A 50,324-nucleotide genomic window follows, 5' to 3' on the forward strand; every position below is an offset into this window, starting at 1 on the left:
GGGCGGGAGGGGCCGACCCCTTCCCGCCCGATGGCGTGGGCGTCGCGGGCTCAGCCCGACATCGCCGCTTCCTTCTTCTTGCGCAGTCCGGGCAGCAGCATCATCGCCAGGGTCAGCAGCGCGATGCCGAGCAGCACGGCGCTGATCGGGCGCTGCATGAAGACCATCGGGTCGCCACGCGACAGCAGCATGGCGCGGCGCAGATGCTCCTCCATCATCGGACCGAGCACGAAGCCGACCAGCAGCGGCGCCGGCTCCATCTTGATCTTGGCGAAGACATAGCCCAGCACGGCGAAGAACACCGTCTGGTAGACGTCGAAGACGCTGTTGTTGATCGAGTAGACGCCGATCGCGCAGAACACCAGGATCGCCGGGTACATGAAGCGATAGGGCACCTGCAGCAGCTTCACCCACATGCCGATCATCGGCAGGTTGATGACCAGCAGCATGACGTTGCCGATCCACATCGAGCAGATCAGGCCCCAGAACAGGTCCGGCTGGGCTTCCACCATGCGGGGCCCGGGCTGGATGCCCTGGATGATCAGCGCGCCGACCATCAGCGCCATCACCGCGTTGGACGGGATGCCCAGCGTCAGCAGCGGGATGAAGCTGGTCTGCGCCGCGGCGTTGTTGGCGGCCTCGGGGCCGGCCACGCCCTCGATGGCGCCATGGCCGAATTCATGGCGGCCCTTCGAGATCTTGCGCTCCATCATATAGGAGCCGAAGGAAGCCAGCGCCGCGCCGCCGCCCGGCAGGATGCCCAGCACCGAGCCGATGATGGTGCCGCGGATGACCGAGGGGGTGGAACGCTTCCATTCCTCCTTGGTCAGGAACAGGCTGCCCACCTTGGTCGACAGCACGCTGCGGACCTCGGGGTTCTCCAGGTTCAGGATGATCTCGGAGATGCCGAAGACGCCCATGGCGATGGCGGCGAAGTTCAGCCCGTCGGAGAGCTCAGGAATGCCGAAGGTGAAGCGCTGCTGGCCGGTCTGCACATCGGTGCCGACCAGGCCGAGCGCCACGCCGAGGACCACCATGCCCACCGACTTCATCACCGAGCCCTGCGCCAGCACCGCCGAGATGATCAATCCGAGCAGCATCAGCGAGAAGTAGTCAGCCGGGCCGAAGGAGAGCGCTACCTCCGTCAGCAGCGGGCCGGAGGCCGCGACCAGCAGCGTGGAGACCGAGCCGGCGAAGAAGGAGCCCAGCGCCGAGATGGTCAGCGCCGCGCCGGCGCGGCCGTTGCGCGCCATCTTGTAGCCTTCGAGCGTCGTCACCACCGAGGAGACCTCGCCCGGCAGGTTCAGCAGGATGGCGGTCGTCGAGCCGCCATACTGCGCGCCGTAATAGATGCCGGCGAGCATGATGATGGCGGTGGTGGCCGGCTGCCCGAAGGTGATGGGCAGAAGGAGAGAAATGGTGGCGACCGGCCCGATGCCCGGCAGCACGCCGATGGCGGTGCCGATCAATGCGCCGAGCAGCGCGAAGAGCAGGTTGTCGAAGCTCATCGCCACATGGAAGCCATGGGCGAGGTTGGCGATCAGGAGTTCCATGCTGGTGATCCCGTGCTCAGAAGGTCGGCCAGACGTTCACGCGGATATCGAGCTCGTAGATGAACATCCACCAGCACAGCCCGATCAGGAACAGCACGCAGCCGGCGACGCCGAGCGGCCGGTGCGTCGGATCGGCCAGCGCCGCGACCACCACCATGGCGGCCACCGCCAGCACCAGCCCGCCCTGCTCCAGCAGGATGCCGAAGACGGTCATGCCGATCAGCACGAAGGCGATCTGCCGCCAGCCCGGGCTGAAGGCCATGATGCCCAGGGTGATCGTCATCGCGATGCCCATCGGATACCAGTTGACCGACAGCGCCGGCACCGCGGCGATCAGCGGATAGGCGACCAGCCCGGCGCCGATGCCGATGGCCAGCGTGACGAAGTCGAGCTTCGTCCATTTCTCCAGCGGGTCGCTGCCGCCGCGCCAGGCCAGCGCCACGACGATGACGCCGAGCAGCAGCTCCAGCCAGAAGACCAGCATGGGCATGTAGCCCGGCCCCATGCGCCGTGCCGAGCCCAGCGTATGCTCGCTGTTCATCCACAGGCCGACAAGCGCCAGCACAAGCAGGACCACCCCGGAGGCGAGGTCCTTCGCATTCACTCTCATTGCATCCCCTCTTGGACCCCACATGCCGCCGGGCAACCAAGACACCCGTGCATGCGCCCCTCGATGAGGCGCCTACGAGGCCGGAGAGGGAATTATTCCACCGTCTGTCGCAAATTTTTTCGCGACCCCCGCGGGGGTCGCGAATCCTGCTGTGTCAGCCTTGATTCTCGTAGGCCCAGCTCTTGCAGACGATCTTCCAACCTTGCGGATATTTAATCAGCAACAGCTCGTCGATGAAGCGGTTGGCGCCCAGCGCGTCGCGCACGCGGACATGCGCGGTGGTGGCGCTGGGCTGCGCCAGCGCGACGATCTCGTCGATGCGGGCATCGCCCGTCGCGGCCGGCGCCGGGCGGTTGGCCACGCGGTCCAGCCAGGCGTCGAGGCCCAGCGCCGCGGTCACGGCATTCTCCGAGGAGAACAGCTGCGCCTCCGGGTGGAAGGCCTGGCGGAAGGCCGCGACATCGCCCTGGTACAGCGCGTCGAAATATTGCTGGACGACGGCACGGATGGCGGATTCGTCGCTCATGCGGAGATCTCCTGCTGGTTATGCGCCCGGTCAGCGAGTACCAGGCTCTGGTCGAGGATAGCGAGAAGCCGCTCGGAGTCTTCCTCCGAAATGATCAGCGGCGGCGCGATGAACAGCGAGGTCTGCTCGCCGCTGGTGCCGATGACGGCGCCGAGCGCCAGGGCCTCGGCCGCGACCAGCGAGGCGATCGGCGCCTCCGGCGTGTCGGCCAGCCAGCGCTGCCAGTCGGGACCATGCAGCTCGATGGTCCAGTGCAGCCCCTGGCCGGCGATGCGCGCGACGCTCGGATGCCGGCGGCCGATCTCCGCCAGCCGCGCGGCGAAGAGCTTTTCCAGCGACGCGACGCGCTCCAGCAGCGCCTCTTCCTCGAGGATGCGCAGATAGGCGCTGACGGCGGCCATGGCCATCGGATGGCCGCGCAGCGTGCCGTAATTCTGCCAGGCGCTGCCCTTCATGCGCTCGACCATCTCGGCCGAGAACAGCACGGCGGCCACCGGCACCATGCCGCCGCCCAGGCCCTTGCCCAGCGTGACGATGTCGGGCCGCGAGGCGCCACCCTGGAAGGCGAAGCGGCACCCGGCGCGGCCCATGCCGGTCACCACCTCGTCGGCGATCCAGAGGCAGCCGGCGTCGCGCGCCATGCCCGCCAGCGCATCCTGGTAGGCGCCGTCGTGATAGAAGCCGCCCTGGGTATAGTCGAGGATCATCGCCGCCGATTGCGCCAGCATCGCCGGGGCTTCCGCCAGCCGTTCGTCCAATGGCGCGGGCGTCGCGCCGTCGCTGGTGTAGAGCGCGCCCTCCGGCGGCGGCAGGATATGCACCGGCGCCCCGGCGAAGGGGCGGCGCGTCACGCCGGGTGCCGCCAGCCCGCCATGCCAATGCGGCTGCACGGTGACGTCGCGCGACAGCCCGACCAGCCCGTGATAGGCGCGCGCCCGCGTCGCGATCGCCGGCCGTCCGGTGATCGCCTGCGCCAGGCTCAGGGAAATGTCGTTGGCCTCGCTGCCGCTCAGGCAGAAGCGGATCGCGCCGGCCCATTCCTCGCCCTGCAGCGCGACCCGAAAGAAATCTTCCGCGGCCTGGTCGCGGCCGGACCAGTTCCAGCCTTCATTGACCATGGGCAGGCTGGCGGCGTCGCGCAGCGCCGCGATCAGCTTCGGATGGCCATGGCCGAGCGGACCCCCCGTGTTGCTGCCATCCAGCACGCGCCGCCCATCGGCGAGAATGAAGTAGACGCCCTCGCCGCCGGTGACGCGCGGCGCCTCCGTGCCGGCATTCAGCCCGGTTCGCAGCAGCCTGCCCATCGCCTAGTTCCCTTTGTCATTCGTCATGCGCGCAGCGCTGCCGCGACGGCGGCGAGACGTGGATGCGCCTCCTCCGCGCGCAGCCGGCCATAGCCGATCACCAGCCCCTGCCGGTCGGGCGGGCCGAGATAGCATTGCGACAGCGGCTGGATGTAGTTGCCCGCCTGGCCGCTGCGCGCCGAAGCCTCGCGGTCGGTCAGGCGCGCCGCCATGGCTGGCGTGAACAGCGCGGTCAGGTGCAGCCCGGCGGCGGTGGGTGCCACCTCCAGCAGATCGGGCAGCAGGTCATCGATCGCCGCCAGCACCGCCTGCTGCCGCGCCGCATAGAGCTTGCGCATCCGCCGCAGGTAGCGCAGCAGATGGCCCTCCGACAGAAACGCGGCCAGCGCCGGCTGCGCGGTGCCGGCGGAATGGACATCGATGCGGGCGCGGCCGCGGCCGAAGGCCTCGACGAAGCCCGGATGCGCGACGAGATAACCAAGCCGCAGGCTGGGTAGCATCACCTTGGAGAAGGTGCCGAGATAGATCACCCGCCCGCTGCGATCGAGCGACTTCAGCGCCGCGGCCATGCTCTCGCGATGGCGGAACTCGGAATTGTAGTCGTCCTCGATGATCCAGCTTTCCTGGCGCCGCGCCCAGTCCAGCAGCTCCAGCCGCCGGTCCAGCGCCATGGCGATGCCGAGCGGAAACTGGTGCGAGGGGGTGACCACCGCGAGGCGTGCGTTGGGCGCGCGGCGGATTCCCTCGGCCACCACAAGGCCCTTGCCGTCGACCGGCACCGGCACCAGCTTCGCGCCGGCTGCCAGCAGGCTGCTGCGCGCCTCGATGAAGCCGGGCTCCTCCACCCAGACCTCGTCGCCGGGATCGAGCAGCATGCGGCAACAGAGATCCAGCGCGCCGGCGCTGGCGGGGGTGATCACCACCTCTTCGGGCCGGCAGAGCAGCCCGCGCACGGCGCCGAGATATTCGGCCGTGGCCGCGCGCAGCGGCGCCCAGCCCAGCGGCGACATCGCACGGCACAGATCGGCGCGCGGCTTCTGCCAGGCCTGGCGCAGCAGCCGTCCCCAGAGCTCGAAGGGAAATTCCTCCAGATCCGGCGTGCCGCTGGAAAAGGGCGAGCCCAGATCGGAGACATAGTCGATGTCGAGCATCGCCCGCCAACGGTCGGACAGGCGCGGCGCCGGCTGCTCGCCGGCGGCCTGCGTGGCGCCCTTGGCGACGGCGGCGACCCGCACCCCGCCGCGCGGCGTCGATTGCAGATAGCCCTCGGCATAGAGCAGGTCGCAGGCGGCCTGGACGATGGCGCGCGAGCAGCCGAGCTCCACCGCCATGGCGCGCGACCCCGGCAGCAGCGTCCCCGCGGGCAGGCTGCCATCGAGGATGCGCGGCCGCAGCGCCGCGGCAAGCTGCTGGTACAGCGGCAGCTCCGCCCGGCGGTCCAGCGGCAGCCCGGCCAGCGACAATCGGCTGCGCATGGCGTTCAGCCCGTCAGCCGAAGCCGCCGCCGCCGCAGCTTTCCATCGTCACCAGATCGCCACGCCGCAGCAGCATGTTCTTCTTGCCCGGGATTTCCTCGACGACGCCGTCGCGCGTCAGGGTGATGCGGAATGGAAGCCCATCCGCGCCGCCCTTCAGGCCATAGGGAGAAATCTTGCAGCGCTCGACGCAGCTGGTCAGCCACATGCTCTCGGCCAGCACCCGATAGCTGCGCACCACGCCGTCGCCGCCGCGATGCTTGCCCGCGCCGCCCGAGCCGCGGCGGATCGACTGCTGCTCGACGCGGATGGCGTAGTTCGCCTCGATCACCTCGGTCGGCGTGTTGGAGGTGTTGGTCAGGTGGACGCGCGTCGCGGGCGAGCCGTCGCGGTCGTGGCGGGCGCCCTCGCCGCCGCCATGCACCTCGTAGAGCATGCGCCAGGACTGGTCGGCCATCGGCTCGGCGAAGGCCAGCAGGCCGGAGGTCGCCGGGCCGCCGGCGGACAGCCGCTCGGGGATGACATGCTCCATGGCGCGGAAGACGGCATCGACGATGCGCATCGAGGTCTCGTGGTTGCCGGCGGCGACGGCGGCGTTCCATCCCGGCTCCAGGATCGAGCCCGGGCGGGTGACGATGGTCAGCGGCCGCAGCGCGCCGGCATTCTGCTGCATCTCCCGCCCGCTCAGGATGCGCGCCGCATAGGCGACGGCCGAGCGCGCGATGAAGGGCGTGGTGTTGCAGAAATTGGCGACGCGGTCGGCGCTGCCGGAAAGGTCGAAATGCGCTTCCTCACCGCGGATGGCGATGCGGACATGGATGCGCGCCGGCGCCCCGCCCGGGCCGCCATCGTCGAGGAAATCCTCGCCCTCGTAGTCGCCGTCGGGAAGCCCGGCGATGGCGGCCCGCATCTCGGCTTCCGACAGGTCGTGCAGCCGCGCCATGCAGGCGATGAAAACAGAAGTGCCGTGCTGGGCGCAGAGCTCGCGGATGCGGCGCTCGGCGGCCTCGGTCGCGGCGATCTGGGCCAGCAGGTCGCCCTCGCAGGCGACGGGGTCGCGCACATTGGCCAGGATGAAGTCCAGCACCGGGCGGTTCAGCGCGCCCTGCTGCAGGATCGGCATCGGCGGGATGCGCATGGCTTCCTGGAAGGTGTCGACCGCCTCGGCCAGGTAGCTGCCGGGCCAGGTGCCGCCGACATCCGGCCAATGCGCGAGGCTCAAGGCGAAGGCGACCAGCTGGCCGTCGACGAAGACCGGCCGCGCCACCTTGACGTCGTTCAGATGGTTGCCGCCCAGCGCGCCGAGATTGTAGATCAGCGCATCGCCCTCGCGCAGCGTCTCCACCGGGCAGCGCTTCAGCAGCTCCTTCACCGTATAGGCCATGGCGCCCAGGTGGATCGGGATGTCGCGCCCCTGCCCGACCAGCCCGCCCTCGGCATCGGTGATCGCCGAGGACAGGTCACCGGCCTCGCGCAGCAGCGGCGAGCGGGCGGAGCGGGTCATCACCAGGCTCATCTCTTCCGCCGCCGCCGACAGGCCGTGGCGGATCACCTCGACGAGGAAAGGGTCCAGCGCGCTCATGCCGCATCGCTCCGCGTGAGAAGAAGATTGCCTTCGGCGTCGGGCGCCGCCTGCCAGGCGGGCGGCAGCACCACGGTCGACCAGGCATCCTCGATGATGGCCGGGCCCTGCACGGGGTCTTTCAACGCGCCGCGCGCCAGGATGGCCGTCGCCACGCGGCCATGGCCCGGGAAGATGCAGTCGCGGGCGCGCGGCGGGCGGGGTGCTGCGGGCGCCTCGGCGCGGGGCGGCGCCATCTCGGTTGGGCGGCGGGCCTCGACGCGCAGCGATTCGATGACGCAGGCCTCGCCGGTGGCATAGCCGAACAGCGCCTTGTGCCGGCGGTGGAATTTTTCTGTCAGGGCCTCGGGTGAGAATGGCGGGGTGAAGGGCACAGGGAGAGAGTCGCTTTGCGCGGCGTAGCGCATCAGGGCGACACGCTCGATGCCGATCTCTTCCGGTGCGATGCCATTGGCCAGAAGCGGCGCGGTGGCCTCGGCTTCGAGTTCCGCCAAACGCGCGGCAAAGACCTCGGCGTCGAAGCCGTCCAAAGGCAGGCGCAGGGTGCGCTGCTGCAGGAAGCTGAAATCGGCGGCCAGGCACCCCAGGGCGGAAAAGGCGCTTGAGGCAGCGGGCACGATGATCTCGGACAGGCCATAGGTCTCGGCCAGGCCGACGGCATGCATCGGCCCGCCGCCGCCGAACGCCAGAAGGCTGCAGTCGCGGCCATCGACGCCGCGCTCGACGGTGACGCGGCGCAGCGCGCGGGCCATGGCGGCATTGGCGACCTTGATGATGCCGAGCGCCGCTTCTTCGACGCCCATGCCCAGCGCTTCGGCGATCGGCGCGATCACCGCGCGGGCGGCGGCGACGTCGAGCTGGATGGCGTCCCCCAGCCGCGCCGCCGGGTCCAGGTAGCCCAGCACGGCATTGGCGTCGGTGATGGTCGGCAAGGTCCCGCCGCGGCCGTAGCAGGCGGGACCAGGCTCGGAGCCGGCGCTCTCCGGGCCGACGCTCAAGCCGCCCGGGCCGAGCTTGACGATGGAGCCGCCGCCGGCGCCGATCGAATGCACCGCCAGCATCGGCTGGCGCAGCGGGCGGCCGCCGATCATGCGGGTGTCCGCCATCTCGGCGGCGCCGTCGACGATCAGGCAGACATCGGTGGTGGTGCCGCCCATGTCGAAGGTCAGCACCCGCGGCCGGTCCAGCCGCTGGGCGATGCGGGCCGAGGCGGCGACGCCGGCCGCCGGGCCGGACAGCGCCATGACCAGCGGGCGGCGCTTCACCGCCGGCACCGGCACCATGGCGCCGGCCGAATGGAAGACCTGCAGCCCCGCCCCGATCGGCAGTTTTTCTTCGAGTTCCGACAGGTACTCCACCGCGATGGGCATGGCGGCGGCGTTGAAGGCGGTCGACGAGGCGCGCTCGTATTCGCGCGCCTCGGGATTGACCTCGTGCGACAGCGACAGATGCGGGACCAGCCCGGCCAGCCGCTCGGCCAGCAGGCGCTCATGCGCGGGATTGGCGTAGGAATGCAGCAGGCAGACGGCGACGCTCTGCACGCCCTGCCGCGCCAGCCAGGCGGCCAGGCGGTCGATCTCGGCCGGCTCCAGCGGCTGCTGCACGGCGCCATCGGGGCCGACCCGCTCGCGCAGGCCGAAGCACAGCTCGGGCGGCACCAGCGGCGGCGCCTTGGGCGGCGTGTCCAGCCGATACAGCTCCTGCCGGCGGTAGCGGCCGATCTCCAGCACATCCTCGAAGCCGGCGGTGACCACCAGCGCGGTGCGCGGCAGGCGGCCCTCGACCAGGGCATTGGTCACCCGCGTCGTGCCATGGACAAAGCGGCGGACATCGGGCTCGGAAAGGCCCACGGCGGCCAGCGCCTCCAGCATGGCGCGGACCGGGGCGGCGGGGCGGGAGGGCACCTTGGCGATGCGGCGCTCGGCGGTCAGCCGGTGCAGGGCGATGATGTCGGTGAAGGTGCCGCCGATATCGGTGCCGATATCCCAATCACGTTGCGCCAATGCTCTGCCCCGCCCGCCAGGAGGGGGCCCCGGCAAGGATGCGCGGGGCCCGATCCTGGCAGTTCAGCCGAAACCGCTGGCCTGCGAAAGGGCCAGATTCTGACCAGTTCGCTAGGCCAGAATCTTCCCCGGATTCATGATGCCCCGCGGGTCGATGGCCTGCTTCACCGCCCGCATCAGCCGCAGCTCGGCCGGCGGCGCGTAATGGGCGAGCTCCGCGCGCTTCATCTGGCCGATGCCATGCTCGGCGCTGATGCTGCCGCCCAAGGCCGCCACCACGTCGTGGACGGCGCGATAGACCTCCTTGGAGCGGGCCAGAAAGGCCTCGGCGGTCATGCCCTCCTTCGGCTGGGCCAGGTTGAAATGGATATTGCCGTCGCCGACATGGCCGAAGGCCAGCAGCCGGGCGGTGGGCATCACCGCCAGCGCCGCCGCCCCCGCCTGCTCCAGGAAATCGGGCACCAGCGAGATCGGCACGGCGATGTCGTGCTTGATGCTGGCGCCCTCGTATTGCTGGGTGTCGACGAGCGCCTCGCGCAGGTGCCAGAGGGCGGCCGCCTGGGCGCTGCTCTCGGCGATGGTGCCGTCCAGCACCAGGCCCTGCTCCATCGCCTGTTCCAGCAGCGCCTCCAGCGTCGTGCGCAGCGACCCGTCGGCGGCGCCCGACATTTCCAGCAGCACATACCAGGGCGATGGCGCCGCCAGCGGATCGACCCCGCCGCCGAACCGGCAGGAGATCTCGACGCCGAAGCGCTGGATCAGCTCGAAGGCCGAGAGCGTGCCGCCCGACAGCCGCTGCGCCAGGGCGTAGAGGCCGATGGCGGCGGCGGCATCCGGCAGCGCCAGGAAGGCGGTCTGCATCTCCTCCGGCTTGGGGAACAGGCGCAGCACCGCGGCGGTGACGATGCCCAGCGTCCCCTCGGCGCCGATGAACAGGTGCTTCATGTCGTAGCCGGTATTGTCCTTGCGCAGCGCGCGCAGACCGTCCCAGACCTCGCCATCGGGCAGCACCACCTCCAGCCCCAGCACCAGGTCGCGCGTGTTGCCGTAGCGCAGCACCTGGATCCCGCCGGCGTTCGTGGAAATATTGCCGCCGATCATGCAGCTGCCGCGGGCGCCGAGATTGATCGGGAAGAGCAGCCCCTCGGCCTCGGCGGCGCGGTGGATATTCTCCAGAATGCAGCCGGCCTCGACCGTCATGGTCATCGCCTGGGCGTCGAGCGCGGTGATACGGTTCAGCCGCTCCAGGCTGATCAGGACCGGCGGCGGGCCCTCCTGGCTGGTGGTGCCGCCGACCAGGCCGGTGCGGCCGCCCAGCGGGATCACCGGCAGATGCGCCGCATGGCAGAGCCGCAGCACCGCCGCCAGCTGGTCGCGATCGGCCGGGCGGGTCACCAGCGCGGCGCGACCCGGAAACAGCTTGCGCGGTTCTTCCAGATAGGGTGCCTGGTCGAGCGCGTCCTCGACCACGCCACGCGGCCCGAGCAGGGCGCGGATCGCGGCGAGCGCGGCCTCCGCCGGCATCGCGGCGTCAGCCACGGGCGGCCACCGCGCGCGCGACGCGGCGGACCAGCAGGTCGAGCTCGGCCTGGTGGCGGGCGGTCAGGCTGGGCCCCGGCTGGCGCATGGTGGCATGGGCGATAGCGCCCCGCCGGCGCAGGACCTCTTTCCGCGCGGCGACGCCCCAAAAACCTTGGGCCTCGTAGTTCAGCAAAGGCAGGTAGCAGTCGAAGAGGTCATGCGCCGCCTCGACCTCGCCGGCCTTGTGCAGCCGCCAGACGCCGGAGAGCATCTCGGGATGGGAGAAGCCGGCCATCGGCCCGTCGATGCCGCGGCCGAGCTCGTGCGGCAAATAGAGGCCGTTGTTGCCGGTGAGAATGGCGACCCGCCGCCCCTCGCCCGCCCTGAGACGAGAGATCTTCTCCAGGCTGGGGAGGTCTTCTTCCTTGACCACCTGGATCTGCGGATGCGCCGCGACCAGCTTCAGGATCGAGGGCACCGACATCCAGACCCCGGTCGAGCCCGGGAAATCCTGCAGCACCACGGGAACATCGCCGATCATGCCGAAGACGGTGGCGAAGTAGGAAAAAAGCTCCTCTTCCGTGCGCAGCCCGCCGGGGGGCGCGATCATCACGCCCGCGGCGCCCAGATCCATCGCCTGGGCGGTCAGCTGCGCCAGCTGCGCCGTGCCCGGGTTGCTGACGCCGACGATCACCGGCTTGCCCCCGGCGCCGGCGATGAAGCGGCGGGTGACCAGCTCGGCCTCGGCCGCGGTCAGCTTGCCGCCCTCGCCGCTGACGCCGCCGACGACGAAGCCATCGGCGCCATGCTTCAGGTAGAAGGCGACCAGGCTGTCGATGCTGGCGGCATCCACCGCGCCGCGGTCGTCGAAGGGCGTCTGCGCGATGATGTAGCTGCCCTGGATCTCATCAAGCATGCCGCGCGGTTTCCTGGTTCTTCGGTTCATCGGACGGAGACGGAAGCAGGTGGCGGCCGAAATCCTCGCCCAGCACGCCGCGGAAATGGCCCAGGTTGCGGGCGATCAGCCGGTGCACCGCCGCCGCCGCCGCCTCGCCGTCGCGCCGCTCCAGGCAGAGCAGCAGCGCCTCGTGGCAGGGCAGCGTCGAGGCGGCGGCGTTGGGATGGCGCGAGGACAGCGAGAAGCCGAGCCGCAGCAGCTGCTGCAGCGCGCCGCGCAGCTGGCACAGGAACTGGTTGTGCGAGGCCAGCAGCACCGCGGTGTGGAAGCCGGCATCGGCCAGCACATAGTCTTCGCCGTCGCCCAGCGCGGCTTCCATGCGGAGATAGGCCAGGCGGATGCCGGCCAGGTCCTCGGCGGTGGCGCGGATCGCGGCCAGGCGCGCGGCCTCGGGCTCGATGATGCGGCGCAGCTCGACCAGGTCGGCCAGGGTGGCGTGGTTCAGGTCGCTGCCGCCATGCCATTCCAGCACCTGCGGGTCGAGCAGCGCCCAGTTGTCGCGCGGCAGCACCCGGGTGCCGATGCTGGGCCCGACCGAGACCATGCCCTTGGCCGCCAGCGCCTTGATGGCCTCGCGCAGCACGACGCGGCTGACGCCGTAGCGCTCGGCCAGCAGGGGCTCGCTGGCCATCGGGCCGACCGGCAGCTGGCCGGTGGCGATCTGCCGCCCCAGCGTGTCCACCACCTGGCCGTAGAGGTTCTTGAACCGCGCCACGCCGTTCCCCTCACCTTCCCGCGAAGGTATGATGATATGATAGGGCTGGCAACAGGCAGGCGGGATTTTGAGGGGCCAGTCGCGAGGCGACTTCCGCCAGACGGTGGCTAAGCCGGCTGGCATGGTGAGACCATTCCCGGCCGGCGGCGAGGCCCTGGCCCAGGCTGGGGATTGATTGATCCGGAAGGGGACGGTGGTGTCGTGCCGCATGGCGACGCGGCGTCTGCCAGAAGAATGCAGCCAGGGCAGCTCCCCGGCTGCCCGCTTATCCCAGCACCCTCGGATCGCAGAACCTGATGTGGCGGGTGCGCTTGGTGACCGAAAGGCCTGGGGCCCTCGCGACGGTGGCGCCGGGTGTGTCGATGGTGCTTGACGTCAGTCGCGCAGGACTTGGATGGTGGTGTCGGCGATGGTCTCGGCGAAGCCGTTGCCGAACAGCCCTATCGGCGTTTGGAAGCCTGGCAGCACCTCGCCGGCGAGGACACGCCGTGCCGCCTCGGCGGCTGCCAGCGGGGTGAAGCTGTAGCCATTCACGGTGTCGAGGATGGCCCGGACGGTCTTCCCCCCGGCATCGGTCACCGCGACCGCGGCCTGGTAACGGTTCGCGTCGCGCGCCGCCGCGGAGGGCCCGTCCGGCAGGCTCGCCAGGTCTCCGGTGGGGAAAGCGCTGCCGGAGACGTGGACATAGGTGCCGATATCGGGTGCCTGGAGCCCCCGCCACAGCGTCATCAGGTCGGGCAGGGTGACGGGGAAGCAGGGCACCGGCCCGCTGCCGAAATCGAAGATCCTCGCGGCATCGGGCGAGACCGGCAGCAATGCGCCGCCGACGCGCGCGAGGCGCTCGGATGTCAGGTTCTCGCGCGCGCTGATCGCCGAGCCACGCGACATCGCCCCGGCGACATGCAGCGCGACGTGGATCGTTTGAAGGCGCCCGACCCGCTCGGCAGCCCGGCCTGCCAAGGACCCCAGCATCGCGACGCTGCCGCCGCTGCCGGGCAGCAGCATGACCCCGGCGGCCCGCGCCGGCGCATCGTGGATCGCTGCCAGGCGGTAGCTATCGAGCTCGGCGGCGATGTCGAGATAGTGGACCCCCGCCCGGATGGCCCCGCGCATCAGCGGGTCGGCGGTGCGCAGGAACGGGCCGGCGCAGTTCAGCAGCACCGCGACGTCATGGAGCGCCGCCTCGACCACCGCATCCTCGGCCAGCGCGAAGACCCGGTACTCGACGCCGAGCCTGCGGCCGAGCTCCGCGAGCCCGGTCCCGGACCGCCCGGCGAGGATGGGGTCGAGCCCCGCCGCCATGGCATGGTGGGCCGCCATGCGGCCGGTATAGCCGGTCGCGCCGTAGATCATCAGCCGGGTCATTGCGGGTGCTGCCAGGACTTGAAGACGAACTCGAGGCTGTAGCCGTCCGGGTCCAGGACATTGGCCGCGTAGTAGCGCGGATCGTAATGGAGCCGCGGCCCCGGCGCCCCGTTATCCGTCGCGCCTGCCGCCATCGCGGCGGCATAGGCGGCGTCGACCTCGCCGCGCGAGCGCGCCACGAAGCCGACATGCGCTGCATCGCCCCCGCCGGCATCGCCCCCGCGCAGCCAGAAGAACACGCGCCCGTTCGCCCCGAAGCCCTTGAGGTCGGGATGGCCGGGCGGGCCGTCGCGGCCGTCGTAATCCAGGCGGTCGGTGATGCCGAGCGGCGCCAATGCCGCCTGGTAGAAAGCCACGGCGCGCGCGACGTCGCTGACGGGCAGGAAGATGTGGTCGAGCATGCTGCGTTCTCCTCTAGATGCAGTAGCCGCCGCCGACCTCGATCGACTGGCCGTTGACCCAGCCGAGATCCTCCGCGAGCAGGCTGGCGATGACGCGGCCCACCTCCTCCGCCTCCCCGACGCGGCCGAGCGCCGTCTGCGACGCCAGCAGCGCCTCGAAGGTGTCGTTCAGGCCGCCGCCCAGCTCGGTCCGGATGGCCCCCGGCGACACGGCATTGGCGCGGATGTGGCGCGGGCCGAACTCCTTGGCCATGTAGCGGGTCAGCACCTCCAGCCCGCCCTTGAAGCTGGCATAGGGCGCCACCCCTGCCGTGGCCACCCGCGTGGTGGCGCTGGTCAGGTTCACGATGGCGCCGCCGTCGCGGATCAGCGGCAGCAGCGCCTGGGTCAGGAAGAACGGCCCCTTCAGATGCACAGAGAACAAACTGTCGAACTGGTCTTCGGTGACGGCCTCGATGGGATTGAAGAGCCCGAACCCGGCATTGTTGACGAGGCCGCGCAGGCTGGCGCCGCTCCAGTTTTCCTCCAGCGCGCGCCGCACCGCCTCCCGGAACGCGGGAAAGCTTGCCGTGTCGGCGACATCGAGCGGCAGCGCGACGGCGCGGCCTCCCCGCTGCCCGATCTGCGCCACGACGGCTTCGGCCGCCTCGGGATGGCGGTTGTAGGTCAGGATGACGCCGAGCCCCCGTGCGGCGCAGGCTTGCGCGGCGGCCGCCCCGATGCCGCGACTGCCGCCGGTGATCACAATGGCTTCCATGGTCGATATGCTCCGTTGCCTGGCACGGAAGCTAGGCGACGACCGACCTGCCGCGCGTCGCGGTTCCTCCGCAAATCTTGCCTGATCCTGCTTTTCGGCTTGCCCGTCCCGGCGCGGGCGGGGCAAGGATCGGGCGATGGAACAGCAACTGGCCGAGCTTCGCGCCCTGGCGGCACGGGCCGGAAATCGCAAGACCGAGACCGGCATCCCCCGGGTGGCGATGGTGCAGGGACAGGTGCCCGCGCATGAGCTCGCCGCCTGCTACGACCCGATGGTCAACCTGATCCTGCAGGGCAGCAAGTCGATGACGGTCGGCAGCCAGACCCTGCATTACGATCCGGCGACCTATTTCGTCATGTCGGTCGACCTGCCCGCGGTCGGGGCGGTCCACCCCAGCGCCTCGGGCGATCCCTATCTGGCGGTCAGCCTCACGCTCGACCGCCCGGTGATCGCGGCGCTGCTCACGGATCTGCCCGCGCCGGCGGTGCCGTCGCCCCTGGCGGGCTTCTCGGTGGCCGCCGTGACGCCCGAGCTGCTGGATGCCTGGCTGCGCATGCTGCGCCTGATGGACCGGCCGGGCGATATCCCGGCGCTGGCCCCTGCCTATGAGCGCGAGATCCTCTACCGCGTGCTGCAAGGACCGCAGGCGGCGCTGCTCCGCGACATCGCAACGCCCAGCACCGCGCTGGCGCGGATCAACCTGGCCATCCAGTGGATCCGCCAGCATTTCGCCGAGCCGCTGCGGGTGGAGATGCTCGCCGCCATTGCCGCGATGAGCCCTTCCGCCTTCCACCGCCATTTCAAGAGCGCCACGGCGCTCAGCCCGGTCCAGTTCCAGAAGCGCCTGCGCCTGCTTCAGGCACGGCTGCTGCTGATCAGCGGCGGCCTGAAGGCGAGCGATGTCGCCTTCGACGTCGGCTATGAAAGCGCGACCCAGTTCAGCCGTGAATATGCGCGCTTCTTCGGCGCGCCGCCTGCCAAGGATGCCGCGCGCATTTTCCGCCATCTCCAGCGGGCGGGCAGCACGGACGTGGCGGCCTAGATGACCTTGCCGGGGTTGATCAGCCCCTGCGGGTCCAGCGCCGCCTTCAGACGCTGCATCAGCGCGATCTCGGCCGGGCTGCGCACATAGGAGAGATAGGGCTTCTTGGTCAGGCCGATGCCGTGCTCGGCCGAGACGGTGCCGCCGAATTCCCTGACGGTGTCGTAGACGATCTGGACGATGGCTTCGCGCGGCTGCGGCACGGCACCGGGCAGGCAAGCCACGATATGCAGGTTGCCGTCGCCGATATGGCCGTAGAACAGCGCCACCACCCCGGGCAGCGCCGCCTGCAGCGCCGCCTTGCACTGGACCACATAGTCGTCCATGGCGCCGACCGGCAGGCCGATGTCGAAGGGCTCGTGCGGGCCCAGCACCTGCGGGAATTCGGCGCAGGCGTCGCGCACCCCCCAGAAGGCCTTCACATCGGCGATCGACTGGGCGACGGCGGCATCGACCACGACGCCGGCCTCGGCCTGGCCTTCCAGCCAGGACTGGAAGCGCGGCGCGTCGATCGCCTCCTCCATGCCCTGCGCCTCGACCAGCACGTAGAAGCCATGGCCGGCGCCCACTGGGCTGCGCACGCCCGGCACCTGGCGGGTCACGACCTCCCAATAGTCGGGCCACATCACCTCGAAGGCCGAGAGCAGCGGACCGAGCCCGCGCCGGGCGCCGGCCAGCAGCTCCAGCACCTGGTCGTAGCGGTCCAGCGCGCAGAGCGCCGCCATGGTGCAGCCCGGCTTCGGGAACAGCCGCAGCACGACGCGGGTGATGATGCCGAGCGTGCCCTCCGCCCCGATGAACAGGTGCTTCAGGTCATAGCCGGCATTGTTCTTCAGCATCTTGTTCAGGCCGCCGACGACCGTGCCGTCGGCGAGCACCGCCTCCAGCCCCAGCACCATCTCGCGCGCCATGCCGTAGCGGATGACGCGGTTGCCGCCGGCATTGGTCGAGAGATTGCCGCCGATGGCGCAGGATCCGCGGGCGCCGAGGTCGAGCGGGATGAAGAAGCCGGCCTCCTCGGCCGCCTGCTGGATCGCCTGCAGCGGCGTGCCCGCCAGCACCGTCATGCTGGCCGCCGCCGGGTCGATCTCCAGGATGCCGGTCATCCGCTCCAGCGACAGGGCGATGCCGCCCTCCTCCGGCCGGGCGCCGCCGCAGAGCCCGGTCAGCCCGCCCTGCGGCACCAACGCGCGGCCATGTTCTCCGCAGAGCCGCATCGCGGTTGACACGCCCGCCGTATCGACCGGGCGGATCACCAGCGCCGGGCGCTGCGGCGGCAGGGTGCTCCAGTCCTTCTCATTGCGGGCGGGGACATCGGCCCCCGCCAGCACCGCGGCCGGGCCCAGCGCCTGGCGCAGGGCCTCGACCAGCGCCTGCATCAGCGGCCGGCCTTGAAGGACTGGTAGTCGGCCCAGGCATTGCGCGCGGAATCGCGCAGCATGGCGCCGTCATGCGGCCCGACCACCAGCTTGTAGCCACGCTGGAACAGGCTGCGCCAATCGGCGCCCGCATTCGGCACCGTGCCCATCGGCTTGCCGGAGGCGAGGATGACGTCCTCGAGCTTCGTCACCACCTTGCGGACCTCGGGATGGTCCAGCTGCTCCATGTAGCCGAGCGAGCAGGCCAGGTCGTTGACGCCGATGAAGACGACATCGATGCCGTCCAGCGCGCAGATCTTTTCCGCCTGCTCGGCGGCCGCGCCGCTCTCGATCTGCAGGATGACCAGCGTCTCGTCCTTGGCGGCATGGGCATAGCCGGTCTCCAGCCCGTAGCGCGAGCCGCGCACCACGCTGGCGGCATAGCCGCGGGTGCCGTGCGGCGGATAGCGGCAGGCGCGGATGGCGGCCAGCGCCTCCTCGGCATTCTCGACCGAGGGGATCATGATCGAATTGCCGCCGGCATCGAGGATGCGCTTCAGCCAGACCTGGTCGTTCCAGGGGGCGCGGACGATGCAGGGGGTGCCGCCGGCTTCCGCCGCGCGCAGCGATTCCACCGCCTGGCTGAGCTCGCCCAGCCCATGCTCATGGTCGATGACCAGGAAGTCATAGCCGATATGGCCCATGATCTCGGCATTGACCGTCGCGCCGGTGCCGACCCAGGCGCCGTAGACCTGCTCGCCCGCCGCCAGGCGAGCCTTCAACACATTCTTGGGCAATTTTTTTCTCCAGGGCGTGGCCAGGGTAGGACGGCGGGACGAATCCCGCCGCGCGTTTCATTCCTTCACTGCGCCAGTCAGCGAAGAAACGTAGTAGTCGACGAAGAACGAATAGAAGATGGCGACCGGCAGCGAGCCGAGCAGCGAGCCCGCCATCAGCGCGCCCCACTGGTAGACGTCGCCCTGCACCAGCTCGGTCAGGATGGCCACCGGCACCGTCTTGTTCTCGGACGAGGAGATGAAGGCCAGCGCGTAGATGAACTCGTTCCAGGACAGGGTGAAGGAAAAAATGCCGGCGCTGATCAGGCCGGGCACGGCCAGCGGCAGGGTGATCCGCCGCAGGATCTGCAGCCGCGTCGCGCCGTCGATCAGCGCGCATTCCTCCAGCTCATAGGGGATCGACTTGAAATAGCCGATCAGCAGCCAGGTGCAGAAGGGAATGAGGAAGGTCGGATAGGTCAGGATCAGCGCCATCGGGCTGTCGAACAGCCCGAGCTGGAAGACCATGGTCGCCAGCGGGATGAACAGGATCGAGGGCGGCACCAGGTAGGCGATGTAGATCGCCAGGCCCACATAGGCCGAGCCCTTGAAGCGCAGCCGCTGGATCGCATAGGCCGCCAGCACCGAGGAGACCAGCGACAGCACCGTCGAGCACACCGCCACCAGCATGGTGGTGAACAGCCAATGCGGATAGCTGGTCTCGAACAGCAGCTTCTTGATGTTCGCCAGCGTCGGCGCCGCGACCCAGAACGGATTGAAGTTCTTGTAGTCGTAGAGCTCGGCGTTCGGCTTGAACGTCGTGACCGTCATCCAATAGAAGGGGAAGAGCAGGATGAAGACGAAGATCGCCAGCGGGACATAGACGGTCACCACCCGGCGCTGGCGGGACTGCCAGGACAGCAGGGTGGCGCCGTCATCGGCGGTCGCGGCCTTAGTCATTGGCTTCTCCCTGCTGCCACTTGCGGCGGGCCAGCGCGAAATAGCTGAAGAGGGTGGCGAGGATCAGGAAGGGGATCATCGAGACCGCGATCGCCGCGCCCTCGCCGAGCTGCCCGCCCGGGATGCCGCGCTGGAAGGCCAGCGTCGCCATCAGATGCGTCGAGTTGATCGGCCCGCCGCGGGTGATGGCATAGACCAGCTGGAAGTCGGTGAAGGTGAACAGCACCGAGAAGGTCAGCACCACCGCCAGGATCGGCATCAGCAGCGGCGCCGTGATCCGGGTGAAGCGCTGCCAGCTCGAGGCGCCATCCAGCAGCGCCGCTTCATACAGCGAGGGCGAGATGGTCTGCAGACCCGCGAGAAGGCTGATCGCCACGAAGGGAATCCCGCGCCAGACATTGGCGAAGACCAGCGACCACCGCGCATGCCAGGGCGTGCCGAGGAAGTCGATATAGGTGTCGCGCCATCCCAGCACGTCGACCAGGATGTAGGAAATAATCGAGAACTGGGCGTCGAACATCCACCAGAAGGCGATGGCGGACAGCACCGTCGGCACGATCCAGGGCAGCAGGATGATGGCGCGCAGCAGCGACTTGAACGGGACATTCTCGTTCAGCAGCAGCGCCAGCCACAGGCCCAGCCCGAATTTCAGCACCGTCGCGACGGTCGTGTAGAAGACCGTGTAGAACACCGCCCCCCAGAAGACGCGGTCATACCAGAGGGATTCGAAATTCTCGAAGCCGACGAAGCTGCCGCCGCGGCCGATATGGGTGTCGGTGAAGGCCAGCCAGATGCCCAGGCCCAGCGGATACGTCAAAAAGACCATCAGCAGGCCCAGCGCCGGCGTCAGGCAGGCGATGATCAGAAAACCCTTCGAATCCAGCAGCCGCGCCAGCCAGCCCTGGTTGATCTGCGGCCGTCGCCAGTTGGTGGCCGGCGGCAGCTCCGGCCCCGGCCGGGTCGAGGGTGCGGTTGTGGACATCAGTCGGTCTCCCTCACGGCAAGCTTCGGGGCCACCAGCTTCGGGGCCACCAGCTCCCGGGCAGCCGGCCGCGGGGTCTCCCCCGCGGCGGCGTCACGCTGCGCCATCCGCCGCTCAGCGGTAATAGCGGCGGGCGCGGCGCTCGGCCTCGCGCACCGCCTCTTCCGGCGTCGACTGGCCGGAGGAGGCGGCGGCGAACATCTGCACCACCACGTAATCCGCGGCCACCGACCCCGAGGCCTGGCTGATCGGCCCCTTGTAGCCCGACCAGAACTCCACCGTGTTGGTGTCGCGATAGACGGCGAGCTTCGGGTCGACCTTCCAGACCTCGGCCTCGGCATAGGCGGCCAGCGGATGCGACCAGTAGCCGCCGCAGCCATTCAGCCAGGTCTCGTACTGCTCGGCCTCCATCATGAAGCGCAGGTATTCCTTGGCGGCATTGGGGAAGCGGGTGTGCTTGAACACCATGGCGTTCAGCAGCAGCACGTTCTCGGCCATCTTGCCGCCGGGGGCGAAGGGCATGCGCGCCATGCCGGTATCCTCGGCGATGGCGGCGGTCTTCGGGTCGTTCTTCAGCGAGAAGTACATCGAGACGCCGTTCTGCGTCAGCCCGATCTCGCCGGCCGCATAGGCGCGGTTGTTGTTGATGTCGCCCCAGGACAGCGTGCCGGGGATGAAGGTCTGGTACAGCTCGCGGGCATAGCGCAGCGCGTTGATCGTCTGCGGGCTGTTGATGGCGACCTTGCCGGCCTCGTCCACCACCATGCCGCCATGGCTCCACAGCAGCCAGTTGCAGAAGGCATTGCCGTCGCCCACCGCATTGCCCAGCGCGAAGCCGGCCGGGTGGCCGTTCTTCTTCAGCGCCTGGCAGGCCTTGAGGAAATTCTCATGGTCGGTCGGCAGGGTGTCGTAGCCCGCCTCCTTCAGCCAGGAGATGCGGTAGACGCAGGGGCCGCCGGAGCCGCCCATCGGCAGCGCCACCCACTGCTCGGTGCCCCACTTCTTGCCGAAGCGCTGCGGCAGCGCCAGCCAGCCGCCGTATTTCTGGCCGAGATAGCCGGCGAGCTCCGACAGGTCGAGCACCTTGTCGGCATAGATATGCGGGTCGTCGGCCCAGGCCACCACCACGTCGGGGCCGGCGCCGGTATTGGCGGCGACCGCGGTCTGCGGGCGGAGGTCCTCCCAGCCGGCAAAGTCCACGCGCACCTGCACGCCGGTCTGCGCGGTGAACTTGGCGGTGTTGGCACGGAACACCGTCTCGTCGGCATCGACGAACTTGGTCGGGCGCAGCACGCGCAGCGTGGCGCCGCTTTCGATCGGAGCAGCCGGCGGGGTGGCATTGCCGAGCGGGATGGCGGCGCGGGCGCGGCCAGGGGCCGCCATCCCGGCCGCGAGCGCGCCAGCGCCCAGGCCCAAGGCGCCACGACGGGTCAGGTCATGCATTCTCGTCGTCCTCCAGACGGGCGGCACCGTTCAATCGGTGTCTCGCCGAAATTTAAGAAAGGCCGGGGGAAGGTATTCCCCCGGACCCCCATCTATTTTTATTCGTTAAGCGGCATTCAGGCGGTGGCCGGTTTCGCCGTGGAACAAATGCGCCAAAGCGGGGTCGGGCAGGACGTGGATGGTCTCGCCGACGCGGGCGGTGATGCGCTCGCGGAAGGCGCCCGTCACCGCCACGCTGCCAGCCTTGCCGCTGACCTGAGTCTCGGAGCCGGTGGGCTCGATCAAGGTCACCACCAGCGGGATGCCCTCGGCCACCAGGGACAGGTGCTCGGGGCGGAAGCCATAGGTGGCGCGCTGGCCCTCGGTGGCGCGGGCATCCGGCGGCAACGGCCAGGCCTGGCCGCCGCCATCCGGCTGGAAGGCGCCGCCCGTCACCACGCCCGGCAGCAGGTTCATCGCCGGCGAGCCGATGAAGCCGGCGACGAAGACATTGGCCGGCCGGTCATACAGCTCCAGCGGCGCGCCGATCTGCTCGACATGACCGCCATGCATGACGACGATCTTGTCAGCCATGGTCATGGCCTCGATCTGGTCATGCGTCACATAGATCGTCGTGGTCTTCAGCCGCTGGTGCAGGTCCTTGATCTCGGCCCGCATCTGCACGCGCAGCTTGGCGTCCAGGTTGGACAGCGGCTCATCGAACAGGAAGACCTGCGGGTGGCGGACGATGGCGCGGCCCATGGCGACGCGCTGCCGCTGCCCGCCCGACAGCTGCCGCGGATAGCGGTCCAGCAGCGCCTCCAGCCCCAGGATGCGGGCGGCGCGCTTCACCTCGCTGTCCATCACCTCGGCCGGGGCCTTGGCCAGCTTCATCGAGAAGGCCATGTTGTCCCGCACGGTCATATGCGGATAGAGCGCGTAGTTCTGGAACACCATGGCGATGTCCCGGTCCTTCGGCGGGACGTCGTTGACCACGCGGCCGCCGATCGAGACCTGCCCGCCCGAGATATTCTCGAGGCCGGCGATCATCCGCAGCAGGGTGGACTTGCCGCAGCCCGAGGGGCCGACCAGGACCACGAACTCGCCATCGGCGATGTCCACGTCGACGCCATGCAGGATGGCGGTGCTGCCGAAATTCTTGCGGACGTCGCGGATATCGACCGTCGCCATCGTTCAGCGATCGCTCGCGGCGCGGGGCGGCATGGGCAAAGCGCAGCCCTGCCCGTTTGCGCTATGGCGCATCAGCATCTCCCTCGGAATCCCTCTGGCCAAAAGCTCTGACGGCCTGGCTCGCCGGAAGCTTAGGATTAACCGGCGGATGATTGCAACACACGCTCTACCGCGCCGCGGCATGCGCCCCGCAGCGCAGCAAAAAGAAGCTGGCCGCCAGGATGACAGGCGGGTAACAGACGCAGGACGCCCGCCTGTCGCCGGCGCCTTCCCCAGCGGAGACCCTTGGCCCGCAATGCCCGACGCCCTGCCCAGCAGCCCGCGCCTCGGCATGGTCGCCGGCATCGCCGCCATGCCGCGCTACCGGCCGGCGGCTGGCGGCCAGGGCTGGCGCGCCGCCCCGCTGCGGCGGCTGGCCAAGCCCTGGGCCCTGGCGACCGCGCCGCTGCTGGCGCGCGCGCCGCTGTTCCCCTGGCGCCTGGCCCGCGCCACCCGCCGCCTGGCCGAGGGCGGGACGGCCGGCCTGCCGCTGGCCCATGCCGAGCGGTTCTTCGGCCCCGACCTGCGGCTGCAGCTCGACCCAAGCCGGCTGCGCTGGCAGCTGATGGACACGGTGACCGATGGCCGCCGCATCCACCACCTGGCCCAGGCCTTCCTCGATGGCGGCGACTGGACCGGCGCGCGGGAGCCGCTGGCCGGCAGCGTGGTGCAGCAGGAAATGGCTGCGCTGCTCGACACCACGCGCCCCCTGCAGGACAGCCCGATCTACCGCTACATGCTGGCCCGCATCGCCGAGGGCCGGCCGGAGCAGCGCAACGCCGTGCGCCTGGCCACGCCCGCGCTGATCGACGCCTATTTCGCGCATTACCGCGGCCTCGCCGCCCGCCTCCGCGCCGAAGGTTTCCTGGCGCGCGAGGCGCTGGACCGGCGCTTCGCCGCCTCCCCCCTGCGCAGCGCCGCGATCGAGCGGCGGGAGGGCGAGGTCGGCATCGCCATCGGGCCGGAAGGCGAGGTCCTGCGGCTGCTGGGCGGGCGGCATCGCACGGCGCTGGCGCAGCTGCTCGGGCTGCGGCGCATCCCGGTGCGCGTCCGGCTGGTGCATGCCCGCTGGCTGCAGGCCGAGACCGGCCGCCAGGGCCTGCCGGCGCATCAGGCGCTGCTCGCGGGGCTGCACCGCCTGGCGGGCTGAGCTCGGCCCCTTGCCGGCGCCGATCCCCAGGATTATTTTGCGGCCTCATCGTTAGCAAGCTACATGTGAGATGGCTACCCACCCCACCGAATCCGCCCTGCGCGCCGCCTTCCTGACCGAGCTCTCTGTCTCCGGCCGCAAGCTGCGCACCCTGTTCGACGCCATCGTCCGCAAGCGCGGCCTGACCCTGGCGCGGGCCCGGCTGCTGCTGCATCTGCGCCAGCACGGCGCCACCCGCCAGGGCGAGCTGGCCGCGGTGCTGGAGCTCGAGCATCCGACGGTGGTGCGGCTGCTGGACGGGCTGGAGAAGCAGGGGCTGATCGCCCGCCATGCCGTCGAGGGCGACCGCCGCGCCAAGCTGGTGGCCATCACCGAGGCGGCGGCCCCCACCGTCGCCGAGCTGGAGCAGCTGATCGCCGAGCTGCGCGGCACCCTGCTCGCGCCGATCCCGGAGGCCGACCTGGCCACCGCCAGCCGGGTGCTGGCCATGCTGGTGCGCGGCATCGAGGCGATGGGCGCCGCCCAGCCGCCCCGATGAGCGGCGCGGCGCCCCCGCCCCCGGCCGATCCGACGCTGCAGCGGACCATCCTGTGCATCGCCGCCTCGGCGCTGCTCTGGACCACCCAGGGGCTGGGCATGAACCTGGTGGCGGCCAACACCACGCAGATCCAGGGCGCGCTGGGCGCCACGCTGAACGAGACCAACTGGCTGATCGCCGCCTATATGGCGCCCAATGTCAGCCTGACCATCCTGCTGACCAAGATCCGCACCCAGATCGGGCTGCGCCGCTTCGCCGAGATCAGCCTGGGCGTCTTCGTCGCCGCCGCGCTGCTGCATCTGCTGGTCTATGACCTGGGCTCGGCGGTGGCGGTTCGGTTCCTGGCCGGCTGCGCCGCCTCGCCGATCTCGTCGCTGGCTTTCCTCTACATGCTCGACGCCTTCGGGCCGGCCAGGAAGATGAGCTGGGGGCTGAGCCTGGCGCTGACCCTGTCCTCGGCGATGCCGACGCTGGCGCGGCTGATCTCGCCGCCGCTGCTCGACATCGAGCAATGGCACGGCCTCTCTGTGCTGGAGGTCGGGCTGGCGCTGATGGCCCTGGCCACCGCCTGGCTGCTGCCGCTGACCCCGGTGCCGCGGGCCAAGGTGCTGCACTGGCTGGATTTCGTCAGCTATCCGCTGGTGGCGGCCGGCTTCGGGCTGCTGGCGGTGGTGCTGGCGCTGGGCCGGCTCTACTGGTGGTTCGAGGCGCCCTGGATCGGCGTGTGCCTGGCGCTGGCCTTGCTCTGCATCGCGCTCGCCGTCGCCATCGAGCTGACGCGCGAGGCGCCGCTGATGAATTTCCGCTGGCTCGGCAGCCCCGAGATCATCCATCTGACGCTGACCCTGCTGCTGTTCCGCATCGTGCTGTCGGAGCAGACCTCGGGCGCCTATGGTCTGTTCCAGACGCTGGGCCTGCTGAACGAGCAGAGCGCCACGCTCTATGCCGTCATCCTGGCGGCCAGCGTCATCGGCGGGCTGCTCTGCGGCGCGCTGCTGAAGCCCACGCGGGTCGCCTCGCTGCATGCGGTGGCGCTGGGCTGCATCGCGCTGGGCGCCTTCATGGACAGCCAGGCGACCAGCCTGACCCGGCCTGGGAACATGCTGCTGTCGCAGGCGCTGATCGCCTTCGGCGGCGCGCTGTTCCTGCCGCCGGCGACGCTGGACGGGCTGACCCGCACCATGCGCCAGGGCCCCACCTACATCACCAGTTTCCTGACTGTTTTCCTGTTCACCCAGAGCCTCGGCGGGTTGTTGGGCAGCGCCTTGTTCGGCACCTTCGTCACGCTGCGCGAAAAATTCCATTCCAGCCAGATCGTCGAGCAGATCGTCCTGACCAATCCGCAGGTGGCCGAGCGGGTCCGCCAGCTGGCCGGCGCCTATGGCCATGTGCTGACCGACAGCCGGCTGCTGAACGCCGAGGGCCTGGCCCTGCTGGCGCAGACCGCGACGCGCGAGGCCAATGTGCTGGCCTATAACGACGCCTTCCTGCTGGTCGCGGTGATTGCCAGCCTGGCGCTGCTCGCGCTTTTCCTCCACACCGCCTTCGGCCATTGGCGCGCCCGCCTCCAGGCGCGCGCCGATCGCCCGGCATAGAACAGCGACCATGGCCAAAGCCCTGCATCTCAGCCGCACCCTCGCCATCCTCCTGGTCGGCCTCGCCGGCGCCCTGGCGGTGCTCTACGCCTGGCGCCTGCCACCCTTCGAAAGCGCCGTGCAGACCACCGAGAACGCCTATGTGCGCGGCCAGGTGACGGTGATCAGCCCGCAGCTGGCAGGCTATGTCACCGAGGTGCCGGTGGCCGATTTCCAGAGCGTCCATGCCGGCGACCTGCTGGCCAGGATCGACGACCGCATCTACGCGCAGCGCCTGCGCCAGTCGCAGGCGGCGCTGGCCGTGCAGCGCGCCACGCTGGACAACGCCACCCAGGCCCAGGCCAGCGCCGAGGCGCGGATCGAGGCCGCCGAGGCAGGCCTCGCCGCCGCCCGCACCGCGCTCGACACGGCGAGCTCCACCGACCGGCGGGTCGAGGCGCTGCTCGGCCGCGGCGTCTCGACGCAGAGCGCCGCCGACCAGGCGCGCGCTGCGCTCGCCCAGGCGCGGGCCGCGCTGCAGCAGGCCGAGACCACGCTGGAGGTCGCCCGCCAGGACCTGCAGAGCGTCCGCGTCAACCGCAAGTCGCTCGAGGCCGGCATCGACAATGCCGAGGCGGCGCTGCGCCTGGCCGAGATCGACCTGCAGAACACCCGCATCCTGGCGCCGCAGGACGGGCGGCTGGGCGAGATCGGCGTCCGCCTCGGGCAATATGTCACCGCCGGCAGCCAGCTGGCCGCGCTGGTCCCCGGCAATCCCTGGGTGGTGGCGAACTTCAAGGAAACCCAGCTGCACGGCATGCGCCCGGGCCAGGCCGCGAGCTTCACCGTCGACGCGCTGCGCCATGCACGCCTCACCGGCCATGTCGAGCGGTTTTCTCCCGCCACGGGCTCGGAGTTCAGCGTGATCCGCGCCGACAATGCGACGGGCAACTTCACCAAGGTGGCGCAGCGGCTGCCGGTGCGGATTTCGATCGATCCCGGCCAGCCGCTGGCGGAATCGCTGGCGCCCGGCATGTCCGTCGTCGTCAGCATCGACACCGACGCGCGTTGATGTCGCCCGACGCGCCCTGGCAGGTCGCGACCGACGACCATCTGCTGCGCTTTCAGCCGGGCGGCCGCGTGCTGCAGGTGACCTTCGACCACCTGAAGCCGCATCGTGGCCGCGACGGGCTGCCGGAACCCTGGGGCTGGCGCTTCGCCATCCAGAATGGCTGGTCGATCCTCGGCATCGCCTCGCTGAAGCCGGTCTGGTTCCGTGAAGCGGCGCTGCACGCGGCGCTGCTGCGCCTGCGCGACGGCGGCTTTTTTCAGGCCTTCGACCGCGTGGTCTTCGCCGGCAGCTCCAAGGGCGGCTTCGGCGCGCTGGTCTTCGCCTCGCTGGCGCCGGGTGCCACGGTCATCGCCATCGACCCGCAATCGACGCTGGATCGCGGGCTGGTGCCCTGGGAGACGCGCTATCCGCTGGGCGACTGGGCGCCGCCCTTCCGCGACGCGGCCGAGGAACTGGCGACGGCGTCCCGCATCTGGCTGCTGCACGACCCGCATTTCGATCTCGACCGCCGCCATGCCGACCGGCTGTCCGCGCCGGGGCTGCGGCTGCTGCCCTGCCGCCATCTCGGTCACGGGCTCGCCGAAAGCCTGCAGAAAATAGAAATCCTGGGGCCGGTGATGCGCGGCTTCACCGAAGGCACCCTGGACGAGGCCGGCTTCTGGGCGCTGTACCGCACCCGCCGAAAGCTTGTGCGCTATCCCCGCGCGCTCTTCGCCCATGCCCTGGCGCGCCGCCATTTCCGCCTGGCCGAGCGGATGGCCCGGCTGCTGGCCACGCAGCGCGAGGATGGCCACTGGTTCCTGGCCCGCGCCGCGCTGTTCGAGGCGGCGGCGGGCGATGACGCGGCTTTTCTGCGCGGCTTGGCGATGATGCAGAAGGCGGATCGCTAAAGCGCCTCGCCTCCCCCATGCCCGTTGCGCGCCGTTGGGATGCACCATTCCTCCCCCCGCTCCGTCCGCACATATTCTGGCCAGCGCAGGTCGGTCGGGGGATCGAAATCGGCCGGCAGCAGCGGCCCGACCCATTGGGTGCCGCCGATGCCGCCGCCGGTGCGCTCGCGGAATTCGGCTTGCGCGGCCGCCAGCGTCTCCGGCCGCGTCGCCAGGTCGACATAGGTCAGCGCCATGGTCTTCGCCGCGACGAACATCCCTGGATCGACCGCCGCCGGCAGCCCGCCCAGCGCGTTGTAGGCCCAGTTCGGATAGTCGTAGCCGCCCTGGGGCGCGCGCATCCGCGGCCGGCCGGCGAGCAGGCGCACGGTGGGCGCGTGCCAGGAGTAGTCGACATAGTCGTCGGCGCTGAGATGCTGCTGCCAGGGCGGTAGGGCATGGCGCAACGTGGCCTCGAACTCCGCCGGCGGCATCAGGCGGGAGACATTGGCGATGAACGGATCGTCCATCGGCGCCAGGCCCAGATTCTTCTGGATCTCGCGGCCGAAGGCCTTGGCGTCCTCGCCATAGACCGGGGCGCCGACCGCCTGGAGGTTCGCCCAGGTCAGCTCGGTCAGCGCGGTGTTGGGCAGGCCGACGCGGGTCTTGGTCACCCAGCGGACGAAGGCGCGGCAGCCGGTGACGGCGGCGGCGTGGCGGGCATTCTGCGCCAGGACGCGCCAGATCTGCTCCTGGATGGCGATGGAAGACGCGCGCCAGGAATACTGGATCTGGCTGAAGCGTGGCGCCAGGTTGTCGGAGGTCGCGCCGCCGTCGCCCAGGACGAACTCGTTCAGCGTCCAGGAGCCGCTGTGCGGGAACATCGCCTCCTTGGTGTATTTCGTCGTCGTGTACATCAGGCACAGCGCGTCGAGCGCGCCGGGGGCGCGGGCGACGGCGTGGCTCATGTCGATCGGCATCAGCGACTTGTCGACCCAGCGCTCCGGCGCCTCGGCCTCGAAGCTGATGACGGCGCTCCAATAGGCGCCGAAATGGGTTTCCGCCGTCACCGTGTTGGCCGGCCAGGGATGCCAGCAGACGACGGCGTCGAGGTCGTCGAAATAGCCCTTGGCGGCATGGATCGGCTTGGAGCCGCAGACCTTCTCGGCCGGCTCGCCGAAGAGCTTCAGCCGCGCCTGCACGCCATGCTGCTGGAAGGCCGCCTTGGTCGCCAGCATGGCGGCGAGCGACGCGGTGCCCAGCATCGAATGCGGGTCGGTATGGCCGGCGGCATAGGGGTGCAGGCCTTCGCGCGGCGCCTCGTAAGGGGTGACCTGCTGCGAGTTGCCGGGAACCGCGTCATACTCGGAAAAACCGGCCAGGACCGGGCCGCTGTCGCCCCAACGGGCGCAGAAGGCGGTGGGCATCGCGCCGGAGCCGAGCTCGACGTCGAAGCCTTCCTCGCGCAGGATCTCGCCATAGGCGGCGACCGACTTGTATTCGCGCCAGGCCGGCTCGGCGAAAGCCCAGATGCGCTCGTTGAAGGCCGAGAGCCGCGCCTGATTGGCGTCCAGCCAGGCCTGCGCGGTGGCGCGGATGGCGGCGGTGTCGGTCATGCGAAGTCCCCCCTGCTGCCCCGCGATGGTGGCGCGGTGGAGAGACCCCGGCAAGATGGCGGCTGGCGAAAAGCCCAGCGCCGCGCGACGGAAAAACGTTCCGATATCGCGTGGCGATATCTAGCGGTTGACCAGGATCAGGGTGATCAGCACCGCCGTGGCACCTCCGAAGAAGACGATGGCGATGACGATGTTCTCCAGCGCCGAGACCGACAGCCAGGTGCCGGCGACGCGGCCCACGACATTGGCGACGCCGCCGCGGGGCGCGCCGTCGCCGGCGATGGGATAGCCGCAGGAGGGGCAGGCCAGCGCCTTGTCGGAGACGCGGTGGCTGCATTCGGGGCAGGTCATCAGGGCCATCGGCGCGTCCTCTCGTGTTTATCCCGGCGGTGCCGGGTGAATGATGAACTCCACCCGGCGGTTGCGCTGCCGCCCGGCCGGGTCGTCGCCGCCATCGGGGCGGGCATTGGGCACCACGGGGCGGGCCTCGCCATAGCCGATGGTGCGCAGCCGCGCGGCCGCCACCCCCTGGCGCTGCAGCCAGAGCCGCACCGCGGCGGCGCGCCGCTCCGACAGCGCCTGGTTGTAGCCGTCGCTGCCATGGGAGTCGGTGTGGCCCTGGATCTCCACCGGCGACCGCGCATAGGCGCGCAGGATTTCGGTCAGCTGCGCCAGCACCGGGCGGGCATCGGCGCGGATCTCGGCGCGGTCGAAATCGAAGAGCACGTCGCCGGGCAGCGCGATGCGGATGGTGTCGCCGGCTTTCTCGGCGCCCAGCGCGGTCAGCAGCGCCTCGGTGCGCGGGCGCAATCTGCTTTCCACCTCGCGAAGGCGGAAGCTGGATTCCGCCGGCGCGGGCGTCAGGCGGCTTTCGGCGGCGCGCGGGGCGAAGCGGCTGTCGGGCATGGCGTAAGGCCGCCAGACCGGCGCCGGCAGCGCCGCCTCGCGGAAGGTGCTGGGCCGCTCCGACAAAGGCTGCGCGACCGCGACAGCAGGCAGCAACAGCAGGGCGGCAACCCGGACAAGCATCACGGCGCGGCGGGCAGCGGGATCCGCAGCGACAGGCCAGGCGCCGAGATGTCGCTGGCATCCTGGCCATCGTTGAAGACCAGCGTCACCTCGCGCGTCTCCGGCGGCAGGAAGCCCGGGAAGACCAGCGCGCCTTCCATGCTCTGGCCGTTGCGGATGCGCAGGTCGCGATTCTCGGCCGGCTGGCGCAGCGACAGCCGCTGGTCCTCGCCGAAGCGGAGATAGGTGGGCTCGTTGGCCAGCATCACCGAATTGGTCTGCCGGCTGTCGAAGGAGGCGATGATGGTGACCACCACCGCATCCTCGCCGCGCTCGATCGAGCGGGCGACGATGGTGACGCCCAGCGGCACGCTGGCCTGGGCGCGCACCGGCACTGCAGCGGAAGCGGCCGGCGCCTGGGCCGCGGCGGACAGGCTGAGCAGGCCGCAGAAGGCCAGCGCCGTCCCGAGGACGATCGGTCGTGTCACGGCAATCTCTCCCAAGGCCGCGCCTTCGGGCGCTGGCGTCATGGCCGAGAGAAAGCAGCGCCGCGCCGGGCTGGCCAGGGGCCGTGGCCGGCATCTCGCGCGGATGTCATGGCCAGGCGCGGGCCGCGCGGGAATGTGACGCGGGGCTCAGCGCGCGCGGCGGCCGGCGACCTCCTCGACGGCGCCCCGGGTGTCGGCGGCCAGGCGCGAGAGGTCGATCATGGTGACCGTGATCTCCTCCGCCGCGGTGGCGTTGGACTGGCCGATGCGGGTCAGCACGGCGACGCGCTCGTTGATCTCGGCGACCATGGCCTGCTGCTGCTCCATGGCGATGGCCGTCGCGCCGGAGAGGCGGGCGCTGTCATTGACCAGCACCTCGAGCTCGTCCATCGCCACACCCACCGCGGCCGCCGTGCCGCTGCCCTGGCGCGAACGGCGGCCGGCCAGCACCACCACCTCGGAAATCTCCTGCGCCAGCGCCTCGCTGCTGACGGCCAGCTGGCGCACCTCCTCGGCGACGACGGCCAGGCCCCGGCCATGCTCGCCGGCACGGGCCGCCTCGATCGCCGCGTTGATCGCCAGGATATTTGTTTGAGTTGCCAACTTCCCGATCGTCGCCGCGATGCGCGTCACCCGCTCGGTGTCGTCGCTGACGGCATCGACCAGCATGATCAGGTTCTGCACCTTCGCCAGGCTCTCGGCCAGCAGCGCCTTGGCGCGCTCCATGCGGTCATGGCTGTCCTGGATGGCGCCATTGACCTCGCCGATGGCGCCGGTGCTCTGCGACAGGGCTTCGGCCACCTGCTGCAGCTCGCCCAGCTGGGTCATGCTGCCTTCGGAAACCTGGCCGATGGCGCCCGAGGCCTGCTCGGTGGAGATGGCGGTGCGCCGCGCCCCCTCCAGCGCCTGCTCGACCAGCCGCATGGTGCCCTGCAGGTTCTCGCGGAAGACCAGCACGGCGCGCGCCATCTCACCGACCTGGTCGGCGCGGGCGGCCTCGGGCACCGGGGTTTCCACCTCGCCGCGGGCCAGCCGCTCCATGGCGCCGGCGATGCGGCCGAGCGGACGCGCGGTCAGCCGCACCAGCACCAGCCAGGTCAGGCCGAGCCCGACCAGGCCGAAGCCGAAGCCCGCCAGCGTCATCTGCTGCGACCAGCCGGAGACGGCGATGGCGCGGGCCAGGTTGCGGTCGGCATCCAGATGGCCGATGCGCCGCGCCTCGGCCGCCAGCCGGTCGAGCGGCACCGAATGGTCGATCCAGGCGGCATGCAGCGCGGTGAAGCGGTCGCGCTCGTTGGCGCGCAGCGCGTCATGCACCTGGCGGGCGAAATCCGGCATGGCTTGCATGACGTCGCGGGCGCCGCCCAGCAGCAGCGGGTCGATCCGCCCGCCATAGACGGCGGTGAGCTTGCCATAGGCCTGCACGGCGATCTCGCTGTTGCGCAGGATGCGGCGGGCGACGGTCGGCGCCGGGTCGACATCGGCCACCGCGCTGGCGAAGGCGCCGCCCATGCGGGCGACGACGGTGGCGAATTCATCCACCGCGTCGGTGGCCGCCCGATCGGCCACCGCCAGGTCGAGGATGATGGCGTCCTGCTCGCGGTCGATCAGCAGCGCGCCGCCGGCCAGCACGGCGAGGACGGCGAGCATCAGCGCGACGATGGCCATGGCGCGGGTGCGGATGCGGCCGGTCCAGCCGCGCAGCCGCGCCAGACGGGGCCGGGACGCTGGCCCGCTCATGCCGCCGCGCCGCCCTGCTGTTCCGCGATGCCCCGCTGCCGGCCCATGCCCGCGCCCCCCCCTGATGGCGCGCAGCATACAGGAGCGTGGCCGGCCAGCGAACCCCTTGCCCGACCTTGCCACGGCCGAAGCCCCAAAAGGCCCAGCGCCTGATGGCCTGAGGTGGGATCACCGGAAAGCCTGAATCACGCGATCGGACCAAGAGCCAGGACACGTTGTCTTCGTCTTTTCGAAGACGACCTGTCCTAGCGGCCGAACCCGGCCGAGCCCTGGCCGGCGAAGGGCACCACCCCGGCGGGCCAGGCGCCCGCATCCGCGCCGGCCAGCAGCCCGTCGCCGAGCTGCGCCGCCGGGCCCGGCCGGCCGAAAAGCGGGCCCTGGCCGCGCTCGCAGCCCAGGCTGAGCAGGCGCTGCAGCCCGGCCTCGTCCTCCAGCCCCTCGGCGGTGGTGCCGAGGCCGAGGCCGCGCGCCAGGGCGATGATGGCGGCGGCATAATCGGCGCCATCCGGGTCGCCGGCGAAGCTGGCATCGATCTTCAGCCGGTGCACGCGCATCTGCTTCAGCGTCGCCAGATGCGCGCCGCCCGAGCCGAAATCGGCCAGCGACAGGCCGATCCCCGCGGCCCGCAGGGCCGCGACCACCTGGCGGGCGATGCGGTGGTCGCGCAGTCGGGCGGCCTGGCCGATCTCCAGCTCCAGCCGCGCCGGCGCCAGCCCGGTCTCGGCCAGGATGGCCAGCAGCTGGCGCGGCAGCCGGGCATCGAGCAATTGCTGCGCCGGCAGCGGCAGCGCGACCTGCAGCGGCAGCGGCCAGCCGGCGGCATCCTGGCAGGCCTGGCGCAGCATCTGCATGAAGAGCTCGCCCGCCAGCCCGCCCTCGCCCACCTGCTGCAGGAATTCATCCGGCGGCAGCAGCCCGCGCTCCGGGTGCTGCCAGCGCGGCTGCACCTGCAGCGCCACCAGCCGGCGCGAGCCCAGCGCCACCACCGGCTGGTAATGCGCCAGCATCTCGCCGCCGGCGATGGCGCCGCGCAGCCGGGCCTGGTCGCGGGCGCGCTGGCGCAGCGCTCGCTCCATCTCGCCGGTGAAGAAGCGGAAGCCGCCATGGTGGTCGCGCGGATGCTCGCCCCGGTGGTCGCCCCGGTGGTCCCCGCCGGGGTCGCGCTTGGCATGGTACATGGCGAGGTCGGCGGCGCGGATCAGCGCCTCGGCCTCCGCCCCGTCGCCGGGGGCGAGGGCGATGCCGATGCTGCCGCCGAGCTCGGCCGAGATATCGCCCAGCGCGATGGGCAGCGACAGCAGGCGCAGGATGGCCTCCGCCTGGTCCGCCAGCCCGGGCGTGTCGGGCAGGATGAGGGCGAATTCATCGCCGCCGAGGCGCGCCACCATGGCATCCGGCGGCACCGCGCGCTGCAGCCGCAGGGCCAGCGCCACCAGCACGGCGTCGCCCACCGCATGGCCATGCAGGTCGTTGATCGGCTTGAATTGGTCGAGGTCGATGAAGAACAGGGCGCAGCGGCCGCCCTCGGCCAGCAGCCGGGTCAGCCGCGCCTCCAGCGCGCGGCGGTTGGGCAGGCCGGTCAGCGAATCGGCGGCCGCCAGCTGCTCGATCCGCTCCTCGTTGGCCTTCTGCGCGGAGACGTCGCGCACCACCGAGACCAGCTCGCGCGGGGCGCCGGTGGCCGGGTCGCGCACCAGGCGCAGGCTGGCCTCGACCCAGACGGTGCGGCCATCGGCGCGGATGACGCGGTTGCGGCCGCGCTGGTCGCCCTCCCCGGCGGTGACCCGGCGCAGCCTTTCGCGGACGATGCCGAGGTCGGCGGGATGGACGAAGAGGAAGGTGGAGATGCCGACGAGCTGCTCCGGCTCGTAGCCGAGCAGGCCGCGCGCGGCGGGCGAGACATAGGTGCGCGTCCCGTCCAGCTCCAGCCGGACGATCATGTCGGTCGCATGCTCGGCGATCAGGCGGTGGAGCGCCTCGCTGCGGTGCAGGGCGTCGATCTCGGCGGCCGAGGGGCGCGCGCCGGCGATCTTCCACAGCAAGCGCGCCAGGCTGGTCAGCAGCCTGCGAGGCAGCGAGGCGTTCATCCCGGCTGAGCTCCTCTGCCGCCCTTGCGGGCCCTGCTGCCAGAAGGTTTCGTGGCGCGTCCTGCGCCGCCCAAGCCCAGGCGGCGGCCGCGCCAGCCTAGGGCGCCGTTCGCTAACGCCTCCTTAATCGCGGCCCGGCGCGGCGGGCCTCGATATCGGAGACTTGTCAGGTTTTGTCAGGAAGTCCGGTCCGGGCCGGCGGTGCGGCCCGGACCGGCGCGCGCCGGTCAGCAGACGAAATCGGCCTCGGCCACCGGCTCGCCGCGGGCGACGCGGTCGATATTGCCCCACATCTGCAGGATGGTGCTTTCGAAGTTGTCGGCGGCCATGGCGGCGATATGCGGCGTCGCCACCACATTCTCCATGGTCAGCAGCGGATGGTCGAAGGGCACCGGCTCGGTCTCGTAGACATCGGTCGCAGCGCCCAGGATCTCCTTCGCCCGCAGCGCCTCGACCAGGTCGCTCTCGATGACGACGCCGCCGCGCGCGACATTGATCAGCACGGCCGAGCGCTTCATCGACTGCAGCGCGCGGCGGTCGATCATGCCCGCCGTCTGCGGCGTCATCGGGCAATGCAGCGAGACCACGTCGGCCTCGGCCAGGATGGTGGCCAGGTCGGCGAACTCGACGCCCAGCGCCTGCTCCTCCGCCTCCGCCAGGCGGCGGTTCTTGGTGTAGAGGATGCGGCCGCCGAAGGGCCGCAGCAGCCGCGCGACATTCTGACCGATGGCGCCGAAGCCCACGATGCCGATGGTCTTGCCGCTGAGCATGTAGCTGGGCTTCGGCAATTGCGTCGTGCGCCACTGGTGGTTCTGCAGCGTGTGGTGGCCCCAGGCCAGGTTGCGCAGCAGGCCGATCATCAGGCCGAGGGTGAATTCAGCGACGGGGACGGCGTTGCTGCCGGTGGTGCGCGCCACGATCACCCCCTGGGCGCGGGCGGCGTCCAGGTCGAAATTATCGACGCCGACGCCCCATTTATGCAGCAGCCGCGCCCGCGGCGCCGCCGCCAGCAGCGCGGCGTCGACGGCGATCTGGCCGGAGACGATGAAATCCGCGTCGGCCACGATCTCCTGCAGATGCGCCGCCTCCCGGTTCTTCGCATGCTCGAGCTGCATGCCCTCCGGCAGCAGCCCGCGCATGCGGGTCGCGGTCTCCGCGGTGATCGGATCGAGCACGACGATCTTGCTGGTCATTCCTGCGGTCTGGTCCCGGTTGCATTTTATGGCACAGGCGGCGGCGCCGCCGATCGCTGCAGGGTGCTGGGAAATCACGGATTCCGCAAGTCGCCGCCGACGGTGCAAAAGCGCGGTTGAAGCGGCGGTCCTTCATGGCATGATGCCGCCCGAAAAGACGACAAAAGGGGCTTCACCATGCGTATCTGGACCAGCGCGCTGCTCGGCATGGCCGGGATCGCCGCCGCCGCGCTGCCCGCCGCCGCCCAGCAGAGCGGCGCCATGACCCTGATGGCCTATGCGGGCATCTTCCGCGAGAACTACAACGACGTCGTCGTCAAGCCCTTCCAGGCCAGCGGCGCGCCGGTGCAATACGTCGAGGGCGGCACCTCCGCCCAGATGCTGGGCATGCTGCGCGCGCAGAAGGCGGATCCGCAGATCGACGTCGTCATCATGGACGTCACCACCGCCGCCCTGGCCTGCGCCGAGGGGCTGGTGGAGAAGATGCCGGCCGCCGCCTGGCCGATCCTGTCGCAGATCGACCCGCAGGCGCGGGCGGCCGGCGGCGAGTGCGGCCCCGGCGTGATGTTCGACCACCTGGTCATGGTCTATGACACCCAGGCGGTGAAGCCGGCGCCGACGCGCTTCATGGCCATGGCCGATGCGTCGCAGCGCGGCGCGGTCGGCTTCGCCGCGCCGCCGAACATCCAGGGCCTGGCGATCACCGCCATCCTGGCGCAGGCCCAGGCGCAGGACTGGCGCAATATCGGCGCGGCCATGGCCTCGCTGAAGGCGATCGCGGCGAATACCCAGACCTTCGACCCGAAGCCCGACGGCTACACCATGATCCTGAACGGGCAGCTGCGCTTCGCCACCGGCTGGAACGCCCGCGCCCAGCTGTATCGCGACCAGTCGCAGGGCCGCATCGGCGTGGTGCTGCCGGAGGAAGGCACGATCTTCCAGATCAACACCATCAATGTCGTGGCCAACGCCAAGAACCGCGCGCGCGCGGCGGCCTTCGTCAATCATGCGCTGTCGGCGGAGCCCCAGAAGGCCTTCACCGAGCGGATGTTCTACGGCCCGACCAACACCACCGCCCAGGTCTCGCCCGAGGCGATGCAGCGCACCGCCCTGGCCCCGGAATTCCGCAACCGCGTCATCGCCCTCGACTGGGAGGAGATGCTGAAGCTGCGCGACGGCTGGAACCAGCGCTGGCGGCGCGAGGTGATCGCGGCCGCGCCGCGATGAGCTCCCCTGGGATGAAGGCTGCGACCTCGATGCCCGCGCATCCGCATCTGCGGCTGGACCGGCTGAAGCGCCATTACGCCGGGGCGCCCGCCCCGGCGGTGGCCTCGATCTCGCTCGACCTGCCGCGCGGCGCGCTGCTGGCGCTGCTCGGTCCCTCGGGCTGCGGCAAGACCACGACGCTGCGCATGATCGCCGGCCTGGAAATTCCGGATGACGGAAAGATCCTGGTCGGCGGCCGCGATGTCTCGCGGCTGCCGCCGCACAAGCGGCAGATGGGCGTGGTGTTCCAGTCCTATGCGCTGTTCCCGCATATGACGGCGGCCGGCAATGCGGCCTTCGGGCTGGAGATGCAGGGCGTGGCCCGCGCCGACCGCGCCCGCCGTGCCCAGGCGGCGCTGGAGATGGTGGGGCTGGGCGCCCTCGCCGAACGAAAGCCGCGCCAGCTCTCCGGCGGGCAGCAGCAGCGCGTGGCGCTGGCGCGCGCCCTGGCCATCGAGCCGCAGCTGCTGCTGCTGGACGAGCCGCTCTCGGCGCTGGACGCCAAGCTGCGCGAGGGCGTGCGCGACGAGATCCGCGCGCTGCAGCAGCGGCTCGGCACCACCACGGTCTTCGTCACCCACGACCAGACCGAGGCGCTGGCCATGGCCGACCTGGTCGCCGTGATGAATGGCGGCCGCATCGAGCAGCTGGCGGCGCCGGAGGAGATCTTCGAGCGGCCGGCGACCCGCTTCGTCGCCACCTTCGTCGGCCGCGCCGCCCGCCTGTCCGGCCAGCTGGAGCCCGGCGGCGTGCTGCGCTGCGGCGGCCAGGCGCTGCGCAGCACCGCGACGCTGCCGCCCGGCCCGGCCGAGGCCTATCTGCGGCCGCACCGCGTCCGCCTGCTGGAGGCCGGCGCCGCGCCGCCGCCCGGCCATGACAACCTGCTGGAGGCGCGGCTGACCCGGCGCATCTATACCGGCGAGACCATCGCGCTGGAGACCGAGACCGCCGCCGGCCCGGTCACCGCCGAGCTGCAGGCCGGGCAGGACGGGCCCTGGCGCGACCTGCCCACCGGCGCCCCGCTGCGCCTGGCCTTCCGCGCGGCCGATCTCGCGGTCTTCCCCGCGCCATGATCGGCTGGCTGCTCGCCGCCCCCGCGCTGGCGGTCCTGGCCCTGGCCTTCGTCTGGCCGATGGCCGGGCTGTTCCGCATCAGCCTGAACCGCACCACCGAGACCGGCGCCATGGAGGCGGCGGTCACCACCGACAGCTATGCCCGGCTGGTCGGCGACGACTTCACCCGCGAGCTGGTGCTCAACACCCTGACCCTGGCGGCGAGCTCGGCGGCCATCGCGGTGGCCCTCGCCTTGCCGATCGCGCTGCTGGTGCGCGGCGCCTCGCCACGCTGGCGCGGGCTGCTGGCGCTGGCGGCCGTCGCCCCCCTGCTGGTCTCCGGCACGGCGCGGCTGGTGGGGTGGATGGCGATCCTCGGCGACCAGGGCATGATCAACGCGCTGCTGACGGGGATGGGGATCAGCACCGGGCCGCTGGCGCTGATCAACAACTGGACCGGCGTGCGCATCGGCCTGGTCGAAAGCCTGATGCCCTATGCGGTGCTGGTGCTGCTGGCCGGCCTCGGAAGGCTGGACCCGAAGCTGGAGGAGGCGGCGGCGACGCTGGGCGCCAACCGCGCCCGCACCTTCCTGCGCGTCACCCTGCCGCTGGCGGCGCCCGCCTTGCTGGCGGCCTGGCTGCTGACCCTGGTGCTGGGCATTTCCGCCTTCATCACCCCGCGCCTAATGGGCGGCGGCCGGGTCTTTGTGCTGGCCACCGAGATCTATGACCTCGCCCTCGAGACGGTCGACTGGCCGGGCGCCGCGGCGCTGGCCATGCTTCTGCTGGGCGGCCTGCTGGCGCTGATGATCCTACGCGGGGTCGTGGCCGCCTTCTTCCCTGGCAACCGGGCGGAGAAGACGCCATGAAGCCGAGCTGGATGCTGCGCCTCTGCGCCGCGGTGGGTTTCGCCATCCTGCTGCTGCCGGGCGTGCTGGTGCTGATCGTCAGCTTCTCCGCCGGCGAGTTCCTGACCTTTCCGCCGCCCGGCCTGTCGTTCAGATGGTACGCGGCGCTGCTGTCGAACGCGCAGCTGATGACGGCGCTGGGCACCAGCGCCATCCTGGCGGCGATCGTGGCGACGGTGTCGCTGCTGCTGGGGGCGCCGGCGGCCTATGCCATCGCGCGCCTCGAATTCCGCGGCCGCGGCGTGCTGGCGGCGATGCTGGCCGCGCCCCTGCTGCTGCCGACCCTGGTGCTGGGCCTCGGCCTGCTGCTGGTGCTGCAGCCGCTGGGGCTGGCCGCGACCTGGCCCGGGCTGGTGCTGGGCCATTGCCTGGTCGCCATCCCCTTCGCCGTGCGCATCATGACCACCGCTTTCGCCGCGGTGCCGAAGGAGCTGGAGGCGGCGGCCTGGACGCTGGGCGCCACGCCCTTCCGGGCCGCCGTCCGCATCACCTTGCCCAATGCCGCGCCCGGCGCCATCGCCGCCGCGGTGCTGACCTTCCTGGTCAGCTTCGACGAGACCGTGATCAGCCTCTTCCTGGTCGGGCCGCGCCTGTCGACCCTGCCCGTGGAAATGTTCCGCTATGCCGAGCGCACCGCCGATCCCCTGATCGCGGCGCTGGCCATGACGTTGATCGCCTTCGCCCTCCTGATGGTCGTTCTGGTCGAGCGGCTGATCGGGTTCACCCGTGCCATAGGACGTGACTGATGCCGAAATACATTATCGAGGCGATGCCGGCTGCGATCAGCAGCGAGGTCGTCGCCCTGCTCGAGCAGACCGAGACGGCGACGGTCGGCCATTGGCGGCACTGGGGCTTCGTCGATCGCGGCATCCAGGGGCTGCTGCGCCGCCGCGTCGCCGGCACCGCGGTGACCGTGCAGATCCCGGGCGCCGATTCCACCCTGCTGCACCATGCGCTGGGCCTGCTGCGGCCGGGCGACGTGCTGGTGGTCGACCGCCTGGGCGATGACCGCCATGCCTGCTGGGGCGGCGGCGTCACCGTCGCCGCCAAGGCCGCCGGCGCCAAGGCCGGCGTGGTCGACGGCGCCTGCACCGATATCGAGGAGGTCGAGGGCTCCGACTTCCCGCTCTGGTGCCGCGGCCTGGCGCCGATCACCACCCGCGTCTACGACCTGGGCGGCCGCATGAACGTCCCCGTCGCCATCGGCGGCGTGGTGATCAATCCGGGCGATGCCGTGCTCTGCGACGAGAGCGGCGTGCTGGTCATGCCCCCCGAGGAGGCCGAGGCCGAGGCCCGCGCCGCCATCGCCCGGCAGGAGCGGGGCCTGGCCGTGCAGGCCCGCTGCGCCAAGGGCGAGAAGCTGGGCGATATCTCGGGCGCCACCGCTAAGGTTCTGGCCGGCCTGGTGTGACGTCCTGCGGCGGGGGGTTCTTTCCCCCCGCCGCGGTTGCTCAGAAACGATAGCCGGCGCCGAGCAGGCCAAAAGGCTGGGTCTCGCGCTCGGTGATCGGGCTGTCGGCGGCGTCGCCCAGCAGTTGCACCGCGCCCACCGTGGCAGAAATCCACCAGCGCGGCGTCAGCGCATAGGCGGCGGTGGCGCTGACCCGGGCGCTGCGGAAGCCGCTTTCCGGCCGGTATTCGCGGAACCGGCTGCGCGAGGCCTGGACCCGGTCCACCCCGAACCATTGCTCCATGTCGTCGCCATCGGCCCAGACCAGGCTGGCCGCGCCCAGCAGCGACAGCGATTCGGTCAGGCGGTAGCGGTAGTTGGCGCCCAGGGTCACCGTGGTGCCTTCCTGGTCGCCCAGCGCCTTTTCGGCCTGGATCGAGGCGCCGAAAGCGCCGAAATCGCCGCGCAGGAACAGGCTGGCCTTGGCCGCGCCGTCGATATCGCCCATGCCGCGCAGCCGCGCCGCGTCATCCTCGTCGCGGCCCGGCGCATAGCCGATGGCGCCGCCGACCGAGAAGGGCCCCGAGCGGAAGGCGACGATGCCCAAGCCGTCGCGGGTATTGAGAAAGATAGTGTCGAGCAGCGGCAGGCCGGGGCGGTAGGCGGCCTCGACCAGCGGCAGCGGATTGACCTCCAGCGTCTTGCTGCCGGGATAGGCCGGGCCGATGCCGGCGCCGATGCCCAGCCGCAGGTCCCAGCCGCCCTGGGCCAGCGGCGCCTGGGCCCAGGCCGGGGTGGCGCCGAGGGCGAGCAGCAGCGGAAAGCCGAAAGAAAGACGCATCGGGCAGCGGTCCTTGGCAGGGGCGCGGTCCGGGCGGCCGGGAGGGGCCCGCCGCCCGGACCGCCCCGCGGGAGGAAGGGGACGGAGTGCTACGGCCGGGACGGGCCGCGCTGCCCTGGCTCTAGCCAGGCAAGGTTGCGCCAGGCTGGCAGCGGCCGGTCCTCACGTGATTTTTGACCGCGGAGCTGCCAGAAAGCCGCCTGTCAGCTTGGCGCAATGCAACCCTGCCAAACAGGGCGCGGCCGAGGGCGGAGGGGATTGGATGCGCATCCTGCTGGTGGAAGACGAGGTCGAGCTGGCCGGCGCCCTGCGCGCGGCGCTGGACCGGCGCGGCATCCTGGTCGACTGGGTCGCCAGCCTGGCCGAGGCGCGTGAGGCGCTGAGCGGACCGGGCGCCGCCACCGGGCTGCGCGCCATCCTGCTCGACCGCCGGCTGCCGGATGGCGACGGGCTGTCGCTGCTGCCGGCGCTGCGCCACCTGCCCGACGCGCCCCCCGTCATCCTGCTGACCGCCCGCGGCCAGACCGCCGAGCGGGTCGAGGGGCTGGATGCCGGCGCCGACGACTACCTGGTCAAGCCTTTCGCGGTGGAGGAGCTGCTGGCGCGGCTGCGCGTCGTCACCCGCCGCCGGGTCGACCCCGCCGCCGAGCCGATCGCCCTCGGCCGGCTGCATTTCGACCCGATCCACCGCGAGGCGCGGGTCGAGGGTGGCATCCTGGCCCTGCCGCGGCGGGAGCTCGCCCTGCTGGAGCTGCTGCTGCGCCGCGCCGGCCGCGTCGTGCTGCGCGAGGCGATGGAGGCCTTCATCTTCGGCTTCGACGACACGCCGACCTCGAACTCGCTGGATTCGCATGTCTCCCGCCTGCGCCGCCGGCTGGCCGAGGCCGAGGCCGGCATCGCCATCCATGCGCTGCGCGGCCTGGGCTACATGGCCCGCCCCGAGTGAGCTGCGCGCCGAAGGGCACCCCCCGCCTCGCCCGCCGGCTGATCATCGGCCTGGCGGCGCTGCAGGCCGTGCTGGTGATCGTGCTGATCCTCACCGAGCCGCTGCGCGAAAGCAGCCGGCCGGGCGACCTGCTGCCCTGGCTGGCCGCCGAGCAGGCCGGCCAGATCCTGGCCCCCGCCATCGGCCGCAACGCCGCCGGCAACCTGGCGCTGCAGGTGACGCCGGAGCTGCGCGACTACATGCAGGCCCGCCCCGCCTTCTGGTTCGTCGTCACCGATGGCGACCGGCTGCTGCGCGGCGGCGCGGTGCAGGACCGCAACAAGGACGTGGTCGACGATGACGGCGTGGTGGTGCCCAGCCGCATGTCGGGCCAGGGCGCGCCGATGCTGCTGGCGACGCCGGCAGGCCGCGTCGGCGCCATGCTGGGCAATGCGCAGAGCGGGCTGCTGGAGGGCCTGGCGGTCTGGCTGGCCGACCGGCTGTGGCATGGGCTGGTCGGGCTGCTGCTGCTGGCGCTCGGCAATGCCGTGGTGATCCTGCTGCTGGTGCGCTTCCTGCTGCGCCCGGTGCGCGCCGCCGCCGCCGCCGCCCAGGCGCTGCAGCCCGAGCAGCGCGGCATGGCCCTGCCGGAGGAAGGCGTCCCCGCCGAGATCCTGCCCCTGGTCAGCGCCACCAACGCGGCGCTGGCCCGGCTGGAGCATGCCCATGCGCAGCAGCGCCGCTTCATCGCCAATGCGGCGCATGAGCTGCGCACGCCGATCGCCATCCTGACGCTGCGGCTCGACGCCCTGCCCGACGACGCGCTGCGCCAGCGGCTGCAGCAGGACCTGCAGCGGCTGACCCTGCTGGCCGTGCAGCTGCTGGACCTGGAGCGGCTGCAGCATGCCGGCCCGCCGCGGGGCCGTGTCGAGCTGGTCGCCCTGGCGCGCGAGGTGATGGCCGAGATGGCGCCGCTGGCCGTCGATGGCGGGCATGAGCTGGCCTTTTCCAGCGCGCTGCCGCGGCTGGAGGTCGCCGGCGACGAACAGGCGCTGCGCAGCGTCTTCTCCAACCTGATCGGCAACGCCCTGACCCATGGCGGCCCGGCCAACCAGGTGGCGCTGCGCATCCTCGCCGACCGCAGCCTGGAGGTCGCCGACCGCGGCCCCGGCATCCCGCCCGAGGCGCGCGACAAGATCTTCGAGCCGTTCCAGCGCGGGGCGCGCAACGGGCCGGGCGCCGGGCTGGGCCTGGCCATCGTCCGCCAGGTGCTGCAGGCGCATGGCGCGGGCATCCGCCTGGTGGAGGCGGGTATCCCGGATGGTGGCCCGGATGGTGGCCTGGGCGGGCTGCCTGGCGCCTGCTTCCGCATCACCTTCTGAGCACCGCTGGCCGCACGCCCTTGGCCGCGGGGGCGTAAATGGTTCTATCCTGCGGCATGAGCGTCTTCTCGGTCCGGCACCTCACTGAATACCGCTATCACCGCCCGGTCGCCTTCGGCGAGCACCGGCTGATGTTCCGCCCGCGCGACAGCTACGACCAGCGCCTGCTCGCCGCCCGGCTGACCACCAGCCCGGCCGCCGAGCAGCGCTGGCTGCACGATGTCTTCGGCAATTGCGTGACCCTGCTGCGCTTCGCCGGGCGCGCCAAGACCCTGGTGATCGAGACCGAGATCAGGCTGGAGCACACCCCCTTCGCCGGCCCCGACTTCCGCACCGACGAGGCCGCGCTGACCTATCCCTTCGACTATGCCGCCGAGGACCGCGCCGATCTCGGCCGCACCATCGACCGCCACTACCCCGACCCGGACGGCGCGGTGGCCCGCTGGGCGCGGCAATTCGTGGCGCAGGGCCGGCCGATCGCCACCGGCACCCTGCTGATGACCCTGTGCTACGCCATCCGCGAGAGCTTCACCTATTCCCGCCGGCACGAGCCGGGCACCCAGCCGCCGGCGGTCACCCTGCATCTGCGCCGCGGCACCTGCCGCGACTTCGCCCTGTTCATGATGGAGGCGGTGCGCAGCCTGGGCTTCGCCGCCCGCTTCGTCACCGGCTATGTCTATGTCGCCGACCGCGACGGCGATGCGACGCTGGGCGGCGGCTCGACCCATGCCTGGTGCCAGGTCTATGTGCCCGGCGCCGGCTGGGTCGAGTTCGACCCGACCAACGGCATCGTCGGCAGCCGCGACCTGATCCGCGTCGCCGTGGCGCGCGACCCGGAGCAGGCGGTGCCGCTCTGCGGCAGCTACCATGGCGCCGCCGAGGACGAGCGCGGCATGCGGGTGCAGGTCAACGTCACCACCGAAACGATCGAGGAAATCTCGGAGACCGGTCCGGAAGACTGAAACTTCGCAGCATTTTCCTGGTAAAATCCGGACCCGCCTGGAACCCTGGGCGCGGCCGCACGTTTGTCGCGTGGCCCACCCCTGTTCCGCGGAGACCTCATGAAGATCAGCGCCGGCTTCACCCTGGCCTACGACTGCCCCAAGCCGACGCCCATGCTCCTGGTGCTCAACATCCACCCGTCACGCCGCGCCGACCTGCTGACCGACCAGGTGCTGCATTTCGACCGGCCAGTCGAGGCCTGGGGCTACCTGGACGGCTTCGGCAATGCCTGCGCCCGCATCGTGGCGCCGGCGGGCCGCACCACCATCTCCACGGCCTTCACCCTGTACGATGGCGGCCTGCCCGACGTGGTGGTGCCCGAGGCCGCGCAGCACGACATCCGCGACCTGCCGGACGAGGTGCTGGTCTTCCTGCTGGGCAGCCGCTACTGCGACACTGACCGGCTGGCCGACCTCGCCTGGTCGATGTTCGCGCAGACGCCGCCGGGCTGGGCCCGGGTGCAGGCGATCTGCGACTACGTCCACGGCCGCATCGCCTTCAACTACCAGAATGCCGATGCCACCCGCTCGGCCTACGGCGCCCATACCGACCAGACCGGGGTCTGCCGCGACTTCGCCCATCTGGCGATCACGCTGTGCCGCTGCATGAACATCCCGGCGCGCTACTGCACCGGCTATCTCGGCGATATCGGCATCGCGCCGGTGCCCGACCCGATGGATTTCAGCGCCTGGTTCGAGGTCTATCTCGGCGGCCACTGGTACACCTTCGACGCGCGGCACAACCGCCCGCGCATCGGCCGCATCCTGATGGCGATCGGCCGCGACGCCACCGACGTCGCGCTGACCACCAATTTCGGCGCCTCGACGCTGGCGCGCTTCGAGGTGGTCACCCGCGAGGTCGTCGAAGCCTGACCGCCCGCCGCCCCCGGCAGCCACCGGGGGCGGCGATCGGCCCGGAAGATCAGGCGCTGTAGGTGACGGTGACCTCGCCCACGCCCTCGCAGGTGCCGTGCATCACGTCGCCCGGCTTCACCGCCGAGACGCCGGCCGGCGTGCCGGTCATGATCAGGTCGCCCGGCAGCAGCGCCACATAGCGCGACAGATAGGCGATCGCCTCCGGCACCGACCAGATCATCTGGTTCATGTCGCCGGTCTGCTGCACCTTGCCGTTCACCGTGATCTCGATCTTGCCCTGGGTCGGGTGGCCGATCTTGGCCACCGTGACGATCGGGCTAATCGGGCAGGACTCGTCGAAGCCCTTGGCCAGCTCCCAGGGGCGGCCGGCCTTCTTGAACTCGGCCTGCAGGTCGCGCCGCGTCATGTCCAGGCCGATGGCATAGCCATAGACATGGTCGAGCGCGCTCGCCTGGTCGATATCCTTGCCGCCCTTGCCGATCGCCACCACCAGCTCGACCTCGTGGTGCAGGTCCTTGGTCTGGCCGGGGAAGGGCAGCGTCCCGCCCGGCACCGCCGCATTGGCGGGCTTGGAGAAGAAGAACGGCGGCTCGCGGTCCGGGTCATGCCCCATCTCGCGCGCATGGTCGGCATAGTTGCGGCCGACGCACCAGATGCGGCCGACCGGGAAGACGCCGTCCTCCCCGGCCACCGGCACCGTGGTCTGGGGGGCGGGCTGGATGACATAGGTCATGGCGTGGGGTCCTCGTTCAACCAATTGCACGGATTGGTTACGCCTGCCCCGCCACAACGTCAAGCACGGCCCTTGGCGAAACGCCCTGCCCCGCCTTATGCCATCGGCCATGGACACCGACCCCGGCGGCACGCCGGTGCTGACCCTGCTGCAGGCCTATCTGGCGACCACCCCCCTGCCCGACTCCGGCCGGCTGCCGCCGGAGCGCGAGCTGGCCGAGGCGCTGGGCGTCTCCCGCGCCGAGCTGCGCAAGGCGCTCGCCGCGCTGGAAGCCGAAGGCCAGCTCTGGCGCCATGTCGGCAAAGGCACCTTCCTCGGCGCCCGACCGCTGGCCGCCATCACCGGCGTCGCCGAGCTCGCCCGCGCCACCACCGCCCCCGAGATGCTGCGCGCCCGCCTGGTGCTGGAGCCGCAGCTGGCCGGGCTCGCCGCCCGCCACGCCACGCCCGCGCAGCGCGCCGCCATGCGCGAGGCCATCGACGCCTCCCGCCGGCCGGGGCTCTCCTGGCGCGCCTATGAAGGGCAGGACGCCCGCCTGCACCGCGAGATCGCCGCGGCCGCCGGCAACGCACCCCTGCTGCATCTGTTCGACGAGCTGGCCGCCATCCGCCGGGTGCTGACCTGGGATCGGGCGCGGACCCGTCCCGACGGGCCGCCGGGCGACCATCCCTCCTTCGCCGAGCACGACGCGATCGTCGCAGCCATCGCCAGCAACGACGAACACATCGCGATAAAAGCCATGCACGACCATATCGCAGCGGTGCACAGGCTCATTCCATAGAAAGCGCCGGGGGGAAGTATCCCCCCGGGCCCCCTTCTATTTTTGTCAGAAAGAAACACGCTCAAAGACCGAGGCGAGACGCCAGGTCGACGAAATCCGCCGCCACCACATCCCAATCCTGCTCGGCCACCAGATCGATCTTCTGGCCGGGACCATGCTCCACAGGGCGGGCGACGAAGGCGGTGCGCAAGCCGCAACGGCGCGCCGCCGCCAGATCACCGTTATGCGCGGCAACCAGGCAGATCTGCTCGGGGCGGACGCCCAGCACCTCGGCGGTGCGCAGATAGGCCTGGGGCGTCGGCTTGTAGGCCTGCGAGACCTCGGCGCCGAGGATGGCGTCCCAGGGCAGGCCGGCGCGCTTGGCCATGTCCAGCATCAGCCGGATATTGCCGTTGGACAGCGGCGCGATGATGTAGCCCGCCTTCAGCCGCGTCAGCCCGGCCACCGAATCCGGCCAGGGGTCCAGCCGGTGCCAGGCGAGGTTCAGCGCCTCCAGCTCGTCCGGCGTGACCTTGCCGGGGTCGATGCCGAAATCCGGCAGCAGCGCCTCGAGGTTTTCCCGGTGCAGCACGTCGAGCCGGGTGAAGGGTCGTCGCCCGCTGCGCACTTCCTCCATGGCTGGCGAGTAGCGGCGGCGCCAGCCATCGGCGAAGTCGGTCGCGCTGGCGGCTGGTGCGTGCTTGGCGAGAAAGGGCGTGGCGTCGCGGGCGATGCCGCTGCGCCAGTCGACGACGGTTCCGAAGACGTCGAAGACCAGCGCCTGTACCCCATCGAGTGCCATGTCGGTGTCCCTCCTGTTGGTTGTTTTGAAGGAGACCAAAAGATCAGAGAGAAAAGAAGGGGGTCCAGGGGAATTCATTCCCCCGGCTTCAGGCCCCCGGCTTCAGGCCCGCGGCAGCGTGATCAGGAAGCGCGCGCCGGGACCGTCCGGCAGCAGGCGGATCTGGCCGCCGACGGCTTCCAGCCGGCTGCGCACGATCGGCAGCCCGAGCCCGGTGCCCCCCACCTTGCGTGCGGTGGTGAAGAAGCGGTCGAAGATGCGTCCGGCATTGCCGTTGGTGACGCCGCGGCCGTCATCGGCGACCAGGATGCCGATGCGGCCCGGCCCGGCGTCCAGCCCCCATTGGATGCGGCAGGCGGCCTCCGGGCCGGCATGCTGGCGGATATTGTCCAGCAGATTGGCCAGCACCTCGCGCAGCATGTCGCGGCCGATGGCGACCTCTGCCGCCGGCCCTTCCAGCGTGACCTTCAGCCCCGCCTCGGCATAGGGGGCCACGATGGCGGCGATGGTCGAAGCAAACTCGCAGCGTTCCGGGGCGCGCGGCTGCGGCGCCTCGGCGCGGGCCAGCTCCAGCAGGCGGCGCACCAGCCGGTCCAGCCGCAGCACGTCGCCCATGGCCTGGGCCAGGAAGCGCTCGCGCTCGGCCTCGGTCATCGACGCGCCATGCTCCTGCAGCAGCTCCAGCCCGCCACGCAGCGCGGTCAGCGGCGTCTTGAACTCGTGGCTGACCTCGGCGGCGAAGGCGCCGATATAGTCCGCCCGCTGCTCCAGCGTCGTCGCCATGGCGGTGATGGCGGCCCAGAGCTCGTCGGCCTCGCGCACCGCGCTGCGCCGGGTGCGGTCCATCGGCACCCGGGCGCCGGCGGCGACGGCCCGGGCCTGGGCGGCCACCGCCTGGATCGGCCGGCCGACGGTATAGGCGATGAAGAGCGCCAGCGCGCCGGCGGCCAGCAGCACCGCCAGCACCAGCCCGCCGATCTCCACCCGCTTGCCCCACAGGATCTGGTCCAGCGTCGCCGGCGTGCGGGAGAGGAGCACGGCGCCGATCACCTGGCCCTGCTCCAGCACCGGCTGCACGACGAAGACGCGCAGCGCCGCGCCGCGGCTGATCGAGCTCGGGCTGGTCGGCACCGACCGCGTCGGCACCCGGGCGCGCAGCGCCGCCGCCGGATGCCCGGCCAAAGCGAGGGCCACCTCCTGCTGCGCCGCCAGCGACAGGCCGAGCTCCTCGCGGCTGGTGGCCACCACTGTGCCGTGGCGGTCCATGACGCGCATGGCGGCCAGCGTCACCAGCTGCGTCTCGGCCAGCACGCTTTGCAGCAGGGCGCCGGCGCGCTGGGCCTGGGGCTCGGGCGGCTGCATCGGCGGCAGGGCCTCGGGCGGGGCGGGCAGCACCGGGTCGCGCGCCAGGTCGAGCGAGGCGCCACGCGGCGCCCAGTCGCGCTCGGCCGGCAGCGGCGGCGCCGGCAGCCCGCGCCAGGCGGCGCGATAGGCGGCGGCGATGACGGCGCCCTGCGCCACCAGCTCGCTCTCGGTCTGGCGCACCAGCGCGCTCTCATAGAGCCGCAGCATCCAGAGCCCGCCCAGCGGCAGGGCCAGCAGCAGCAGATTGGCCGCCAGCAGCAGGCTGCGGATGCGCGGCTTGCGCATCGTCACCCCGCCTGGAACCGGTAGCCGAGCCCATGCACCGTGCCGATCGGCTCGGCGCCGAGGGCCGCGAACTTGGCGCGGATATGCCGCACATGGCTGTCGATGGTGCGGTCGCTGACGATGCGGCGGTCGGGATAGGCGACCGTCATCAGCGCGTCGCGCGTGAAGACCTTGCCGGGCGCGGCGGCCATGGCGCGCAGGATGGCGAATTCGGTGACGGTCAGCACCACGGGGGCGTCGGCCCAGAAGACTTCCAGACGATCGGGGATCAGGCGCAGCGAGCCGCGCTGCACCACGGGGTCGGCCGGCGCCTCGGGCTCGGGCGGCTGCAGCCGGCGGAGCACCGCGCGGACGCGGGCCACCACCTCGCGCGGGCTGAACGGTTTTGTCACGTAGTCGTCGCCCCCCAGCTCCAGCCCGAGGATGCGGTCCACCTCGTCGTCGCGCGAGGACAGGAAGATGACGGGCACGGCGCTGGTCCGGCGCAGGCGGCGGCAGACCTCGGTGCCATCCATCTCCGGCATCAGCACATCGAGCAGCAGAATATCGGGCGCGGCCTCGGCGAAGCGGGCCAGGGCCTCCAGCCCGTCGGCGGCCTCGACCGTCTGGAAGCCGTCGCGGGCCAGGGCGAAGCAGAGGACGCTGCGGATATGCGGGTCGTCATCGACGACCAGAACCTTGGGCATGGAGAGTCCAGCGGTGAGGCAGCGCCCCGGCGGGGCCCTGCACGGCATTTGCACCAAATATCATGGCTGGCTGCAAGGCGCCTCCCTCGGCGCTGCATGCGGGCGCGCCAGGCTGCGGACCTCACCATCGCCGGAGCCCGCGCCATGATCCCACCCCTGCCCTCGCCGCCCGACGCC

The 50,324-nt window shown here is 71.1% G+C and carries 47 protein-coding genes; 16 read left to right on the top strand and 31 right to left on the bottom strand.

Annotated elements, in window-relative coordinates; translation table 11 throughout:
• Nucleotides 1-50: 50 nt before the first annotated feature.
• The 13 genes from GVN67_RS06970 to GVN67_RS07030 form a co-directional block, all read right to left on the bottom strand.
• Nucleotides 51-1,553 carry a tripartite tricarboxylate transporter permease gene (locus GVN67_RS06970; RefSeq protein WP_159994180.1) on the bottom strand — a complete coding sequence of 501 codons (1,503 nt, stop codon included), beginning with the start codon at nucleotides 1,551-1,553 and terminating at the stop codon, nucleotides 51-53.
• Between the two features lie 16 nt (nucleotides 1,554-1,569).
• On the bottom strand, nucleotides 1,570-2,163 hold the full coding sequence (locus GVN67_RS06975; protein WP_159994182.1) for a hypothetical protein: 594 nt from the start codon (nucleotides 2,161-2,163) through the stop codon (nucleotides 1,570-1,572).
• Between the two features lie 154 nt (nucleotides 2,164-2,317).
• Nucleotides 2,318-2,689 carry a nuclear transport factor 2 family protein gene (locus GVN67_RS06980; protein WP_159994184.1) on the bottom strand — a complete coding sequence of 124 codons (372 nt, stop codon included), beginning with the start codon at nucleotides 2,687-2,689 and terminating at the stop codon, nucleotides 2,318-2,320.
• A complete protein-coding gene (locus GVN67_RS06985; RefSeq protein ID WP_159994186.1) occupies nucleotides 2,686-3,993 on the bottom strand; it encodes an aminotransferase class III-fold pyridoxal phosphate-dependent enzyme in 1,308 nt (435 codons plus the stop codon). Before GVN67_RS06985 ends, GVN67_RS06980 begins: the two co-directional genes overlap by 4 nt.
• Nucleotides 3,994-4,016: 23 nt before the next feature.
• Nucleotides 4,017-5,468 carry a PLP-dependent aminotransferase family protein gene (locus tag GVN67_RS06990; RefSeq protein WP_159994188.1) on the bottom strand — a complete coding sequence of 484 codons (1,452 nt, stop codon included), beginning with the start codon at nucleotides 5,466-5,468 and terminating at the stop codon, nucleotides 4,017-4,019.
• A gap of 13 nt (nucleotides 5,469-5,481) precedes the next feature.
• A complete protein-coding gene (locus GVN67_RS06995; RefSeq protein WP_159994190.1) occupies nucleotides 5,482-7,050 on the bottom strand; it encodes a hydantoinase B/oxoprolinase family protein in 1,569 nt (522 codons plus the stop codon).
• Nucleotides 7,047-9,053, bottom strand: a complete 2,007-nt coding sequence (locus GVN67_RS07000) for a hydantoinase/oxoprolinase family protein (protein WP_159994192.1) — start codon at nucleotides 9,051-9,053, stop codon at nucleotides 7,047-7,049. The genes GVN67_RS06995 and GVN67_RS07000 overlap by 4 nt, the downstream gene beginning before the upstream one ends.
• Before the next feature lie 111 nt (nucleotides 9,054-9,164).
• Nucleotides 9,165-10,592 (bottom strand): FAD-binding oxidoreductase, encoded by a 1,428-nt coding sequence (locus GVN67_RS07005; RefSeq protein ID WP_368667226.1) that lies wholly within the window; start codon nucleotides 10,590-10,592, stop codon nucleotides 9,165-9,167.
• Nucleotides 10,585-11,490 (bottom strand): dihydrodipicolinate synthase family protein, encoded by a 906-nt coding sequence (locus GVN67_RS07010; RefSeq protein WP_159994194.1) that lies wholly within the window; start codon nucleotides 11,488-11,490, stop codon nucleotides 10,585-10,587. The genes GVN67_RS07005 and GVN67_RS07010 overlap by 8 nt, the downstream gene beginning before the upstream one ends.
• Nucleotides 11,483-12,247, bottom strand: coding sequence for a FadR/GntR family transcriptional regulator (locus GVN67_RS07015; protein ID WP_159994196.1), 765 nt, complete (start codon nucleotides 12,245-12,247; stop codon nucleotides 11,483-11,485). Before GVN67_RS07015 ends, GVN67_RS07010 begins: the two co-directional genes overlap by 8 nt.
• 375 nt (nucleotides 12,248-12,622) lie before the next feature.
• Entirely contained in the window at nucleotides 12,623-13,612 is a 990-nt protein-coding gene (locus tag GVN67_RS07020) for a trans-acting enoyl reductase family protein (protein ID WP_159994198.1), read from the bottom strand.
• The gene (locus GVN67_RS07025; RefSeq protein WP_159994200.1) at nucleotides 13,609-14,013 is read right to left on the bottom strand and encodes a VOC family protein; all 405 of its coding nucleotides are present in this window, start codon (nucleotides 14,011-14,013) and stop codon (nucleotides 13,609-13,611) included. The genes GVN67_RS07020 and GVN67_RS07025 overlap by 4 nt, the downstream gene beginning before the upstream one ends.
• Nucleotides 14,014-14,026: 13 nt before the next feature.
• Nucleotides 14,027-14,770: an SDR family NAD(P)-dependent oxidoreductase gene (locus GVN67_RS07030; protein WP_159994202.1), complete on the bottom strand. Its 744-nt coding sequence runs from the start codon at nucleotides 14,768-14,770 to the stop codon at nucleotides 14,027-14,029.
• Nucleotides 14,771-14,906: 136 nt separating this feature from the next.
• Here GVN67_RS07030 and GVN67_RS07035 point away from each other — a divergent pair, with 136 nt between their 5' ends.
• Nucleotides 14,907-15,812 (top strand): AraC family transcriptional regulator, encoded by a 906-nt coding sequence (locus tag GVN67_RS07035; RefSeq protein ID WP_159994204.1) that lies wholly within the window; start codon nucleotides 14,907-14,909, stop codon nucleotides 15,810-15,812.
• Here GVN67_RS07035 and GVN67_RS07040 read toward each other — a convergent pair.
• The 6 genes from GVN67_RS07040 to GVN67_RS07065 all read right to left on the bottom strand — a co-directional run bounded on the left by GVN67_RS07040 (nucleotide 15,809) and on the right by GVN67_RS07065 (nucleotide 22,501).
• Nucleotides 15,809-17,191, bottom strand: a complete 1,383-nt coding sequence (locus tag GVN67_RS07040; RefSeq protein ID WP_159994206.1) for an FAD-binding oxidoreductase — start codon at nucleotides 17,189-17,191, stop codon at nucleotides 15,809-15,811. The two genes, GVN67_RS07035 and GVN67_RS07040, sit on opposite strands and share 4 nt — an antisense overlap.
• Nucleotides 17,191-17,967: an HpcH/HpaI aldolase/citrate lyase family protein gene (locus GVN67_RS07045; RefSeq protein ID WP_200845156.1), complete on the bottom strand. Its 777-nt coding sequence runs from the start codon at nucleotides 17,965-17,967 to the stop codon at nucleotides 17,191-17,193. The genes GVN67_RS07040 and GVN67_RS07045 overlap by 1 nt, the downstream gene beginning before the upstream one ends.
• 57 nt (nucleotides 17,968-18,024) lie before the next feature.
• Nucleotides 18,025-18,906: a carbohydrate ABC transporter permease gene (locus tag GVN67_RS07050; RefSeq protein ID WP_159994208.1), complete on the bottom strand. Its 882-nt coding sequence runs from the start codon at nucleotides 18,904-18,906 to the stop codon at nucleotides 18,025-18,027.
• Nucleotides 18,899-19,888, bottom strand: a complete 990-nt coding sequence (locus GVN67_RS07055; protein WP_200845157.1) for a carbohydrate ABC transporter permease — start codon at nucleotides 19,886-19,888, stop codon at nucleotides 18,899-18,901. The genes GVN67_RS07050 and GVN67_RS07055 overlap by 8 nt, the downstream gene beginning before the upstream one ends.
• A 114-nt stretch (nucleotides 19,889-20,002) precedes the next feature.
• Nucleotides 20,003-21,331: an ABC transporter substrate-binding protein gene (locus GVN67_RS07060; RefSeq protein WP_159994210.1), complete on the bottom strand. Its 1,329-nt coding sequence runs from the start codon at nucleotides 21,329-21,331 to the stop codon at nucleotides 20,003-20,005.
• Between the two features lie 105 nt (nucleotides 21,332-21,436).
• The gene (locus GVN67_RS07065) at nucleotides 21,437-22,501 is read right to left on the bottom strand and encodes an ABC transporter ATP-binding protein (protein ID WP_159994212.1); all 1,065 of its coding nucleotides are present in this window, start codon (nucleotides 22,499-22,501) and stop codon (nucleotides 21,437-21,439) included.
• Nucleotides 22,502-22,796: 295 nt separating this feature from the next.
• On the opposite strand from GVN67_RS07065, the gene GVN67_RS07070 reads away from it, so the two are divergent.
• The 5 genes from GVN67_RS07070 to GVN67_RS07090 all read left to right on the top strand — a co-directional run bounded on the left by GVN67_RS07070 (nucleotide 22,797) and on the right by GVN67_RS07090 (nucleotide 27,764).
• Complete coding sequence (locus tag GVN67_RS07070; protein WP_159994214.1) at nucleotides 22,797-23,690, top strand: hypothetical protein; 894 nt, start codon at nucleotides 22,797-22,799, stop codon at nucleotides 23,688-23,690.
• A gap of 70 nt (nucleotides 23,691-23,760) precedes the next feature.
• Nucleotides 23,761-24,228, top strand: coding sequence for a MarR family transcriptional regulator (locus tag GVN67_RS07075; protein WP_159994216.1), 468 nt, complete (start codon nucleotides 23,761-23,763; stop codon nucleotides 24,226-24,228).
• Nucleotides 24,225-25,823, top strand: coding sequence for an MFS transporter (locus GVN67_RS07080; RefSeq protein ID WP_159994218.1), 1,599 nt, complete (start codon nucleotides 24,225-24,227; stop codon nucleotides 25,821-25,823). The genes GVN67_RS07075 and GVN67_RS07080 overlap by 4 nt, the downstream gene beginning before the upstream one ends.
• A 10-nt stretch (nucleotides 25,824-25,833) precedes the next feature.
• The gene (locus tag GVN67_RS07085; protein WP_159994220.1) at nucleotides 25,834-26,874 is read left to right on the top strand and encodes an HlyD family secretion protein; all 1,041 of its coding nucleotides are present in this window, start codon (nucleotides 25,834-25,836) and stop codon (nucleotides 26,872-26,874) included.
• Nucleotides 26,874-27,764, top strand: coding sequence for a hypothetical protein (locus GVN67_RS07090; protein WP_159994222.1), 891 nt, complete (start codon nucleotides 26,874-26,876; stop codon nucleotides 27,762-27,764). Before GVN67_RS07085 ends, GVN67_RS07090 begins: the two co-directional genes overlap by 1 nt.
• On the opposite strand, the gene GVN67_RS07095 is transcribed toward GVN67_RS07090, so the two are convergent.
• From GVN67_RS07095 to GVN67_RS07125, 7 genes are all read right to left on the bottom strand, one after another.
• Complete coding sequence (locus tag GVN67_RS07095) at nucleotides 27,761-29,359, bottom strand: amidohydrolase (RefSeq protein WP_159994224.1); 1,599 nt, start codon at nucleotides 29,357-29,359, stop codon at nucleotides 27,761-27,763. The genes GVN67_RS07090 and GVN67_RS07095 overlap by 4 nt on opposite strands.
• Before the next feature lie 120 nt (nucleotides 29,360-29,479).
• Nucleotides 29,480-29,719 carry a zinc-ribbon domain-containing protein gene (locus GVN67_RS07100; protein ID WP_159994226.1) on the bottom strand — a complete coding sequence of 80 codons (240 nt, stop codon included), beginning with the start codon at nucleotides 29,717-29,719 and terminating at the stop codon, nucleotides 29,480-29,482.
• A gap of 18 nt (nucleotides 29,720-29,737) precedes the next feature.
• Nucleotides 29,738-30,388, bottom strand: a complete 651-nt coding sequence (locus tag GVN67_RS07105) for an OmpA family protein (protein ID WP_159994228.1) — start codon at nucleotides 30,386-30,388, stop codon at nucleotides 29,738-29,740.
• The gene (locus GVN67_RS07110; RefSeq protein WP_159994230.1) at nucleotides 30,388-30,855 is read right to left on the bottom strand and encodes a hypothetical protein; all 468 of its coding nucleotides are present in this window, start codon (nucleotides 30,853-30,855) and stop codon (nucleotides 30,388-30,390) included. The genes GVN67_RS07105 and GVN67_RS07110 overlap by 1 nt, the downstream gene beginning before the upstream one ends.
• 147 nt (nucleotides 30,856-31,002) lie before the next feature.
• The gene (locus tag GVN67_RS07115; protein WP_159994232.1) at nucleotides 31,003-32,595 is read right to left on the bottom strand and encodes a methyl-accepting chemotaxis protein; all 1,593 of its coding nucleotides are present in this window, start codon (nucleotides 32,593-32,595) and stop codon (nucleotides 31,003-31,005) included.
• Nucleotides 32,596-32,840: 245 nt separating this feature from the next.
• On the bottom strand, nucleotides 32,841-34,682 hold the full coding sequence (locus GVN67_RS07120) for a bifunctional diguanylate cyclase/phosphodiesterase (protein WP_159994234.1): 1,842 nt from the start codon (nucleotides 34,680-34,682) through the stop codon (nucleotides 32,841-32,843).
• 227 nt (nucleotides 34,683-34,909) lie between these two features.
• A complete protein-coding gene (locus GVN67_RS07125) occupies nucleotides 34,910-35,875 on the bottom strand; it encodes a 2-hydroxyacid dehydrogenase (protein ID WP_159994236.1) in 966 nt (321 codons plus the stop codon).
• A 177-nt stretch (nucleotides 35,876-36,052) separates the two neighbouring features.
• Between GVN67_RS07125 and GVN67_RS07130 the strand changes: the two genes are divergently transcribed.
• The 5 genes from GVN67_RS07130 to GVN67_RS07150 are packed head-to-tail and all read left to right on the top strand — an operon-like array spanning nucleotide 36,053 to nucleotide 40,512.
• Nucleotides 36,053-37,102 carry an extracellular solute-binding protein gene (locus tag GVN67_RS07130; protein WP_235035055.1) on the top strand — a complete coding sequence of 350 codons (1,050 nt, stop codon included), beginning with the start codon at nucleotides 36,053-36,055 and terminating at the stop codon, nucleotides 37,100-37,102.
• 11 nt (nucleotides 37,103-37,113) lie between these two features.
• A complete protein-coding gene (locus GVN67_RS07135) occupies nucleotides 37,114-38,214 on the top strand; it encodes an ABC transporter ATP-binding protein (RefSeq protein ID WP_235035057.1) in 1,101 nt (366 codons plus the stop codon).
• A complete protein-coding gene (locus GVN67_RS07140; protein WP_159994240.1) occupies nucleotides 38,211-39,062 on the top strand; it encodes an ABC transporter permease in 852 nt (283 codons plus the stop codon). Before GVN67_RS07135 ends, GVN67_RS07140 begins: the two co-directional genes overlap by 4 nt.
• Nucleotides 39,059-39,847, top strand: coding sequence for an ABC transporter permease (locus tag GVN67_RS07145; protein ID WP_159994242.1), 789 nt, complete (start codon nucleotides 39,059-39,061; stop codon nucleotides 39,845-39,847). Before GVN67_RS07140 ends, GVN67_RS07145 begins: the two co-directional genes overlap by 4 nt.
• Entirely contained in the window at nucleotides 39,847-40,512 is a 666-nt protein-coding gene (locus GVN67_RS07150; protein ID WP_159994244.1) for an RraA family protein, read from the top strand. The genes GVN67_RS07145 and GVN67_RS07150 overlap by 1 nt, the downstream gene beginning before the upstream one ends.
• 40 nt (nucleotides 40,513-40,552) lie before the next feature.
• Here the strand turns inward: GVN67_RS07150 and GVN67_RS07155 are convergent, their stop codons facing one another.
• Nucleotides 40,553-41,332 carry a MipA/OmpV family protein gene (locus tag GVN67_RS07155; RefSeq protein ID WP_159994246.1) on the bottom strand — a complete coding sequence of 260 codons (780 nt, stop codon included), beginning with the start codon at nucleotides 41,330-41,332 and terminating at the stop codon, nucleotides 40,553-40,555.
• 262 nt (nucleotides 41,333-41,594) lie between these two features.
• Between GVN67_RS07155 and GVN67_RS07160 the strand changes: the two genes are divergently transcribed.
• The 4 genes from GVN67_RS07160 (at nucleotide 41,595) to GVN67_RS07175 (ending at nucleotide 45,513) form a co-directional block, all read left to right on the top strand.
• Nucleotides 41,595-42,278, top strand: coding sequence for a response regulator transcription factor (locus GVN67_RS07160; protein WP_159994248.1), 684 nt, complete (start codon nucleotides 41,595-41,597; stop codon nucleotides 42,276-42,278).
• Nucleotides 42,275-43,639, top strand: a complete 1,365-nt coding sequence (locus GVN67_RS07165) for a cell wall metabolism sensor histidine kinase WalK (protein WP_159994250.1) — start codon at nucleotides 42,275-42,277, stop codon at nucleotides 43,637-43,639. The genes GVN67_RS07160 and GVN67_RS07165 overlap by 4 nt, the downstream gene beginning before the upstream one ends.
• Nucleotides 43,640-43,695: 56 nt before the next feature.
• Nucleotides 43,696-44,601 (top strand): transglutaminase family protein, encoded by a 906-nt coding sequence (locus tag GVN67_RS07170; RefSeq protein ID WP_159994252.1) that lies wholly within the window; start codon nucleotides 43,696-43,698, stop codon nucleotides 44,599-44,601.
• 99 nt (nucleotides 44,602-44,700) lie between these two features.
• Nucleotides 44,701-45,513 (top strand): transglutaminase family protein, encoded by an 813-nt coding sequence (locus GVN67_RS07175; RefSeq protein ID WP_159994254.1) that lies wholly within the window; start codon nucleotides 44,701-44,703, stop codon nucleotides 45,511-45,513.
• Between the two features lie 49 nt (nucleotides 45,514-45,562).
• Here GVN67_RS07175 and GVN67_RS07180 read toward each other — a convergent pair whose 3' ends face one another.
• The gene (locus GVN67_RS07180; protein WP_159994256.1) at nucleotides 45,563-46,249 is read right to left on the bottom strand and encodes a fumarylacetoacetate hydrolase family protein; all 687 of its coding nucleotides are present in this window, start codon (nucleotides 46,247-46,249) and stop codon (nucleotides 45,563-45,565) included.
• A gap of 109 nt (nucleotides 46,250-46,358) precedes the next feature.
• Here GVN67_RS07180 and GVN67_RS07185 point away from each other — a divergent pair, with 109 nt between their 5' ends.
• Nucleotides 46,359-47,030, top strand: a complete 672-nt coding sequence (locus GVN67_RS07185) for a FadR/GntR family transcriptional regulator (RefSeq protein ID WP_159994258.1) — start codon at nucleotides 46,359-46,361, stop codon at nucleotides 47,028-47,030.
• 61 nt (nucleotides 47,031-47,091) lie between these two features.
• Here the strand turns inward: GVN67_RS07185 and GVN67_RS07190 are convergent, their stop codons facing one another.
• The 3 genes from GVN67_RS07190 to GVN67_RS07200 form a co-directional block, all read right to left on the bottom strand.
• Nucleotides 47,092-47,811 (bottom strand): haloacid dehalogenase type II, encoded by a 720-nt coding sequence (locus GVN67_RS07190; RefSeq protein WP_159994260.1) that lies wholly within the window; start codon nucleotides 47,809-47,811, stop codon nucleotides 47,092-47,094.
• Between the two features lie 102 nt (nucleotides 47,812-47,913).
• A complete protein-coding gene (locus GVN67_RS07195; protein ID WP_159994262.1) occupies nucleotides 47,914-49,461 on the bottom strand; it encodes a HAMP domain-containing sensor histidine kinase in 1,548 nt (515 codons plus the stop codon).
• A gap of 2 nt (nucleotides 49,462-49,463) precedes the next feature.
• Entirely contained in the window at nucleotides 49,464-50,147 is a 684-nt protein-coding gene (locus GVN67_RS07200; RefSeq protein ID WP_159994264.1) for a response regulator transcription factor, read from the bottom strand.
• Nucleotides 50,148-50,324 lie beyond the last annotated feature (177 nt).

It is taken from the genome of Roseomonas sp. 18066, from assembly GCF_902706185.1.
Classification (GTDB): Bacteria; Pseudomonadota; Alphaproteobacteria; order Acetobacterales; family Acetobacteraceae; genus Pseudoroseomonas.

Bases quoted from the DNA above. Each gene is read 5' to 3' on its own strand.
- GVN67_RS07085 (WP_159994220.1), top strand. From the start codon at position 25,834: ATGGCCAAAGCCCTGCATCTCAGCCGCACCCTCGCCATCCTCCTGGTC.
- GVN67_RS06970 (WP_159994180.1), bottom strand. From the start codon at position 1,553: ATGGAACTCCTGATCGCCAACCTCGCCCATGGCTTCCATGTGGCGATG.
- GVN67_RS07065 (WP_159994212.1), bottom strand. From the start codon at position 22,501: ATGGCGACGGTCGATATCCGCGACGTCCGCAAGAATTTCGGCAGCACC.
- GVN67_RS07140 (WP_159994240.1), top strand. From the start codon at position 38,211: ATGATCGGCTGGCTGCTCGCCGCCCCCGCGCTGGCGGTCCTGGCCCTG.
- GVN67_RS07185 (WP_159994258.1), top strand. From the start codon at position 46,359: ATGGACACCGACCCCGGCGGCACGCCGGTGCTGACCCTGCTGCAGGCC.
- GVN67_RS07190 (WP_159994260.1), bottom strand. From the start codon at position 47,811: ATGGCACTCGATGGGGTACAGGCGCTGGTCTTCGACGTCTTCGGAACC.
- GVN67_RS07115 (WP_159994232.1), bottom strand. From the start codon at position 32,595: ATGAGCGGGCCAGCGTCCCGGCCCCGTCTGGCGCGGCTGCGCGGCTGG.
- GVN67_RS07135 (WP_235035057.1), top strand. From the start codon at position 37,114: ATGAAGGCTGCGACCTCGATGCCCGCGCATCCGCATCTGCGGCTGGAC.
- GVN67_RS07010 (WP_159994194.1), bottom strand. From the start codon at position 11,490: ATGCTTGATGAGATCCAGGGCAGCTACATCATCGCGCAGACGCCCTTC.
- GVN67_RS07080 (WP_159994218.1), top strand. From the start codon at position 24,225: ATGAGCGGCGCGGCGCCCCCGCCCCCGGCCGATCCGACGCTGCAGCGG.
- GVN67_RS07175 (WP_159994254.1), top strand. From the start codon at position 44,701: ATGAAGATCAGCGCCGGCTTCACCCTGGCCTACGACTGCCCCAAGCCG.
- GVN67_RS07035 (WP_159994204.1), top strand. From the start codon at position 14,907: ATGGAACAGCAACTGGCCGAGCTTCGCGCCCTGGCGGCACGGGCCGGA.
- GVN67_RS07105 (WP_159994228.1), bottom strand. From the start codon at position 30,388: ATGCTTGTCCGGGTTGCCGCCCTGCTGTTGCTGCCTGCTGTCGCGGTC.
- GVN67_RS07070 (WP_159994214.1), top strand. From the start codon at position 22,797: ATGCCCGACGCCCTGCCCAGCAGCCCGCGCCTCGGCATGGTCGCCGGC.
- GVN67_RS07025 (WP_159994200.1), bottom strand. From the start codon at position 14,013: ATGCTCGACCACATCTTCCTGCCCGTCAGCGACGTCGCGCGCGCCGTG.
- GVN67_RS07145 (WP_159994242.1), top strand. From the start codon at position 39,059: ATGAAGCCGAGCTGGATGCTGCGCCTCTGCGCCGCGGTGGGTTTCGCC.
- GVN67_RS07130 (WP_235035055.1), top strand. From the start codon at position 36,053: ATGCGTATCTGGACCAGCGCGCTGCTCGGCATGGCCGGGATCGCCGCC.
- GVN67_RS07120 (WP_159994234.1), bottom strand. From the start codon at position 34,682: ATGAACGCCTCGCTGCCTCGCAGGCTGCTGACCAGCCTGGCGCGCTTG.
- GVN67_RS07030 (WP_159994202.1), bottom strand. From the start codon at position 14,770: ATGGAAGCCATTGTGATCACCGGCGGCAGTCGCGGCATCGGGGCGGCC.
- GVN67_RS07055 (WP_200845157.1), bottom strand. From the start codon at position 19,888: ATGTCCACAACCGCACCCTCGACCCGGCCGGGGCCGGAGCTGCCGCCG.
- GVN67_RS07125 (WP_159994236.1), bottom strand. From the start codon at position 35,875: ATGACCAGCAAGATCGTCGTGCTCGATCCGATCACCGCGGAGACCGCG.
- GVN67_RS07155 (WP_159994246.1), bottom strand. From the start codon at position 41,332: ATGCGTCTTTCTTTCGGCTTTCCGCTGCTGCTCGCCCTCGGCGCCACC.
- GVN67_RS07195 (WP_159994262.1), bottom strand. From the start codon at position 49,461: ATGCGCAAGCCGCGCATCCGCAGCCTGCTGCTGGCGGCCAATCTGCTG.
- GVN67_RS07050 (WP_159994208.1), bottom strand. From the start codon at position 18,906: ATGACTAAGGCCGCGACCGCCGATGACGGCGCCACCCTGCTGTCCTGG.
- GVN67_RS07060 (WP_159994210.1), bottom strand. From the start codon at position 21,331: ATGCATGACCTGACCCGTCGTGGCGCCTTGGGCCTGGGCGCTGGCGCG.
- GVN67_RS07040 (WP_159994206.1), bottom strand. From the start codon at position 17,191: ATGCAGGCGCTGGTCGAGGCCCTGCGCCAGGCGCTGGGCCCGGCCGCG.
- GVN67_RS06990 (WP_159994188.1), bottom strand. From the start codon at position 5,468: ATGCGCAGCCGATTGTCGCTGGCCGGGCTGCCGCTGGACCGCCGGGCG.
- GVN67_RS06995 (WP_159994190.1), bottom strand. From the start codon at position 7,050: ATGAGCGCGCTGGACCCTTTCCTCGTCGAGGTGATCCGCCACGGCCTG.
- GVN67_RS06985 (WP_159994186.1), bottom strand. From the start codon at position 3,993: ATGGGCAGGCTGCTGCGAACCGGGCTGAATGCCGGCACGGAGGCGCCG.
- GVN67_RS07160 (WP_159994248.1), top strand. From the start codon at position 41,595: ATGCGCATCCTGCTGGTGGAAGACGAGGTCGAGCTGGCCGGCGCCCTG.
- GVN67_RS07180 (WP_159994256.1), bottom strand. From the start codon at position 46,249: ATGACCTATGTCATCCAGCCCGCCCCCCAGACCACGGTGCCGGTGGCC.
- GVN67_RS07095 (WP_159994224.1), bottom strand. From the start codon at position 29,359: ATGACCGACACCGCCGCCATCCGCGCCACCGCGCAGGCCTGGCTGGAC.
- GVN67_RS07090 (WP_159994222.1), top strand. From the start codon at position 26,874: ATGTCGCCCGACGCGCCCTGGCAGGTCGCGACCGACGACCATCTGCTG.
- GVN67_RS07100 (WP_159994226.1), bottom strand. From the start codon at position 29,719: ATGGCCCTGATGACCTGCCCCGAATGCAGCCACCGCGTCTCCGACAAG.
- GVN67_RS07075 (WP_159994216.1), top strand. From the start codon at position 23,761: ATGGCTACCCACCCCACCGAATCCGCCCTGCGCGCCGCCTTCCTGACC.
- GVN67_RS07020 (WP_159994198.1), bottom strand. From the start codon at position 13,612: ATGACCCGGCTGATGATCTACGGCGCGACCGGCTATACCGGCCGCATG.
- GVN67_RS06975 (WP_159994182.1), bottom strand. From the start codon at position 2,163: ATGAGAGTGAATGCGAAGGACCTCGCCTCCGGGGTGGTCCTGCTTGTG.
- GVN67_RS07150 (WP_159994244.1), top strand. From the start codon at position 39,847: ATGCCGAAATACATTATCGAGGCGATGCCGGCTGCGATCAGCAGCGAG.
- GVN67_RS06980 (WP_159994184.1), bottom strand. From the start codon at position 2,689: ATGAGCGACGAATCCGCCATCCGTGCCGTCGTCCAGCAATATTTCGAC.
- GVN67_RS07200 (WP_159994264.1), bottom strand. From the start codon at position 50,147: ATGCCCAAGGTTCTGGTCGTCGATGACGACCCGCATATCCGCAGCGTC.
- GVN67_RS07170 (WP_159994252.1), top strand. From the start codon at position 43,696: ATGAGCGTCTTCTCGGTCCGGCACCTCACTGAATACCGCTATCACCGC.